This window comes from Halorhodospira abdelmalekii (assembly GCF_016583625.1).
Classification (GTDB): domain Bacteria; phylum Pseudomonadota; class Gammaproteobacteria; order Nitrococcales; family Halorhodospiraceae; genus Halorhodospira; species Halorhodospira abdelmalekii.
Genome location: NZ_NRRN01000027.1, coordinates 1 through 45,177, shown reverse-complemented (window position 1 = coordinate 45,177; position 45,177 = coordinate 1). Strand labels below are relative to the sequence as shown.

Genomic DNA, 45,177 nt, shown 5'->3' with positions numbered 1-45,177 from the left:
GCTTGGAACGCTGGGATGAGGCCTTGGCGGTCATGTCTGAGCGTCCCCGGCGGCGACAACTGCAGCAGTTACCGCCACGATTGAACGAGCTGATCAGCTATTGTCGGGATCGTGGAATCAGTAACGTATGAGTGCCCGCCGGCTTATTTTGGCGCCTATGGTGGTCTGGGTCGGCGGGGGCAGCTTTAGACGCTCTAGAATCGAGGGCTTCTCTCATGTCGCCAAATGGCCGCAGAAACGACAGCGCACACCCGGCCGTTTGGGCATTTTTTGAGATTGTGGCCGTCGCTGGCATTATCGTCACCCTCGCAGTGCTGTTTCCCCTCCTGTTGGCGCTTTTTACCCCCGCAGTTGCGGCCTCCGGTTCGACGGAGGTCGCAGCAGAGAACCGGTGTTCTAACTACGCCGTTCTGGGCGAACAGGAGAGCTATGCGATCGAGCCTATCGCTGCCGTTCTGCGCGATCCCTCGGCCGAGCTTCCTTTCGCCGAAATACGAGAGTTGGGGTTTGTAAGGCGCGGTGAGGCACTGAATTTTGGGTATACCGATGATGCAATCTGGGTTCGGTTATGTTTGCGCGAAATCAAAAACCCAGCCCGCGAATGGTTTTTGGTGGTGGGGGTTCCCTATCTCGACGAGGTGGATGCCTACCAGGAGGTAGACGGTGAGATTGTGCACTATCGCAAAGGTCGGGGGGTTTCCATTGAAACAGAACCTTACCCACATCGTGATAGTATCGTCCCGGTTCACTTCGATAATCAAGGTCGAGCAGAAGTCTATTTGCGTTTTGCTTCCCGTGACGGGGTGGCCATCAATTCTCGTTTAATAACCGAATCAACGTTCACTGATCAAGATCAGATTACTCGTTTCATGCTTGGGGGGTATTTTGGGGCCATGCTCAGCATGGCATTGTATAATTTGTTTCTTTTCTTTTCGCTTCGAGAGTCGCGCTACATTTATTATGTTCTTTTTATTGTCGCGGTGCCGCTCAATGTTGCCGCGCACTACGAATTGCTGCGCGAGTACTTGTTCTACGCAGGCGAATGGCTCGATGGCCGTCTAAATATTTATACGTTCTGCCTTGCTATTTTGGCCTCAATTCAATTCACGCGGAGTTTTTTGCTTGCTCGTTCAAACATGCCGAAGATCGACTTTTTGCTGAGGTCCGGTATGTTTGCAATTGGTGGCGTTGTCCTTTATGCAACCGTTGTTGATCAACCCAGTACGATGCCACTGTTCGCTATCCTTGTTCCACTTCTTTTGGTTATTGCTGCGGCAGGATTACAAGGTCTGCGACTGCGTGCCGATCCTGCTGCCCGCTTTTTTTTGGCCGCCTTTGGTCTTTTTATTGTTGGGGTGGCGCTTTTTTCTTTTCGGCGGTTTGGTTTTTTTCCTTCTGATTCATATGTGAATTATACATTTTTGTTTGGGTCTGTGCTAGGGGCGGTTTTGCTCTCCTTTGCGCTTGCCAGTCAGATCACCCTTTTGCGCAACCAAAAGGAAAAGGCGCAAGCCGATTTGATTCGGCAGATCAGTGAACATAATCGTCGGTTAGAGCAGCTACGCGATGAATTAGAAGAGGCTGTAAGAAAGCGAACTCTTTCACTCGTCAGCTCTCTGCGAGAGAAAGAGGTTTTGCTGCTAGAGGTTCACCATCGGGTCAAAAATAATTTGGCTATCGTCGGTAGCTTGCTCGGTCTTCAGATTATGCAGGAGGGTGAAAAGAGTGCTGCTACCGCCGCTCTGCGCGCTGGTCGAGACCGGATTCACTCTATGGCACTAGCTCATGAGCTGCTCTACGTCAGCGAAGACATCAGCGATCTTTGTGCAATCGACTATTTGACGCGCTTGCTCGATCATCTTGAGCGGTGTTACAGCGCTGAAAATTGTCCCGTACGTTTGCATGTGCAGGTTGATAATCGTCTCAGGTTGCCTATTAAAACATTAATTGCGTGTGGATTGATTGTTAACGAGCTGGTGACCAACGCCTATCAACACGCTTTCGTCGGGCGTTCCTCTGGAGAAATATGGCTCTCTCTGGTGCGCGAAGGAGATGAAATGTTGCTTCGAATAGAAGATAATGGACACGGCATGCCGATCGACAACGATGAAAATTTCGGTCTGAAGATTGTAAGGATCATGGCAGAGCAGCTTAGTGGGGAAATGAAACGCTATTCGGGGTCAGTAAACTGCGTGCAAGTGCGTTTTCCATTTTGGCAAGGAACAGTCTGACATGGCAACCGTGTTATTGGTCGAAGATGAGTTGCTTATTGCACACTACCTAAAAGAAGTATTAGAGGCTGAAGAGTTCCACGTCGTTGGTTTGGCTCGTGACGAAGAGGAGGCAGTGACAATATTTCAGGCTGAGCAACCCGATGTGGTGCTGATGGACGTCCGGTTGCGCGAAGGCGGAGATGGCATCGAGGCGGCGCAGCGCTTGCGCCAATGTGATGAGGGGGCGTTTATCCTCATCTATCTTACTGCCTACGGTGAGCGCGAGACGTTGCAGCGAGCCCGTCATACTTGCCCCTCGGGCTATCTCGTTAAGCCTGTCACTGATCGTACGGTGGTGGCTACGATCACGACCGCCCTAGTGAACCGCTGCAGCGAGGATAACGAACGGGGTCCGGAGAGGAGAGGAGGCCGTCGTGTGAACGGTGGTGGCATTGATCTGGATTGTTCGACCGGCCAAATGAGAAGCGACAGCGGCGGGACCGTACAATTGACTCGGCGCGAAGTGAAGCTGCTGGCTTTGCTCCTTGAGTGTCGGGGCAAGACAGTTCCCTATGATGAACTCTTCGACGTGATTTGGCCGGGTGGCGTTGTCAGTGAGAACGCACTGAAGAATCTTGTCTGGCGCCTTCGGCGCAAACTCCCTTGTTCAGACATGATCCGTGCGATACCTGGATTTGGCTACCGCATCGATTGAAAAAAAATGGACGCGGGAGTGAAAACCACCGCGCCTAAGCCAATTATTTGCACGGCGGTAACGGATGTGTACCGCCTGTCGGCTGAGGATCGCCATTATCATCCGGAACAATTGGAGCCGTGCCGCCAGCAACAGCATCTAAATCTTCTACAGAAATTTCTCGATCGAAACCCCGTGGTTTTGGAGGCAAGCCGAGCGGAAGGATGCCTTCGCTTTGTTCGATTACCTTAATTGTAAGGCCCACTGGGAGATCGAACTCCCACTCCTTGAAGACTGCCTCTGGTTCCCGCTTGAACCTCTCCTTGAACTCTTTATCCGACCAACACTCAACGAGGATTTCGGCGTAAGCCTCCCAAAATGCATCGCTATAAATCTGATTGTTCATTATTCCTCCTGGTTTGTCGGGTATAACAGGTCAGTAATATCAAAAGTTACTTGCGTCCTCAATCCCATCGCGCTCACCACTTTAGTGTTTTCAGCCTTAGAAAGTCTAGCACTGAAAAAAGGATGCGTCATAACGGATCTGCAAAAACTTGTAAACAAGAAGTGCAAAGCAAGAAATTAGAATGCAGCTTCTTCACCCGGCTTGCGGCCGTCTGCAAGCCGCAGTTCGAAGGTACCACCCCCGGACGTCTTGCGCAGCCACAGATCAGTTGGATCTCGGTTAGATTTCAGTCTCACAACACCTGCCCTTGTCGGTTCGCCTCGGTCTGTTTGAGTCGAAGACTTCGCCCTTGTTGCTGCAGCGCCGGGAGCTTCTGCTAACAGCTAGTCTCGAAAATTCGTGCAGCAAACCGCATAATATCAATAGGTTGGCATGGCATAGACAGTTTTTTGGACGGTCCCCAGATGGTCAGTGTCACCATAGTGCTTCCGTAAAGTCGAAAATTCTGCTAAAACGATGCGACCTACAGGAAGCAGTCCGGAGGTCGTTCTATGTACACTAGCCTTAAGAAACAGGAACTTTTAAAAGTTAGCGATATTGTATCAGATGCGGCATATGTAGTAGTAAAGTATGAGTCGCTGTCGACTTCCAGCAGCTGCAAGAACGTTCATTCATCAAAGTGCTCATATCCTACCAAAACGTTCGGTAGATCTGTAGCGCCTAAACTGCACTCGAAGGGTTAGCAGTTGATTGGCTTCGTTTATCAGCTTTGCATTATGAGTTCGCTATGCGTAAACGGCGTGACATGTGGCAGATTTTTTTGACAGGAGCTATGGGCTCCGCCTGGGGGCATTCGCTGTGTGGTGAGGTAGAAGAGTGTATAAAAATAAATGATGAGCCAAAGTACCCCTCATTCACAGTATTCCCGTCGGAATTCGCTGCTACGCGCTATAGGTGCGATGGGGTATATGGGAGCGCGATAGATACGGATACTGACAGGGCTAAAGCCAAAGCCTGTGGCGAGATGGTTGAGCGGCTTGCGCTAGAAAACTGTCCAGAAGAAATCAGCTCCAATAAGGTCGCATTCATTTCATTCGCAACGTCTGAGGCCGTTGATCCTCACCAGTTCCACGTCGACGACTACCGTGGAGATGCTGTATATCGCAAGCAAGGTGACGACCTATGTAGCGAGCCGTTATCCTGGTCGAAGTGTGTGCGTCTCCCAGGGGAAGAAGAGGTTCTCATCCCGTCTCAATTAATATACTTGGATAAGGTTTTCGACCAGGAGTACCCGCTCCGGCTTGAACGAATAAGCACTGGCACGGCGTGTGGCCCGTTGGGTTCCGGTTTGGCCCGAGCAAACGCACTGTGTGAAGTTATTGAACGGCATAATGCAATTAACGCATATCTTTCGCACGAGTCGATGGTGGAGGTCATTGGCGTAGATGGCGATATCAAGAGAGCAATTGATTATTGTAAGCGCTATAGATTGGAAACGCGACTGTTCGTGGCTTCTTACGACACGCCTCTGCCTACTTTTATAGCCGTCACAATCGATAGGACGGGGGGCGGCCCCGCAATAAACATCGGTTCAAGCTCAAAGGTGCAATATCGCGATGCCATGTTGCGGGCAATTCTGGAATCTATTCAGTTCCGCTTCGCCGCTCGGCTTCATGTGTCGAGCCGTGGGCTTTCGCCGCTAGCTCGAAATGACGTGATATCCAGTGAGCGAAGAATGGAGTACTGGGGGAGCTTAGACCGAATTGAATCCCTAGACTGGTGGCTAAGTGCTCCTCCGCAGATTGCTTACGATGACTTGGAAGATAAATTTAAGGTTATGCGCGGTCTTGATATTGACAGCGATTTAGCTGATCGCTATTTGGGTGTTTTTGAGTGTGACATATCTCCACCGGAGGCGTTATCGGCTGGTTTTGAAGTAAAGAAAGTCCTCGTCCCCGGTATGGCCCCTCTTTACTTGGACGAGTTTGCGGCTACGTCGAAGCACATCAAAAAACCACGACCAGTTGAGTCAGTTCCGCCTCATCCATTCTCGTAATTTATTATTATGAAACCATGCTAAAAAAAACGTCTGAATTTTACCTGTTAACCAAGATTGCGGATAATTTATTAGGCGAAAATGATCTGCCTGAATATGATGTGCCGCCAGACACGCACTTACACGCCTTTAAAAAACGCTATCCAAGATTGCCACTGGTTAATTTGCCAGATCGATATGCGCCTGAAAAGGTGGAGTCACTCATACAGGCAAGGGAGTCAGCTAGAGTTTTCGGAAACGAACCAGTTGCTCTTGCGGAGTTATCAAAAATTCTGGCTTCGGCAAGGGTGTTAGATGTTAAGCGAGAGCCTGAGCGGCGAGCATATCCTTCTGCAGGTGCGAGGTTTCCAATAGAAGTATATGTCGCTGCCTTCAATGTTGAATGTGTTGATCCAGGCCTATACCATTTTCAGTCTACTGATTTTGAGTTGCGGAGTTTGGTCGAGCGTGACTACTCTGATTCCAAAATGAAGTTTGCCTCGAATTGTTTAGAAAATCCCGCGCTGACACTGATCTTAACAACTGTTATTTCGCGGTCAGAGGTGAAGTATCATCATTTGGCATATCCCGCTTCATTGTTGGAAGCTGGACATATCGCTCAAAATCTTATTTTTTCAGCTAATGAGTTGGGATTGGGGGCTTGTCCAGTGCTCGGCCAGGTGAATGATTTTGTTGCAAATGAATTGGATCTTACATCTCACGAACTGCCACTTTATGCGGTGGCTGTTGGCCGCGAGGCGAAGTGAAGCAGTAACACTATTGTGGTGGGCGGTGTCTTTCCGCTGTTTTATTCTGGCGCGGTGTTTTTTTGGTACAAGTGGTTTCTTCATGGCTTTCGAGATCCACGATCATAGATTCTAAAGGAGGGGGCGAAAACTTTAAATCTGGCCCTCTTCTGTCAAAGGCTCAGCTGGCCAAGGACAGATCTTAAGCTTCCCAAAAATTACAAGGTTAGAAAGTCGCAGTGTCCTGTGACGTTTTCTGGCTACTGTGATGACTGATCAGTCAAGCGGTTGCAGGTGGTGGGCAGCGTGTTACTGTGAGAGCCTTGTTGGGTGATTCGGAAAGCGGGAGCGGTGAGACCGAAATCTAACCAAAATCCAACCAATCTGTGGCTGCGTGCGAAGTCCAGCAGTGCTACTGTCGATTCGTGTCTCGTGTGAGGGATCACGAGTCGAGTGATAGAGGCTGCATTTTAATTTATTGATTTTGCATTTAATGCTTTTCAAGTTTTGTCAGGTCAGCTGCGATATTATGTGGCCTCTTTACTATGTGTCGGGCTTTCTAAATATGAAAGCACTAGAGAAAGTGCCCCTCTCGGGAGGGGTGACATCGGTGAGGGACGAGGTGCAAGTAACTTCAGAGACTGCTGCTCCTCGTGCCCAACGAATCTGGGGGAAAGATGGATAACCAAATTTATAGCGATGCATTTTGGGAAGTTTATGCGGAAATCCTTGTTGAGTGTTGGTCGGACGAGGAGTTCAAGGAGCGGTTCAAACGGGAGCCAGAGACGGTCTTCAAAGAATGGGAGTTCGATCTCCCGGAGGGCCTCAAGGTCTCGGTAATGGAACAAGGCGAAGGTGTTCTTCCGATCAGTTTGCCTCCGAAGCCGCAGGGCTTTGATCAAGAGATTGCTGAAGAGGATTTGGATGCTGTTGCCGGCGGCCTCATAGGCGGTGTTTTTGGCGGTAGCGATGATGAAGACGATGGTCAACCAAGACCGCCGCCGACGTGTAAGTAAGGCTACTTCGGGCGCAGCGACTTCTAGCGCTGCGTCCATCTTTTTTTGTGTTTTTGCAAGTGGCGACGGGGGTTTCTATGGATGATCAGAAAAATAAAATCCGCAAGGTTTCGCAGCGCAACCCGGAAATCCCTGTTGAACGGCGTATCCATTCAGAGCAAGAGTACGAGTTGGCGCTAAGGCGTCGGGATCGGTTCTTGCGGCTGTATGGATTCAAAGCGGTGCGTACTCCCTTTATCCCTCCGGGGCGGCGTTACATCTATTTTGACAAGATTCGCTACGAGTCTCTTGAGGGGTTTCCCGAGGTTCGAGGTTATGATTTTGATCAGTCATTTGACTTTATGAGTTTTATCGAGTCTTATGAGTCTACTGGCTTGCAAGCTACCGAATTGGCACGGGCAATCCGTATCCTACAAAAAGCTCGTGATGAGGGGGCGGCAATTGCCTTTGGTTTTACCTCAAACATGGGGACCTCAGGTATTCGCGAGCAGTTGGCTTGGCTACATAAGCATCAGTTAATCGACTGTAGTTCGACAACTGCCGGTGCTGTTGAAGAAGATTTAGCGAAGTGTTTTAAACCTTTTGTGCTCGGGGCTTGGCGTGCCGAAGGGGCGAAGTTGCTCAAAGACTATATCAATAGGACAGGGAATATTTTTATTCCCATGGATCGGTACAGTAAGCTCAAAGAGTTTCTTTTTTCTCTGTTTGTACGGCTCTATCGGCACCAGGTTGAGCACAATGAAGTCTTTGGGGTTACAGAGTTTGTTTACGAGTTGGGCCACGAGCTAGAGATACAGCAAGTTCCCGGGCGTGAGCGTAGTTTTGTGTACTGGGCTTGGCGGAATAATATTCCCATTTATTGTCCGGCAATTCTTGACGGTGCTATTGGCGATGTCGCTTACTATTTCTTAAAGGCGCACCCGGATTTTGTTTTGGACGCAAGCGACTATTTCGTTCAAAGCGCCGACCGTATGCTTAGACATCGCTCTGCAAAGCGTAAAGTCGCTGCCTTTTTGATCGGTGGCAGTGTGCCTAAACACCTGCTGACCAACGCCGCTATACCCATTGGCGGGGTAGACTACGCTGTTTACGTCAATACTGGGCTCGAGATGGAGGGCAGTAATGCCGGGGCTCCAGTTGATGAGGCCGTTAGCTGGGGCAAGATTGCACCGAAAGCTGAACAGGTAAAGGTTGAGACTGAGGCAAGTTTGGTGGTTCCGTTAATTATTGCTGCGGCTTTTAAGCTCTATACGCCATGTGCGGCGGCCCGCAAATCAGACGGCGCTTGGGATAATCCTCGTCGGCGCGAGCGCAGTCGCGACGCCCAACTAGAGCGACAAGTAGATACCGAGGATGATGAGGGTGTAGTGCCGTGATGTTCGCACCTGCTCATGATTCAGCTGAACGTAGCCGCATAACCAAACGAGCTTATGCCGGTGCGACTGAATTCTTAGAGCGATTGCGAGCGGTCGGGATGGCCTCTAAAGCGGGTCAACGCCTGCTGGAAGTTGGCTGTGGGTCAGGCGTCCATACGGTCGCTGCGGCCAAAGCTTTTGATGGTATTGAGGTGGTTGCGGTAGAGCCGGATTTCGGTTTTTTCGCCGAAGCTAAAAAAAGGTTACGATCATTTTCTAACGCCTCGGTTCAAGTAGGTCACGCTGAAAATTTACGATTTGCCGATCAAACTTTTGATGCCTACTACGCGCGTTTGGTTTATCAGCACTGCACGGCCCCGCTGAAGGCACTGGCTGAAGCGCGGCGGGTCTTGCGTCCCGACGGTTGGTGCATGATTGATGATATCGATCGAGGATGGTTTATGAGCTGGCCTGAGCCCGAGCCTGTGCGCGAGCTTTGGGGGCACGTCGAGGCCGCGCAAGCGGGTGCGGGTGGTGATCCCTTTGTTGGTCGTAAGCTACATAGTTGGTTGCGTGCGAGTGGATTCGCGAAGGTGCGAGTCGATGTCCGGGGGGTGAGCACTGACGGAGTAGGCATCGCTGAATTTGCCTCCTGCGTTGGCGAGTCTTTACTGGACATGTTGCCTGCAGCGGATCGGAATGCGGGGCGTGCCGTGCTGGCAGAGTGGGCGGCTCAGGCCGCTGCGGATCCGAGCGCACATCGGCTCTATGTCGGGTGGTTTATGGCTACGGCGTCGCCTGGTGAGGTGTGACATGGGCTCGTCTGGCGCCGATTTCTCGATTGCCAAGCGGCCAGTTTGGAGCTGTGTGCCGCTCTCAGACAGCGATCAGGTTGTGGTGTTGGGGTGTGAGCATGAGGGACTGATTCCTCAGGCAATGGTTAGTGGTTCGGGTTGGGAGATCAAGCCACGGTTGTTAGGTGGTCGCCGGTTGGTGCGGGCGAGGGGGGGAAGAGGCCCGGCGCCACCGCCGATCTCTCGCTATGGCGAGCGCACGCTGGTGGTGGGGCGTCGGTTAGCGGCGTTGTTGCCCGAGCCAAGCGATCCAGTTTGGGAGCGTATAGATCGGGCGCTCGGTGCCCCCCGCTACGTGATCGGTACCGACTGGTTGCAACCAACTGTAACTGAGGCTGTAGGTCGTCAGAGCAATCAGGACCGTCCAGTGGTTCTGCTTCGTATCGGTGATCAGGGTGCTTTATGGCTAGGTCCGGAGCTGCCGCCCGGCAGAGAGGCGGAGATGTGGACGCAATTGCAGTTGCGTCTGCGGCAGTCGCGGCCGTTGCGTGCACTGTTGCTTACGCGTGTAGGCGCTTTGCCCGATCTGCAGCCGCACTGCGACGCAGCCGCGGTAGCCGTAGCGTTCTCTCGGGCTGGGGCGCTATTGGAGCGGTGGGCGGCACGGCGGCTGTTGCAATTCGGGCTCCTCAGTTTGTCGCCGGGGCAGCGTGTGCGGCTGCACCGGCTATCAGAGAGTGCGGATTCGTCGTCGACGCACTGCCGGCGCTGGAATAGCGCTGTGCTGCGGCCGGCGCGCCGCTGGATCAGTCCCATTGTTGGGCCGATATACCGCATCCGCTCCGTGCCGCTGAAAGATTTTCCGAGCGTCTGGATAGCTAGTGCTGAAGCGGCAGATGGTAGTGGCTGGGCGAATGCCGATGCGCTTATCCGGCAACTCCCCATTCGTGGTGGCGGAGGGTGCGCCGAGCGTCCGGACATTGCGGTTCGTGTGGCGATTGCTGAAGCGTTCGAGCGCTTGGCAGCGGTTGATGATGGGCGCCGGCGGGGGCCCTCTCTCCCCGCGAATGAGGTAAAAGGTGCTCTCTGCAGTTGGGATGAGTTGGTTCCCTTGGCGGTTACGCAACTCGGGCAGGCGGGTCTTCGCCTGCCTGGGGCGCGGTACGCGGTACCGCGTTCGGTGCCGAGGTCGGAGACGGTCGAGTGGGTGTCGGCACGTCGTCTCGCTGCGTCTGGCCGTTGCTGGGTGCCGCGCGGGTTCGTGTTGTTCGGTGTCGACGGTGCGCCCGGTCCGCACGCTCACTCAGACGGTTTGGCCGCTGCGACGAGCCGTCATTTGGCGGTGCAGCGCGGTCTACTGGAGTTAATCGAGCGGGATGCGGTTGGTATCTGGTGGCACGCTAGAGTGTTGCGTCCACCGCCGCCTTCGCAGGCTTGGAGCGCCCTTTTAGTCAGGCGTCTGGCCGACACGCTAGAGCGCTGCGGTCGGCGTTTTTGGCTCCTCGACTTAACAACCGATATCGGTGTGCCGGTGGTCGCTGCGCTGAGCGCGGATGCCGATGGTCGCCGCATCGTCATCGGCGCCGCGTCGGCTTGGAGTTTCGCCGAGGCGGGGTGGTCTGCGGCGCTGGAACTTGCGCAATTGCTGCCGCTAGTGCGGGCGCCGGAAGAGCAGCTTGCGATTCATGAGCGTGAATGGTGGCAGAGCGCTGACACGAATAGGCAGCCTTGGTTGCTTCCCTGTCCTGAGCAACCCTCTACGCAGGCAACAACGCGGCATATCGGCATTCTGCTATCGCGGCTGCGAGCAGCTGGGGCTGGGATGGAGCCTCTGTGGGTCGATCTGACCGCCGACTGGTTGCCAGTAGCGGTTGTTCGCGTGATTGTTCCTCAAATGTGCCGGCCTAGACCCTGGTTTGGTTATCGGCGGATTCAAGAAGTTCCGGCGCGACTTGGCTGGCACACGGTGCCGTGTACAGAGTCGAAACCGCTGCAACTTTTTTGGTGAAATATGCTGCGAGTCAGAACAAAACTAGAATTTAGTGAGTTGCATGGCATCGGGGTTTTTGCTCTTGAGCCTATCAAAAAAGGCCAGCTAGTTATTCGTCACCATCCCGATTTTGATTTTGTTTTTTATGATGCGGACATGGAAAAGTTGCCTGTCGCAATGCGGGAAGCCATCGAGTATTATGGATATCGCTATGAGCGAGGCGGTTTTTTCATCTACAATGTTGACAATGAGAGATTTTTGAATCACTCGGAAAGCCCCAATCTACGTCCTGGGAGGAGGGTGATGTTCGCCGCTCGTGATATTGAGCCGGACGAAGAGCTTACAGTTGATTACCGGACCTTTTGTGATGATTGCGCAAAAGAGGGTATCGCAAACATTTTTCGAAAGGGACACGCTTTTACCGAAAGTGACCCTCTGCGTGGGGAGGGTTGAGCGTGTATTTAATACGAACCCGCTTAGGGCGAAGCCGTATCCAGGGGGCTGGGATTGGTTTGTTTGCTGCAGAGCCCATTCAGGCCGGACAAGTTGTTTGGGAGCTCTCTCCGTGGCACTGTGAGTTCGATCCTGAAGAAGTCGACGAGTTGCCGCTAGCCGCCCAAGAATTGATCCTTTATTTTGGTTTTTTTGACCGAGTCGCAAACTGTTACGGGCTTGATATAGATAATGGTCGATTCACTAATCACTCTGATACGCCAAACCTCAGGGCTCCCGATGGGGAGCGGCGTTGCTGTCTCGTAGCGGTGTGTGATATCGAGGCAGGTGAAGAGTTAACGATTAATTATCGAGCGGTGGATGGCATGGTGCGGTGCCGCGTACTGCGCCGGGGCACACCGTATCGAGATTTTCTTGATCGGCAAAACAATGAGGGATCGAGTGAGGAAGGAAAAAAAACTCATAAGGCTGCTACGCTTTCTGGTTTTTTGATAGCTGTAACGGGGTTTTTTGTTGTTCAGCTGTCTGCGAATGCGCAGCCAATATCTGATCACTCTTTTTTTGAAGAGAGTGTCCAGGAGGTTGTCGACGATAAGGCGCACGATCATTCGAGTAGAGATCGTTTAGTTATTGATGGAGAAATAAATTTAGCTGAAGTGGTGCAGATGGCTTTTATCGAAAGTCCGGATCTTGAAATCGCCCGCGTTCAAGTGCGTGGCGCTGAGGGCGAATTGATGGAGGCACAAGGTCCATTTGATCGCGATTATTTTTTTAGTCTTGGTTATGAGAAAGATGTTTTTGAAAGTTATATAGAGACATACTCTTTTGAGGAGGAAAGTCGAGCGCGTATCCTGGAGTTAGGAGTGACGCAGCTGTTTCGTACCGGTGTTGAAGTGACTCCGTCTCTTCAACTGCGCAGCGAGCGTAGCCTCTATGACGAGTCTGCAAATCCCCCCCAAGAAAACGTCGCTGTTGTACGACTTGACATTAGTGTGCCGCTGTTGCCCTACGAGAGGCAACGGTTTGTTTGGCCCGAGCGAGCTGGAGAGCATAGTTTAGAGGCGGCTAGGCAGGAGCAGGCTCGCAGTACTGCGGAAAAGGCGTATGAGGTGGTCGAGGCCTATTGGCAGTACAGCGCGGCCCATAAGAATTATCAGTTAGCACTTAGTAGTAAGGAACGTACTAAGCAGCTCTTAGAGCAAGTTAAGGCGCTGATTGAAGTGGATGAAATGCCGGCAGTTCAGGCGGATAGTGTGCATGCAACGCTTGAAAATCGTCGTCTGCAAAAACTAGTAGCAGCCGACGATGTGGTGGTTGCCCGTAACCGGTTGGCAAATGTTATAGGTCTAGCACCGGAGCAGGCACGACTGCTGCCACAGCCGGCAGAGTCGTTTGCTCAAATCGATCCGAGTAATCTGCCCTCTCTAGAGCAGCATCCATCACTGGTCGCTCGAGCCCTGGAGCAGCGTAATGACTTAAGCACTCTCCGGCAGCGCGAACAGGCTGCCTTTGAGGCGATGGAGGGGGCGCGCTTGAATCGGGGAGGGGCTTTGGATCTGGATCTTTTCATCGGTTACCGTGGAGGTCAGTTAGGTTCTAGTGAAAGTGACTATTTTGGTTCTGTAGGTGAGATCAATGTAGGGCCGAGCTTTGGTGTGGGTTTGACTTATAGTTTGGCGCCGGCTCAGAGGAGTCAGTCAGGTGTTTATCTTCAGCGTTCAGCTGAGCGCGATGAATTTACGATTTCGCGAATTGAGCTAAAGAGAAGTATTGCTACTAATTTAGAAACAGGATTGATTTCTTTGCGCCAGTCAGCATCGCGTGCGCTCCGTGCCGAGAGATCAGTTGATCTGCATCGACGAGCAGTGGATCGCGAAATAGAGCGGCACCAATTGGGCCAAGCGACTATTTCTGAAGTGTTGCGTGCGAAGGATGAGTTGACCGATTCTGAGTACACCTTGGTTACTCAACGTGAGGAATTTTCGATCACTTTGGCGGCGGTTCTTCTGAAAATGGAAGAAATCGTTGTTTTTTCTCCGGATGCGCTCAAAAGCTTTGACTTTGCTTTGGCGCAGGCGTTGGGACGAGAATCCATTGTGGAGAACTAGGATGGGCGGGTCATGAGTAAAAAAAAGCTGTTTCGGCAAAAAGCGATAGATCGGCTGGCTTCTCCAGACCGGCTCGATGCCATGATCCAAGTGACCACGCCCAAAAGCTGGCTCTTGCTGTCCACCTTATTAGCGTTAATTACCGTCTTGGTGATCTGGGGCATTTTGGGCAGTATTCCTACAAAAGTGCAAGGGAGTGCAGTCTTTATGCGTACGGGTGGCCTTTATGAAATCACCGCGGGTAGTAGTGGACGCTTGAGCGATATGTCGATCCGCGTTGGTGATCGAGTCACACAAGGGCAAAACGTTGCGCGTCTTACCCATCCTGAGCTTGATTCTGATCTTGAGCAAGCAATGTTCGAGCTTGAAGAGCTACAAGTTTGGCAATCTTGGCTCGAAGAAATCAGTGATCTTCGAGGCAGTGCTCAACGCCGGTACATTGAGCGCCAGCGCGAAACATTGATGTCGCGCATTGAAGCGCTTCAGGATCGTCTTGATGCGCGTGAACAACTGCTTGAGAGGGGTTTGATTACCCGTCAAGAACTTTTAGAGACGCGCGATGAGCTAGGTGATTTGCGTGCGCAACTGCGTCAAATTGAGCTCTCTGAACTAGAGTCCGAGCGTGATATTAAAGAAGAGCTCGATGATACTCAAAGAAGAATTGAAAGAAAACGACTGCGTCGAGATCACTTATTGACTTTGCGCGACGATCGTGTGCGTGTGTTGTCGCCCTACGCCGGTCGAGTGGTTGAAACCCGGGTTGCGCGGGGGCAACTAGTTGATGCTGGGACACCTATCGCGGCTCTTGAGCCCGATGGGCCTGAAATTAAACAATTAGAAGCTGTTATATTCTTGCCTGCTTACGAAGGCAGAAGGGTCGAGCCGGGCATGGAAGCACTGCTTTCACCGGCTGGTATCCGCCAGGAAGAGCACGGCTTAATGAAGGGCAGAGTCACCAGCGTATCAGAGTATCCTGTGACTTCAGAGAGCATGTATCGATTGCTCCGGAATGAATCGCTTGTTAACGATCTGCTGATTCAGGGAGCGGCTTATCAGGTAAATGTCGCATTGGTGCCTGAGCCCGATAATTACAGTGGCTTTCGTTGGACCTCAGCGGGTGGGCCGCAAGAACGCATAACTGGTGGTGTAATTGGCGACGGAGATATTACGATTCGAAGCCAACGGCCGATTTCTCTGCTTATCCCGACTGTTCGCTCTGCGTTGGGGCTATGATTTGATCCGTCTGTAGGAAGGCAAATCCATTGAATAGTGAAAACACGCACATCAAGCTGAAACGTCGCCGTTGTCGCGTGCCGACCATCATGCAGATGGAGGCGGTGGAGTGCGGGGCTGCAGCGTTGGCAATGATTCTGGCCTACTACGGGCGGCATGTTCCACTAGAAGAGTTGCGCATCCAGTGCGGTGTAAGCCGTGATGGCAGTAAGGCTAGCAATGTAATTCGAGCTGCGCGCAAGTGGGGACTTGAGGCACGCGGCACGCGCCGTGAACTAGAAGAGATTGGGGAGATCAGTCTTCCGGCGATTGTCTTTTGGAACTTTAACCACTTTGTGGTTTTGGAGGGCTTTAGTCGCCGCGGAGTCCATATCAATGATCCGGCTATGGGTTCTCGTTTGGTAACATACGAGGAATTCGATGAAGCCTTTACCGGCGTGGTTTTGGAATTTAAGCCAGGTGTGGATTTTCAACCGGGTGGTGAGCGGCCTTCGACGTTGACAGCTATTCTAAAGCGCTCTAGCGGGATGGCACCAGGGGCAATATTTTTGATTTTAGTAGGTCTCGCTTTTGTTGTGCCTAACCTGCTAGTGCCTATTTTTACCAAGGTCTTTGTTGATGAAATTTTAGTGGGTCAGCTTGATTCTTGGCTGATGCCGCTGCTTGTGGGTATGGTGGTCGCCGCGGTCAGTTTAATTCTTCTTTCATGGCTTGAAAGTACGGCGTTATTGCGGCTTCAGAGTAAGCTATCAATTACTAGTTCTTCACGATTCTTTTGGCACGTTATAAGGCTGCCACTTTCTTTTTACCAGCAGCGCACCCCCGGAGAGATTAGTGATCGCGTAGCTCTCAATGAGGATGTAGCAGAGACTTTGGTGATGGATGTTGCGACAACCGTCATCGCTCTCATGAAAATTGGTTTTTTTCTTGCCTTGATGTTTTTCTTCGATTGGCTGTTGACGCTGATTGCTGTCGGCGTTGCTGTTCTCAATGTGGTAATTTTGAGGTTAGTCGCTCGCTTGCGGAGTGATCGAAGTCAACGTCTCCTGATTGATCGTGGGAAACTCGCAGGCACTTCTCAAAGTGGGTTGCGAGGTATCGAGACAATCAAGGCTTCAGGTTCAGAGTCTGACTTTTTTGCTAAGTGGGCTGGTTACCATGCGCGCACAGTTAACGCTGAACAGAGTTTGGCCAGACTTACCATCCCTCTCGGTATTGTGCCGGCGCTACTCAATGGTATCAACACTGCGTTGATTCTCGGAATTGGTGGTATGCAAGTCATGGAAGGAGCATTGACAATTGGTGCGCTAGTCGCCTTTCAGGCTTTGGTTGCGCAGTTTGTGGAGCCAGTCAATGAGTTGGTCGATATCGGCAGTAACGTCCAAGAGATGACGGGAAGTATGCGTCGCCTTGATGACGTAATGCGTCATCCAACACAGATTCAGCCAGAATCGGTCCCTTTGCTGACTGAAGAGCAGCCTACACGCTTGGAGGGACGACTGACAATTCGGGATTTAACCTACGGTTTCAGTCCTCTTGATCCACCTTTGGTTGATGGTTTCTCTTTGGACTTGTTGCCTGGTCAACGGGTCGCGTTGGTTGGCCCTTCAGGCTGTGGAAAGTCGACTATCGCGCGCATGGTAGTTGGTCTTTATCAGCCTTGGAGTGGAGAGATCCTTTTCGATGGTAAGCCGCGCGGATATTGGCACCGGGATGTACTGCTTAGTTCAATAGCAATGGTAGATCAAGATGTTATGTTGTTTGCTGGGACAGTGCGTGAAAATCTGACAATGTGGGACGCCTCCATTCCAGAAGAGCGGTTGTTGCAGGCAGGCAAAGACGCAGCTATCCATCCTATCATCGCATCCCGTTCAGGTGGGTACGAGGGTTATGTTAATGAGGGTGGAGGAAATTTTTCCGGTGGTCAGCGCCAGCGCTTAGAGATTGCGCGAGCGCTGATTTCTATGCCTTCTTTACTGATCATGGATGAGGCAACTAGCGCGCTTGATCCCGAGTCAGAACTGATCGTGGATCGCAATATCCGTCGCCGTGGTTGTAGCTGCCTGATTGTGGCTCATCGATTGAGTACTATTCGTGATTGCGATCAGATTATTGTTTTAGATGGGGGTAAGGTAGTTGAACGTGGTGCCCATGATGAATTAATGAGTGCCAACGGCGCTTATCGGGCCCTAGTTGAAACAATGTAGGATTTTTTGCTGATGTCAATTTTGGCTAAGTTATTCGAAAAACTGGGTACAGATTCAACACTGACCGCCCACGATCGGCTGTGGCTCGATCAGAGCGAAAGAGGCCCGCTTCTATACCGTGTAAGCCAGGGAGAGGTTGATGTCTACCTAGCTTGGCGCGACCAAGAGGGAGCGCCGGGTCGCCGCCATTATATTGGCACCTGTACTGTCGGAATGGTGATCCCTGCTTGGAGCGAGATTAACGCTTCCGGTTGGCAGCTACAACTGACCGGTCAGTTAAATACCCATCTTCAGAGCGTTTTCGAAAACCAGCTCGGTGAGGATGATGAGCAGATCTATGTTGAATTGGCTGAGGCTCTGAACAATTGGTTGATGCTGCTCTATAAGCCTCTGCGCGGACGTCTGCCACCTGATGCAACCAAAAGAATAAAGCCAGATGAGGCAGGTCAATTGGGGCCCGATGAATCGGGAGTTGTCACTGGCCGCGGCAATTGGGTAGCGCTTGGCCAGGGGAGTGGTTCTGTATGTGCTTATGGTACTCAGGCGATAACGATTCAGGAGGATGACTATCCATTGCTGCTGCCACCTGGAGGTTGGGTAAAAGCCTCCCACGAGCGTGCGGCGACGATTTGGCTCATAGATACCGAGTCGCTACTAGAGAATGACCCGGAGATGGAATCCTACGTCTCCGCTAATGAACAAATTATCGCTGGATTGGCAACGCACTTTAAAGATGTCGAGCTGCTGGAACGTCAGCGCATGCAGCAGCGCGTCGAAACCGAAAAAGCGGTAATGAGCGGCGGTTTGCAGACTTTGGCTGCGGTATTAAGGCGAAAGTATTGGCGCCCGGAATTTCGGCCTGAAGAGGCGCCGTGGCTTGGTGCTTGCCGAATGGTTTCAGAATATTCTGGCATCCAGTTTAAAGATCCAGGGCCGGGGGTAGAGGAGAGTCGGGATCCACTCGCTATGGTCGAGCGAACGAATGGATTGCGCTATCGATTGGTCGCTTTAGAAAGAGAATGGTGGAAATCGGATAATGGTCCAATGCTTGGTTATTGGCAGGATGGCTCGCCGGTTGCTTTAGTTCCTCGTAAAAATCGTCGTTCTTATGAGGTTTGTGATCCGTCAACAAAAAAGGTTTCCCGAGTCGATCGCAAAATTGATTCTGATCTGATGGATCGTGCGTACACTTTCTATAGACCTTTCGGTGATATCAAGCCTTCGCCTGCTGGCGTTTTAAAGTTCGCTGTAGCTGGGCTGCGTCGTGATTTTTTGATGTTTCTATGCGCTGCCGCTTTGGCAGTTCTGTTAGGTTTCTTTGTCCCGGTGGCTACCGGTATCCTGGTCGACGATATCATCCCTGGGGCTGATCGTGACAGGATATTTGAGTTGATGCTACTGCTTATTGCTCTAGCTTTTTCCGGCGCTTTTTTTGAGATAACGAAAGGTTTGACTCAGCTTCGCCTAGAGGGGAGGATGGAGACCGTAGCACAATCAGCTGTATGGGATAAGTTGCTGCGTCTCCCAGCCTCTTTTTTTCGTAATTATTCGGCTGGTGATTTGGCTGATCGCGCCAATGCTTTTGCAGAGATGCGGCGTGTTATTTCGGGTACCACGCTGGCAACATTTGTTGCTTCTTTTTTTTCATTGTTCGCGCTTGTGCTGATGCTTGTATACAGTCCGTTGTTGACTGTTGTGGTGATAGGTTTGGCCTTTTTTGCTCTCGCGCTCAACATCATATCTACTGCTTTTTCTTTGGTGCATGAGAGAAGAATGGCTGAGAGTTCCGGTATCCTCTCAGGGATGACTCTCGAGCTGCTCAGCGGGGTTGGTAAAATTCGTGCTAACGGCGCAGAGCAGAGAGCTTTTTCGCGCTGGTCGCAAGCGTTTGCACGTCAGCAGGAACACGCCTATCGCGCCGGTGCGATGATTCGGCCGGTTACAGCATTAGAGACAGCACTTCCACTGCTATCAACTGCTGTTATATTTTTCGTGGTTGCACGCATGGATCCAGAAGAGGGGCTCACGGTTGGACAGTTTGTTGCTTTTAACGCTGCGCAAGGTATGTTTTTGGGGGGGGTGTTGGGGTTGAGTCAATTGGTTGCAAGTTTAATAGGTTTGGTTCCATTGTGGGAGCGTGCAAAACCGATTCTTGTGCAGCCTGAGGAGGTCGATTCAGGAAAAAGCGAGCCTGGCCGATTAGCAGGTCATATTGAGGTTTGCGATGTAGAATTTGCCTATGGTGAAGATTCGCCTCAAATCTTGCGTGGTACCAGTTTGAATGCTGAGCCGGGCGAATTTATTGGTATTGTCGGGACATCAGGTTCCGGCAAGTCGACCTTGTTGCGTTTAATGCTAGGTTTTGAAACTCCTCAAGCCGGCAGCGTTTTTTACGATGGGCAAGATATGGCGGGGCTTGATTTAACCGCTTTACGTAAACAAGTTGGCGTGGTTCTTCAAGACGGCTATTTAATGCAGGGTGATATTTTTTCTAACATCATCGGTTCAGCACCGCTGACGCCTGCCGATGCCTGGGAGGCTGTCCGTATGGCAGGTATGGAGAATGACATAAAAAATATGCCAATGGGGCTTTATACGATGGTCAGCGAGGGCGGTACCACACTTTCCGGCGGGCAGCGTCAACGCTTATTGATCGCACGTGCACTGGTGCACCGACCGCGGATTCTGTTTTTTGATGAGGCTACTAGTGCTCTCGATAATAAAACTCAAGCACAGGTCAACGAGAGTGTGGAGCAGTTGGAGGCTACCCGCATTGTTATTGCTCATCGTCTTAGTACCATCGTGAGGGCGGATCGGATATGTGTAATGGATGCTGGTCGAGTTGCGGAGTCTGGAAGTTACGATGAGCTGATCGCTCAGAATGGTATTTTCGCTGAACTCGCCCGGCGTCAAGTCGCGTGAGTCGTTTAATTTGGTAACAGAAGACTTGGCAGATCTATATCCATGTTTATTAATGCGCGCTTTATACATAAATGCTTTTTTTTGTTGTTAAGCATACTATTATTGGTGTCGTTGCTGGGGTGCGGTGCGGAAGACCCAGCCGAACAGCGTGCCCAAAAGGTGGTAGAGGAAGAGCAGAAGTTGATTGTCGGCTTGGCTTGGCCTTTTGAAGGCCCTCAAGGGGAGATGCGTGAGGGCGCTCGCTTAGCTCAGGAAAAGCTCAATGACGCTGGCGGCGTTCTTGGTCGCGAGATTCAGTTTTTGGAGTTTGACGATAAAAGTGAAGTCGATCGAGCAATGATATTTGCTCAACGCGTAGCCGACGATCCAAGCGTGGCAGCGGTCATTGCACATCTCGATACTTTTCTTGCCGTCCCGGCCTCCTCAGTGTACGAAGCAGCAGGCGTACTGATGATATCGCCTGGGGCAACCGGCATGCCACTTACTGAGCGAGGCTTAAAGATGGTGTTTCGCACTCATCCAAGCAATCTCCAACAGGCTGAGGCGTTAGCCGAGCTTGCGCGTGAACGCGGTTATAACAGAATTGTAATTTATTATGTAAACAATCCCTATGGGATTGATTTGGCAAACTTTTTTGAGCGTCGAGCAAGCGAGTTCGGGGTAGAGGTGGTTGACCGTCGGGCTTATGATTTTGGTAGCGATCATCGTCGCATCTTTCGAAATTGGCTGCGGTATCAAGAGTTTCAGCCTTTCGATGCTGTTTTTCTGGCCGGTTCGCTACCCGCTGCTGCAGAGATCATTAGAGAGGCTAGAAAGATGGGTCACACTGTTCCGATCTTCGGTGGGGATGGCCTAGACTCTGAGATTCTGATTGGGTTAGGTGGTGAGTATTCAGAAGGCGTGATTACGACATCGGTTTTTAATAAGGCCTTGCCTGATTCGCGAGTACAAAATTTTGTCGCTGCCTATGAGGATCGCTATGGTCTAAGCCCCAGCAGTTTTGCGGCACAGGGCTACGATGCCGTAATGCTGCTTGCCGATGCGGCCGAGAAGGCGGGGAGCGTTGATCCGAGGGATATAGCAGCTGAACTTCGGGGAAGCGATCAGCGCTGGCCTGAACCCTGGGTGGGTGTTACCGGAAGTCACGCTTTTTCAGAGGGTGGGGAGATTGTTGGAAAACCGGTTGTTTTTAATCTCGTCGATGGTGGAGCGTTTTATCCTCTGCGGCGATTTGTAGGTCAAAACTCAGATCAGTAGGAAGTCTCTCGTAAAACTTGGTTTATGTGCAGCTATCCATTTACCATTAGTCGAGCGAGGAGAGCGAAGTACCGTAGAGAACCGTGGATCAAGCGGTGATCGACGCGTTGAAGATGAAGGCTACAGCCGATTTTCTTCGAGATCTTCAAAGAAGCTCCTCGCTCTTCCAGGCGGCTAGGAAGCGGCGCTGGGCTTCGGTCATCTCATCGAGCACGATACCGAGCGTCTCCAGTTTGAGTTCGGCGATCTGCCGGTCGACTCGGTCGGGAACGGTGTGAACACCGGGGGCGAGTGTTGCTCCGTGCTCCCATAGATCGACGGCCGCCATCAGTTGTACGGCGAAGGTCTGATCCATGACCTCGGCCGGGTGGCCCATCGCGGTCGGAGCGGCGAGATTGACCAAGCGGCCCTCGCAGAGCAAATGGACCTCGCGGCCGTCGGCGAAGCGGAACGTCTCGATCCCGGAGCGGGCCGGGTAGCGCTCGATTGCCAGTTCGGCGAGTGCCGCGGCATCGATCTCGACATTGAAGTGACCGGCGTTGGCCAGGATGGCGCCACTGCGCATCCGTTCAAAGTGTTCGCGGCGCAGCACCTCCCGATTCCCCGTTACAGTGATAAAGAACTCGCCGATTGCGGCCGCCTCCGCCATCGGGCGGACCGCAAAGCCGTTCATGTGGGCGCGTAGCGCTTGCCGCGGCTCGACCTCGGTGACGGTAACCTGGGCGCCGAGCGCGCGCGCTTTGTGGGCGACACCGACGCCGCAATCGCCGTAGCCGGCGACCACCACTTGCTTGCCGGCGAGCAGCAGGTTGGTGGTGAGCAGTAGGTTGGTCAGTGCCGACTCGCCGGTGCCGTGGATGTTATCGAACTCGTGCTTCATCGGCGTGTGGTTGACGGCGTAGGCCGGAAAGGCGAGGGCGCCGTCATCGAGCATGGCGCGGATGCGCTGAACGCCGGTGGTCGTCTGCTCGCAGACCCCCTTCAGGCCGGTGAGTAGGTCGGGGCGCTCATGGACGAGGCGGGCAGTCAACTCGGCGGCGTCGTCGAGGATCAACGCCGGTGCGTGAGCGAGCGCCTGCCGATGCAGTTCGGCGAGGCGCGCCTCGCTGACACCGCGCTCGGCGTAGCCGGTGATCGCGGGGTGTTCGTTGAGGGCAGCGACGACATCGTCTTGGCTTGAACCGGGCTCGCTGCCGGCAAAGACCACCTGAGCGCCCGCAGCGGCTAAGGTCTCGAGCAAGATGCCGGTTTTCGCTTCGATGTGCGAGCAGACGGCGATCGTCTGCCCGGCGAAGGGGCGCGTCTGCCCCAGGCGCCCACGCAACGCCGCATGGACCGGCATGTGGGCACGCGCCCAGGCGAGCTTCTGGTGCCCGCTAGCGAGGAGGGTTGAGTTGGTGTGAGTCGGCATCGGCTGTTGTCCGTCCGTAGGAAGTATCGTGCGCCCCCACCCGCTTGTCGATCTGAAGTGTTAGGCTAACACGGTGGGGGATTTGTGGGAATGGCGCCTGATGTGACGGCATGGGAATGACCGGCGCTCGATTCGCACTGCAGAGTAGCGTTACTGCCGCAGCTCCAGGTGCGGGCGGCGGGCGGCTGCCTTGGTACGCCCTCTACGCGGTCGGCGTGCTCACCCTGCTCTATTTTAGCCTCGATAGCCATCAGCAGCGCTATTTGGTTCTCGATGCCGGCTTGATCGGCTTGCTTGGGCTCGCCGCCTTTTGTCTGGTTTGGCGCAGCGAGGGGTTTGAGCGGCTGATCTACGGCGTTACGGCGCTCTTCTTTATGGTCATGGTGGTGGCCTTCAGTTACCGTTGGGGGTTGGCAGCTACCGGCATGATCGGGGGCGATGACCGGACCAATCCGGCGACCGCGTGGATCGTCTTTCTGTTTATCCCGTGGACGCTGGGTTGGACTTACGGCTTGGCACTGGCTGCCAATCTGCGCGCGCAGTGTCGCGTTGAGCATATGGCGCAGCACGACTACCTTACCGGACTGCCGAATCGGCGCTACTTGAGCGAGACCATGGAGCGCATGGCGGCTCGCTGTGCCTGCCGACGAGGGCGCAGCGAATCCGACAGCGGCGCGGGCTTCGGTGTGGTGATCGTCGATGTCAACGGTTTCAAAGAGATCAACGACCGCTACGGCCACGCCTTTGGCGATGCTGCCTTGGTGAAGCTGGCGGGCCTGCTGGTCAACGGCGTGCGTCCGGAGGATGAAGTGGTCCGCCTTGGCGGCGACGAATTCGTGCTACTGCTGCGCGGCCTGAGCGACCGGGAGGCGCTTGATCGGCTCTGTGATCGGGTCTTTGAGGAACTGGAAGAGCCCGTTCAGGTTCGGGGGCACCGGGTCTATTTCGTGGTCAGTTTGGGGGCGGCATTCTGCCCCGATGACGGTATCGAGACCGATCGACTGCTGGCGCTGGCCGATCAGCGGATGTACGCCAACAAGAGTCTCAAGGGCGCGGACTCCGAGGTCTGGCGTGACGACGACTGCCGGGGGCAGGAGCAGCGCTCGGCTGGCGGGTGTCTCTCTCCCGCGGGCGATCGAGTTGTTTAGGTTTCATCCTAGGTGGTGTGGGGAGGGCGGGCTAAACACCCGCCCTTACCCGATTGGGCGCTTAGTCGGCATGATGCAACTCCTGCCGAAGTATCTCCCTTAGTTTGCCGGCAGTTAACGGTACATTCTCGTCATTCAGGGCCGCCCGGAGGGCCTCATTAATCGCGGTTTGATAACCAACACCTCTGGCTTCAGCCCGCGCTCGAAATGACTCAATAATGTCGTTATCAAGCATGATGGTGATTCGGGTCTTTCCAGGGGATTCTACGGCAGGACCTCGCTTACCCTTACTGAAGTCATACTCTTTACGCATGGTAGTTCCTTGTCTCGTTTGGGCTGGCTTTTCGCGCGGAAATGATTCGGACTCGATCGTCCCGCGGGGTGTGGACTACGACCAGAATTCGCCCCAGGGAGTCTGCGCCAAGAGTGACGAAGCGGGGCTCACCTTCCGAGTCGGGATCCTCAATGGTGATGCCAAGTGGATCCCGGAGCGCCTGCTCGGCATGCGCAAAGCTGACGCGGTGTTTGCGAAGGTTAGATGCCGCCTTTTCCGGGCCGAATTCGATCTCCATGCGCTTAGTATGCATATGGTATGCATATCAGTCAACAGGGCAGCGCCTAACAGTTGATTCAGAAGACGCGGCTTTATAGGGGTGCTGTGCCTGTCCCTGTTGGGTGCCTGTTGGGTGCTAGCGGGGCGGCTAAGCCGCTGGCAAGGAGCAGGGCGAGTACCCGGGTTACGGTGTGTGTCTTGCCGGTACCGGGACCAACGGCGATGACGCTGACGCGGTGCCAGAGGGCGTTGGCGGCAGCCACTCTTGCTGCCAGTCGATCGGTGTGGGGGCATTGGTGACCGGTTGTGGTGCGGCGAATGCCGCTTCCGGTGCCTCTCCCTGGGCAGCAGAGCGCTTTGGCTCCTGGCCGGCGGTGGGGGCCTGCTGTGGCCACTGTGCCTGTCCCTGTTCTTGTGTTCTTGTTCGTGAACCGCCGTGTACGGTACCGTACGCACGGTGGTGTGGGAGCCGGAGGCGGGCGACCGCCTCGGCTACCCGATATTATGCGCAGCGTCAGTAATCCCACTCTTCATGAGCCAGCGGGGTCTCGTTAAGCTCGTCCTTTCGCAGGTGCCAATCGGGCATGCATTGGTTCATCAGGGCCCGAAAGTGCTTGTTGTGGTGACGCTCCAGCAGGTGCACCATTTCGTGCACGAGTATGTATTCCAGGCAGCGAGGCGACTTCTTGGCGAGCTCCAGGTTCAGCCAGACGCGCCTGGCTTCAATATTGCAGCTTCCCCAGCGGGTCTTCATTCGCTTGATGCGACAATCCGAAACCACCACACCCACAACCGGCTCCCAGGCGGCGAGAAGTTCGGGAATGCGGGCTTTGAGTTGGCGCCGGTACCAACGGTCGAGCGTCTGCCGCCGAGCTGCCCGGTCGGCACCCGGTCGGACTTGCAGCTCAAGGGTGCTGTTGTTGACCACGCGCACTCGCGGATTGCCCGGTCGTTCCACCACATCCAACCGGTAGCGCCTGCCCCCGAAATAGTGGCTTTCACCGGTGACCATCTCCCGGGCGGACTCACGCGCCTGGCGCGCAAAACCCTGCTGCTGGCGGCGAATCCAGCCCAGGCGTGAGACGATGGCCAGCCGCACGGCTTCGTCGTCAAAATGCGGCGGTGCGGCCACCCGGACCTTGCCATCAGGCGGATAGACGCCCACGTGCAGGTTCTTGATCGCCTTGCGACGGATCTCCACGGGGATGCCACTCACCTCGATATGACGGCGCTCAATAATCATTCTGGTTCTTCACTAGCTCGAGAACGGTATCCACGTCGGGGATCTCGGTCTCACGTACCTGCGTATCCAGCACCGACGCGATGGCGTTGCGCACCTCGCGCTCCTTGAACCTGTTACCCCGCCAGTCCGCCTTCTTCACGGCTCGAATCTTCTCATCAAGACGGACAGTCAGCGTGGCATCCTGTCCCAGGTTGTCGTAAAGAGCCTGTTGCGCCGGTGTATCGATACCCGTGGGATAACTATTCTGCTCTTCCCGCCGAGCCGCCTGGCGCGTCAGTTCCACGATGCGGCGCAGGTATTCCTTGTATTCCAGCGCCTCCTTCCGGCGCTGCTCGATCAGGGCATCGAGCAGCTCGGACATCTTCTCGAAGTACTTCGGGTTGACCGCCATCTCATCGATAATCAGCCGGCGCACGTTGTTCTCGATGGTCTCGGCCATGGCCTCCCAATCACCCGAGATGGATGCCGGCAGGCTGTCCACCGCCTCTTCACCGCGCTCGACTACCAGCTCGACCAGCGTCATGTCGTCGAAGGCCGAGAGCTTCTCGCTTTCATCGGCGCGGATGTAGGTGTCCAGCAGATGCCGCATGGCCGGCTCGTACATCTTCATATCGATGTAGTCGCCGCTGGCCAGCTTGACCTCTTCCCGAACCTTTTCGTAGTGCTCGACCTCCGACTTGATCGTGGCGGCCTCGGCCTCGCTGTAGCCCGCCTGTTGCATCTCGTTGGCCAGGTCGGCATAGGCGCGCAGGAAGGCACCGACGTGTTTGTAAAGGGCGAGTCGCTTGGGCTCGTTGTCCTTCTGCACCTCAGGCGCATCGCTGGGGCCAACGAAATAGCGCCGGTAGGCGGGGCTGTCTTTGGGCGGGTCCACGGCCTCGCATAGCGCCTTGACCGCTTCGCGGGACTCTTCTAGGCGTTCCCGCGCCTTGTCCAGCCGATCCTCCAGAAGCCCTTCCACATCGTCCGCGTCGAAGGCATCGAAGGCCCCGCCCGTGTAGTCTTGGATAGATTGCTCCAGGGATTTGAACAGATCCTTGTAGTCGACGATGTAGCCGACTTCCTTGTCTTCGGTGTGGAGGCGATTGACCCGGCAGATGGCCTGGAACAGGCCATGGTCGCGCATCTGCTTGTCGATATAGAGATAGGTAGCCGGCGGGGCGTCGAAGCCGGTAAGCAGCTTGTCCACCACAATCAGCAGCTTCATCTGGCCGGGCTCGTCGATGAAACGCTTCTTCACCTCCTGCTCGAAGGTCTCCACCTTGTTGACGGCCGAGTCTTCCGGCTCGTTGAAGTGCTCGGCCAGCATGCGCCGATAGATCGCGTACTGGTGCAGCTTCTCGGTCTCTCCCTCGCCGGTGGCCTCACCCTTGATATCGGCGGTGGAGGGCACATAGGAGGTGACAATGGCGCACTTGCCCTTCAACTCGGTCTTCTCGAACATTTCGTACAGTCGGCAGGCCGAGTAAATGCTACCGGCCACCAGCATGGCGTTACCGTGGCCGCTCATCAGTCGGTCGCGGGTCGCCATGTCCCAGAGAATGTCGGAGACGATTTTCTCCAGCCGGTCCCGCGAACTGAGCACCTTCTGCAGGGTGCCCCAACGCTTCTTGAGCTGGGCGCGGGCGTAATCATTCAGGCCCTGGGTCTTGAGCTCGAACCACTGGTCGATCTTGGCCTGCGAGGTGACATGCTGGTCGATGTCCCGCGCTTCGTAGCGCAGATCCAGCACCACGCCATCCTGCACCGCCTCGTCGAACTTGTAGCTGTGGATGTAGGGGCCGAAGACTTCGATGCTCTTGCGCTTGTCCTTTTTCAGCAATGGCGTGCCAGTGAACCCGATCAGCATGGCCTCGGGCAGCAGGGCCTTCATCGCCTCGTGCAGCTTGCCGGATTGGGTGCGGTGGCACTCGTCGACGAACACGAACAGATTGCCCTTGGCCCGAAAGCCTTTCGGCAGATGGCTGCGCATGTCTCGGATGAAGGCATCGACATCGCCTTCCTCGGAGGCGCCGAACTTGTGGACCAGCGAGGCGATGAGCCACTCGTCGCTGCGGTTGAGCACGTCAATCAGGTCGGCGCCGCTCCGGGTGCGGTGGATCTGCTCGTCCACGCCCTTGAAGACCTTCTCGATCTGCTCGTCCAGCTCGGTGCGGTCGGTGATTACCAGCACCCGGGCGTCCTGCACGTTCTCGCGAATCCATTTCGCCAGCCACACCATGGTCAGCGACTTGCCACTGCCCTGGGTATGCCAGATGATGCCGCCCTGACGACGCCGCACATGGTCCTGCGCGGCACGTACGCCAAAGAACTGATTGTGGCGGCAGGTCTTCTTGATGCCGGCATCGAAGACCATGAAGTCATGCACGATCTCCAGCAGCCGTTCCTTGCGGCAGAGCTGGTGCAGCCCGCGCGCCAGGGGATCGTCGATCTCGGAAGGCTCCTTCCACTCCATCCAGAACTTCTCGGGCGTCTCCATCACCCCGTAGCGCAGGCCCTCGGTAGGGTTGCCGGCCATTACCAGCTGCGCGGTGGCAAAAAACGGCTGAATGAAGTCCCGCTTCTGGTTGTCCAGACTCTGGCGGATGCCCTCGGCCACCGCCACCGTGGAGCGCTTGAGTTCCAGCACGCCCAGGGCGATGCCGTTGACGTACAGCACCACATCCGGGCGCTTGGTGTTGGCCCCGGCCACCGTGACCTCCTCGGCCACGGCGAAGTCGTTGTTCTCGGGATTGGCCCAGTCGATTAACCAGACGGTAACTGTCTGCTCCTGCACCGACGGCTTGACGTGAACGCCGTAGCGCAGCTTCTCGTAGACGGCGCGGTTGGCGTCATAGAGGGTCTTGCTACCGGCAATCGCCGCCGCCTGGTCCAGTTCGCGCAGGGCGCGATTGATCACGCGCTCCTCATGGCCCTGCCGCGCCAGCCAGCCGCGTAGCAGGTGTTGCTCGATATTGCGGTTGCCGGCGCGGTCCTTCCAGTCGCCCAGGTAGCGGTAGCCCAGATCATCCTGGAAGAGGCGCAGGACCTGCTGCTGGGTGTGGCGTTCACGTTGGCCGACTCCTGACATGGCAAGTAACCCGTTGACTGTTCGTTTAACTCGACTGGCCGGCGCTCCCCGAACCCGGCACGCGCGATTCAGTCTGATCCAAACCCAGCCAACCGCTGTCCTCCAAATGCCGCCATGCGACCCTGATGTGTTTCGGCTGGAACATGCTCCGCTTTCGGTCATTCCAGGCATGAACCGCTTCCACGGCTTCATCCGCATTACTGATCGGCCGCTCATCATGCGTTGCAACCCAATGCACGCTCGACAGCAATTCCATGCCGTAAGGCGTTTCGAAGCCTGCGATAAGGGCGGTGACCAGGTCCAGGCGCTCCCGGGAGTCATGGTATTCAGCCAGCACTTGTTCAGCCTCATCGACTGCGCCGTCCATCAATTCAATTTCAGTATCGGGCTTCTGGCTATCACCGAATCCGCGCGTATAGTGCCCTTCCAGAGTCTCCAGCACTTTGTTCAGATTGTGAGCGTAAGGGCCGTAAAGCCCTTTTTCGTAACGTAGCCTTAATCCTTCCCCGGCCTCCTGCAGGAAGTAGGCAAGTTTCTGTGTCTCCAGTAGCGTCCGACGGTAGTCCAATGCCCCATAGCGATCCATCAAACTGATGAAAAGGGCACGCGCCACCGTCAAATGCGGGCGCCTGGTCCGTACCGGCATACGGGCCGCCTCGGGCGCCCCTTTGGGCTCATAGAGCAATACATGAACATCCGCAAGATCGGCGAATGCCGCCTCGATTCGTGGTTTAACTTCCTGCCAATCCAATCCCCCCAATCCGCTGCCCAGCGGCGGAATCGCGACCGAGCGGATGTTGAGCTTCCGGATGACAGCGATGAGATCCTGCAAGCCTTGCTCGATATCCTGCATGCGGGACTTGCCCCGCCAATGATTCTTGGTCGGAAAGTTGATGATATAGCGGGGATTGACCAGGTTCCCGGTCTCGAATACGAACATCCTTCCGGGCTGCACTGCTTCCGCCTTGCACGCCCGTTGATACGCCTTGAAGTTCTCCGGAAACGCCTGCTTGAACTGCAGGGCAATCCCTTTGCCCATGTAGCCAACGCAGTTCACCGTGTTGACCAGCGCCTCCGCATCTGCGGTGAGCAGGTTACCTTGTGTATGCTCGATCATTGTACTCTCCCACTATCTAATGATAGTACCAGTCCGGGCGTACAGAAACAGCGATGTCCGGCGTCGCCGGGTATTCAGTCAATACCGCCTCGACGCGCTCTTTCATGCGTTGATTCAGTACCATAATTTCCCCAATAAGCGCCCAGGGGCAGAAGCGATGCACCAGGAACTCCGCCTGCTTTTTGCGCTGTCGGTCCATATCGTTTGCGCTATCCGCCCAATAGCGTGCCGCTACGACCTGCCAATCAATTTGTCCCAGGAAATCAAGATCATCGAACCACTCGGTGAATGCCGCCAATCCATGGCCATCGGAAAAGACGAATTCGGCCCCGCTTTCCTGAACCTTCTGAGCGGTCGAAATCAGATAGATCAGCGGCTCCTGACCTTCCTCGTAACCGGCCACCCGGCCGGTTTTGAGGTTCAGCATCATCGGTGACAGCGGGCCAAAGTAGAACGGCACATAATCGTGCATCGACCCGCCCGGCCCGCAGGGGATCGCCCGGTCATGCCTTGACGCCTGTACGGCCAGGCAGTGAATGGCACGATACTCCAGGCCGTCACCGGGCTGATGGTTCGGCGCATGCAGCCCGCCTCGCGCCAGGCAGAGGGCGAGGTTGTCAATGTGGATCAACCTTAGTATTGGTGTTGGATAGGGAACGGTCATTTCATGACCCGCCTTCCTTACTAGACTCGCGAGGATTGCCGTCGTGGTCCTTTCGCTCGTACGTGTCGCCTACCGCGGATGGCGAGACGGAGACTTCCGATGCATACTCGCCCGGGCTACCAAGCTGTTCCGGGGACAGGCGTACCATCTGACCATCGCGCCAGACCACGGCGTACTGTCCCAGCAGGCGCTTGCGCTCCAGGGCGTTGGCAACCGCCCGGCGCAGCGCCGCTAGAGCCAACTCATCGTCTTTGGATAACTTGTTCATTTCCGAACCATTCCAAGCAGCCCCGAGAGAACATCTTGCCGATAGACGTCGCGGCGTCCCTCTTCCTGAACGAAGACCAGATCGGGCAGTTCGCCTTCGTTCGAAAAACACCGGGTTCGATCGGTTTCGCCGATATAGACATCGAAAAGATTGCGAAGACCACGATAGAACCGCCGCTGAATATCCGCTTCCGGGATATCATGTCCGCCATGAGCCACGCGCTCCGCTACCCGCTGTCTGGCTGCTTCCGGGTCGGGGAGCGCAAGGTAGATCAGCTCCACACGCCATCCTGCCTTCCGCAAACGATGGATCTGGCGGATGTACCCGCGCCCGGCCAGCGTGGTCTCGAAACCGAAATCCCTGTCGGCGCGGACATGGCGCTCGATCTCGTTCAGAAAGATCCGCCCCGCCGCCACCCGCTCGGTTTCCGGCGCCAGTGGCGCCATGCCCGCCGCAATCAGATCCGCATTAACGAATTGCCGGCAACCGACCGCGTTCGGCAGGTATTCCAGCGCAAACGTCGTTTTGCCCGCACCGTTTGGGCCGGCGATGATCCAGCAGGTTGGGCTGCGGTTGGCAGCGCTCACCCGTCTGCCTCTCGTTTTGAGTTTGTCTCGTAAAGCGTCTCCGTAATGGTGCTGCGGTACTTCCGGTCTCCCAAGTAGCGATATCCCAGCCCGTTCCGGAAAAAGCGCAACACCTGCTGCTGGGTGAAGCGCTTGCATTGGCCGACGTTGCTCATGAGCTCGCCTCCTCGGGCGTCCAGTTCTTGAATCGCTCACGCCACTCTTTCAATGCCTGAACATCTTGCCGCAGCTCAGGTTCGTCCGGAATAAATATTGGCGTCTCTTCAGATTGGCTGTGCTCATAGCAGGAATACTTGGTCATCAGTTCATCAATAAACTGACAATCTTCTTGGTCAATCAGTGGCAAAGGTGCCAGCCGATTATCTGTCGTGACGCTGCGACGATGACGCCTTACAACCTGATTCAACAGGTCGTCTTCAACCGTCCGCTCAAGCAGTTTTCGAAAATCGCTGCAAATCCCTTGGGCCAGCGCTCTATACGCTTCCGCACCGCTTGCTTCACCGGCCTTCTTCGCCTCATCGAGACGAGACAATAGAATGTTATTCGCCTTCTTGGTATTCGCGTTCCATACTGCCTGGTCTGCCGGATGCCCCGCTGTACCGGAAAATGATTCGATGCAGTGCTGGTGCAAATTCTTGCGCTTCCAGTCATCACCAATCTTCCTCGCCGCATCTTCCATGGCGCCGTATAGCGATAGCCGGTGTGTGAATACCAGCACTTGTCGAGTCCGCGCCAACTGAGCTAACCGAACGGCGACATGCCATTCGTAATCATGGTCCAGCGAAGAGATTGGATCGTCGAAGACAAAGGGAGCCGGCTGCGGCTGTTCAGCGACATCTGCAAGAAGCGCCGCCAACCCAACAATTCGGCGCTCACCTTCACTCAGAACCGATTCAGGGACGGCCTGGTCTGTTCTGGCACCCTTCAACCGAAGCTTATGAAGCGCCCGCCCCCTATCTGTCCGCGTCTTGTAGAGCTCAACCTTAATCCGCGACGCTCCCAGCGCCTTTAGTTCGCGGTTGAAGCGGCCCACGAACCCTTGCGTAATGATTTCCTCGGCAATATCACCAGCCTTCAGGGAGATGCCTTGAGAATTGGCCAAGCGCTTCCATTGTTCGAATTCGCCTACACGCCGAAGGCGGTCAATCTCTGCGCGAATAGCGTCAGCCTGTTGCGATGTCCATTTCCGCGCTTCAAGCTGTAGTTTTTCCTTTTGGGCCTGTTCACGATCAAAGTGCTTCGCGTCTTCCTCGTATTGCCTTGCTTCCTGCTCTAGTGCCTGGGTTCGGTTGCTCAATTCGTCGAGGAGTTCTTTTGGCCAATTCATCGGACCAAAGGGGTTCTCTGCTTCATGGCCAAGCAGCGCCGATCGCACTCTGCCAACTTGCCGCCAGGCCTCCGTCATTTGTATCGCCAGGGGACTCTCGTTCAATCCGGCGGCTTGGAGTATTGTCGTGACTTGTTCCTCCGTCAGCCCGGTAGGCAGCGCGTCCAGCGCCCGCTTATAGGCATCTTCTGCCGCCTTCGCTTCCGATTCCAATTTTCCCTGCACAAAGCCCTCAAACTCTTCCAATCGCTGTTGTGCCTGTTCATCGAGCGTCTGGTGACATAAAACGCACCGAGCGTCATCGGTGACGGGATAGGAGCGCCCGGGATAAGCGGTTTGGGAATATGCTCGTGCCGCTTCCCATAGTGCCCGCCAGGTATCCGTTCCCACACCCTCCAGCTCGGCGGATTCCACCTTTGCCGCCTCGTTTGCAATGCGCCTTTTATTTTCTGCATCAGTACGTAACGACCGAATTTTTCTAATACCGTCCGCTCCAAATGCCGTCGCCGCTGCCTTCAGGCTCGACGCCAGTTGGTCGATCTGTTGCTTAATGCTTCGTTTGGACCGCGCAAGACGTGCAGGATCTTCCGCCTTCAGCCGCTCGCCCAGTTGCTCCAAAGCCTTCTCATCTTCCGGCGTCCACTGAATCAAGGACTCAATCTCAGCCTCGGGGAGGTCTGCCCGCAGTCGGCGATAGGTAGAGCCTGCTGGTGTGGCTGCATAGTCAGCGGGCAATTGCGGCAGGGAACTGACCAGGCCGTTCTGCTGGCTTTGCAGGCTTTCTCGGATGCGAGTGCACAGGCTCGCCAGCTTCTCGAATAGCGCGACTGTAGGCGGTGTATAGGTCGCTGCCTTCTCCTCGGTAAGGTAGGCAGTAGCCGCCTCGGCGTCGAATATATCGACCGAACGCAAGTCGTCTATCGGGGCACCATTCGCGATCCATTCCACCTCGCGGGCTTCCCGGTTGATGGAATAACCGATCTTGCACAGACGCTCTTCGGGTGTCGCATCAAAAACATTGGGCTTGAGGTCGGGTGACCGGGGTTTCCCGCAAATTTTATTCAGAATACGCGTATACCCTGATTTGCCGGAGCCGTTGTGCCCATAGATAACGCATAGATTCCCTTCGCCAAAGCTGAGCGGATGACGGGGAGAGAGGTTCTCAATTCCTCGTATATCGCCAATCTTAGTAAGTCGCAGCGCACTAGCGGCGAACGCATCGGCAGCAAGCCCCTCGAACTTCCGATGGCCAGTAACTTCTTGACCCTCAGGGGTCTTGAGATAAGCGATTAACTCATCAAGCCGCTCATCGGACACACTTCCGTCAGAGAGCAGAATCTCAGTGGCGTACTGGAGCCAGTCTTGCTGACTATGAAGCCACTCTCGGATTGTTTTCGTTGCATCAGCCATGCGAAGCGTCTTCCCTGTCTTCTTCGACCAACCGCACCCGCCCGGTGAGGAGGTGCTGCATCATGCCCTGCTTGATCTGGCAGGCCTTATCGCGGCGGGGTTTCAGGGCCTCGATTTCGGTGTCCATGTCGGAGAGGACCGAAACGATAGCTTGTTGTTCCTCGGTCGTTGGAGCCTTGTATGTAAACTCGGCCATATCTCGACCGTATATATGAAACACGGTCGTTCCGGATACGAGCTGCATTATCTGCCGGTGATCCATTCGGATTTTGTAGGCGAGAAATGTTCCGTCTATTTCGGCTCCATTCGGCCGAATGATGAGAATATCTCCTCCAAGAATGACATTAGATTCTGCAATGCAGCTTGCTGTTGCCAAGCCGTTGGGAGTGACATCCGAAGTCGGCATAAGAACGTCGTTTTCGATTGACTTGAAGCAAGCGGCCTTGCGATCTGTTCGACTGTTTACACTGGTAATCCTCTCGCCGTACTGCGTGAATAGCTCTCCGTAGTGGATACATGGACTGCTCCCATCGACCAGCAAGTCCGCCTTGGAAAGACCGCTTCCCTTATGAAAGGAGGCAACGTTACCCAACTGCGTCGTCTCCCACTCGCCAGTGAAGCCGGGCAGTCGGATCTGGCCGGTGAGGAGTTGTTGCATGGCGGCCTGTTTGATGGCGCGCTTTTTGGCGATCAGGCGGTCGAGGGATTCGATCAGCGCGTCCGCGTCCGACAGGGCGGTGGCGATGGCGCGTTGCTCTTTCTCTTCAGTCGGTATTGGTAGTACCTGTGAGAGTACATCTCCCCTTGATAGGCCAGGAATCAGGCCAGTGACTGCATCGGAAAGCGTCGAGGCATTTTCCAATAATGAGTAGAAAGTGAAGTCTGGATCCCACTTCTCCACATGTATCGCCATCAATTGACGGCTAATGCAATAATCGGCGTCTGATTTTACGAGGGTTCCTGCCCCAGAACCCTTTACGGTAAGCAGCAGGTCGCCAGCCTCACAAATGGTAGTTGGCTTCGTCGTAAACCTCGTTTGCTGGATGTAACCATCTGGAAAGTCAGCGGGCCCGGTAAGATAGGGGACGCCGTGACCTGTGGTGTTACAGAAACTAGCCATTACGTGGTGCCCAGAGAGTAGAGAAACGCCTTCTCCCAGTGCGACCGTTTCCCAATCCTCCGGGATCACCCCCACCTCGGTCCGCTTATAACCGGGCGGTACGTCCTCAGCAGTGGCGATTTCGGGCTCCACCGCGTAGGCGGCCGACGCATCCCGCACGGCCTGCTCTTCTATCGCCTCGCTGCGCTCAGCCATCGACTCGCACCCCCATCTTTTCCAGGTGGCCGGTAACCTTGGCGGCCAGTGCTTCCACCTCGCGCTCGATGGCCGGCAGGGGCTCGGCGTAACGCTCTTCCAGCTCGCGCACGCGGCCGGCGAGCTGGTTGGTGATGCGCTCGACTTCCGATTCGATGGCGGCGCGGATGTCGGCCAGCCATTTGTCGTCCACGGCGAGCTGTTTGATCTCGTCCTCGGTGAGCTCGGCGTAGCGGGCCAGCACGGCCTTTTCGAGTTCCGCCTGGGCGTCCTTGACGGCCTTCTTGGCGGCCGCCTCATTGTCCATGAGTTTCTTGCACTGCTGGAGGGCGGCGATTTCGTCATCGGCTTCCGGCTCGCCCTTGAGGGCCTTGAGGCGCTTGGGGATTTCGGTCTTGGTGACCTTGCCCTTGTCGTTCTTGACCTCGCTCAAGAGGTCTTCTTCGCCGTCCTGTTCCTCGATGAATTCCTCCAGCTCGCGGCTGGCAGTCTCGGCGTCGGCCTGCAGGGTGTCGAGCCGGGCCTGTTCGTCGGCGAAATAGCGGGCAATGACCAGCGCAGGCGGGATCAGGTCGAGCTTGTATTTTTTTGCCTTCTTGCCGCTGCCGACGGTCAGGTCGGGTTCTTCCTTGATCTTGCGTTCCTTGTTCTCGATCACGCCCCGGGGCCGGGCTGCTTCGACCCAGCCCTCGGCGGCGATGAGGTAGACATCGTCCTGCATGACATCCGCCCAGTAGTCCATCAGGCGCTGGTAGACGGCGTAGCGGTCCAGCAGGGGCACGTCGGTGAAGCGTTGCAGCAGGTCCTCGGACAGGCCGTGGATCACATCGCGCGGCTTGTCGCCCGTTTGCAGGGTGTAAAGGTCTGGGCGATGGGCCGCCTGCCAGTCGTCGGTGACGCCGGACACGCGCTCGGCGAAGGCCGTGAAGGCGGCGTGGCCCAGCACGGTGGCCTTGACTTCGCGGGCTTCGACCCGGGGCTCGAGGTAGCCGGGCCGGCCGTTATCGCGAAACAGCGCCTCGCGCAGACCGGGCAGCACGGACCAGTAGGGCTCGAGCGCGTCCACATCGCGCTCGGGGATGCCGCCGTTCAAGTGGGCGTAGAGGTCGTGCAGGTCCTCCGCCTCACCGGCGTCGATGTAGCGCGGGATGTTGAGGTTGTAGCCGTTGGCATCAGAGGCGATCTCGGCCAGCGGCACGCGGCGGGCATAGCCGGACAATTCGCGCTGGTGGTTGAACACGTCGACGATCTTGTGGATGTCGCGGGAGCGCAAGCGGTTCTTGTTGCCGTCCTTCATGAACTCGCGGCTGGCGTCGATCATGAAGATATGCTCGCGGTTGGCGGCGTGTTCCTTGTCGATGACCAGGATGCAGGCGGGGATGCCGGTACCGTAGAACAGGTTGGCCGGCAGGCCGATAATGCCCTTGATCAGCCCGCGCTGGACCAGGTTGCGGCGGATGTCGGCCTCCTTGTGGCCGCGGAAGAGCACGCCGTGGGGCAGGATAATCGCGCCCTTGCCGGTGGACTTGAGCGACTTGATCAGATGCAGCAGGAAGGCGTAGTCGCCGTTCTTGGCCGGCGGGATGCCGTACTCGAAGCGGCCGAACTCGTCGTTGGCCGGGTCCAGGCCGTTGGTCCAGGACTTGGCGGAGAACGGCGGGTTGGCCACGGCGTAGTCGAAGGTTTTTAGGCCGCCATCGGCATCCTTGAAATAGGGGCGCGAGAGGGTGTTGTCCCGCCACAGCTCGGCCGTCGGGTAGTCGTGCAGAATCATGTTCATCTTCGCCAGCGCCCAGGTGGCGTTGTCGTTCTCCTGGCCGTAGATGCTCAGGCCCTGCGGGGCCTCGTAGGCGGCGCGCAGCAGCAGCGAACCGGACCCGCAGGTCGGGTCATACAGGGTCTCGTCCTGGCGGGTGTCCGGCCCGATGCCCACCACCTGCGCGATCACCCGCGAGACCTCTCCCGGGGTATAGAACTGGCCCTTGCTCTTGCCGGACTCGGTGGCGAAGTGGCGCATCAGGTATTCGTAGGCGTCACCCAGCAGGTCGTCGCCGTCGGCGCGGTTGGCCCCCAGGTCGAGCTGGTCGAAGATGGCCACTAGCTTAGACAGCCGATCCTGCATATCCTTGCCGGAGCCGAGTTTGGTCTCATCGTTGAAGTCCGCCTGGTCGATGACGCCCTTCAGATCATTGGCCTCGGCCAGCCGGCCGATGATCTTGTTGATCTTGTCGCCGATCTCCTTGTCGCCCTTCAGCGCCACCATGTCGGCAAAGCTGCCGCCCTCGGGGACTTCGATCAGCGAATCCTTCTTGTCGCTGACGTACTTCATGAACAGCAGCGTCAGCACATAGTCCTTGTACTGCGAGGCGTCCATGCCGCCGCGCAGCTCGTCGCAGGACTGCCAGAGGGAACTGTAGAGCTGGGATTTCTTGATTGCCATTAAGTAGCCGTTTTTCCTAAATGTGAGTTCCGGGATTGCGACTTTTACGCATAACGCCTGCCATAAACGTCCGAGTGAAACGAGGTCCGGCGACCGTAGGAAGCGCATTTGAAGGCCTTGTTACGCTGCATTTAGTGGCTTAATTCGGGCAACTTCGTCCTTTGCTGACTGAGATGCAGCCCACAAGTCAACCGCCCTCTGCGCATTCAGCCAAAATTCCGGAGAGTTTCCAAACAGGCGACCAAGCCGCAGCGCCATCTCAGGGCTGACCGAACGGCGCTCACGCAGCAGCTCGTTCACGGATTGCCGAGAAACCCCCAGGAGTTCGGCAAGCCGCGCAACGGTCAAGCTGTAATCCGGGATAAAATCTTCTCTCAACATTTCCCCAGGGTGGGTCGGCTTACGCTGAATACCGCCAGTGTTGGAAATAGCCATAGTCGTTACCTCACTTCAGTGGTAATCACAGACTTCGACGTCGTATGCGTCACCATCCGTAAGCCGGAAACAAATGCGCCACTGCGCATTGATCGAAATAGCGTGCTGACCCTGTCTATCCCCGGACAGCGCGTGGAGTCTATTGCCAGGAGGCACCTTCAAATCATCTAAACTCTCCGCCAAATGCACGTATTCGAGCTTCCGGGCGGCCCTTGGCGCCACATCGGGAGGGAACTTCTTGGTCTTCCCGTTGGAGTAGAGCTCTTGGGTACACTTATCGACAAAAGTCTTGATCATGATCTAAGTGTATAGCGTCACGTGACAGATTTCAAAAGGGCAAAGCTATGCCTGCGTAACGCCAGCCATTAGCCGCGCGAGGCACGAGCGTCGGCTGCAGCGCCTTGTGTACGCCCGGCATGGGCATGAACTGATGGGGTGAAGGTCCCCTGTAGGAGCACCTGTGATGTCCACACTGTGGACGACTACTAATCGAGCCACCCTGCGCGGTTGCGGTCGTCAGCTAAACCGCAAGCGCTCACCAAGCCCCGAGTGGCGTTCGATCCGGGTGCGGACCCCGGCGCGCCACGTCGCCTCGCTACCAACGACGATCAGCTGCTCGCGGGCGCGGGTGATGCCGGTATAGAGCAGTTCGCGGCTCAGCTGCGGGGTCGGTTGCGGTGGCAAAACCAGCGCTACGGTCGTGAACTCCGAGCCTTGGGTCTTGTGGATGGTCATCGCGTAGACCGTCTCATATTCGGGGAGGCGGCCGGGGGCGAGCGGGCGAAAGTCGTCGCCGTTCGGGAACCAAGCGAGCAGTTGGCCCGTCTCGTCGGGCCAGATCAGACCGATGTCACCGTTGTAGAGTCCAAGCGGATAGCAGTTGCGGGTGATCATCAGCGGTTGGCCGCGGAAGAAGCGGCGCTGTTGTGGGTTGAAGACCTGCAGGATGCGCTCGTTGAGTGCCCGCACCCCGTGCGGCCCGCCCCGCTGTGGGCAGAGGATGCGAAAGGCGGCTAGCTGGGCGAAGGCATCGGAGAGGGCGGGTGCGGTAGCGATCGGCGCATAGTAGGCAGCGATCCACCGCTCGAGTGCTCGGGTTAGCGCATCTTCTGGCAGGTGCTCAAGGTCGTCGCCCGTATTACCTTGATGGCCGTGGTCGTCCCGATCCGCGCCCTGATCGCCCCCCCGATAACTCCCCTGATTGCTTTGACCGCCAGGGCTGCTATGGAGATCCAGGCCGCCTTGGTGGCCCGGGGTACCCGGTCGATCACCTTGTAAAATCTGCAGGCTCTTCTTGGCTGCGCCGCCGATGACCGCTGCGGCGAGTCGGCCAATGCCGCTGTCGTCGGCAAAGCGGCGGCTCTCGCGCAGCAGGCTGACTGCATCGGTCTCAGGGGCGGTGGGTGCACCAGAGGCTGCAGCGCTACAAGGGAGCGCGACCGCATCGGCAGCCGCATCGGTTCCCTTGCCAGCGTCCCGGTTCGTCTCGCCGCCCGTCTCACTGGCTGCGCGACTGGTTTCGTCACCGCTTCGGCTCTCTGCCCCTTCACCCGTCTCCACAGAACTGCCCAGACTCAACCCAAGGGCCGCGAATTGGCGCAGGCGCTCGCGACTGTAGCCCGGATGCGGCCGGGGGACGAGGTCGGCGAGCACTGAGCCGGCAGCGACCGAGGGCAGTTGATCGGCATCGCCCAAGAGGATGACGCGCGCGGTCTCGGGTAGGGCGCGAAAGAGGCGGGTCATCAGCGGCAGGTCGACCATCGAGAGTTCGTCGACGACGAGCACATCGAGCGGCAGCGGGTGTTCGCGATTGTGGCGAAAGCCGACGCCGTTGCCGCGCACGCCGAGTAGGCGGTGGAGGGTGGTTGCCTGTTCGGGGATGGCAGCAAGGAGCCTTTCCGAGACGGCGTGCGGTGGCAGTTGGCGGCGTGCCTGAGCGACGGCCTCGGCGAGACGCTGAGCCGCCTTGCCGGTGGGGGCGGCAAGGTGGATGCGTGGGGTCGCTGCGCTAGTGTTTGCCCCGTTCGCTTTCGTCTCGTCGGCAGTTGCTTTGCCGGCGCGTGCTTCGCCACCTACCGGAGCGAGCGGGGCGGCTAAGCCGCTGGCAAGTAGCAGGGCGAGTACCCGGGTTACGGTGTGTGTCTTGCCGGTGCCGGGGCCGCCGGCGATGACGCTGACGCGGTGCCAGAGGGCGTTGGCAGCTGCCACTTGCTGCCAGTCAGTGGGTGGGGGGGCGCTGGCTGCTTGCGCTGCAGGGTGCGGAAAGAGCTGCCACAGGAGGGTGCGCAGTTCATCGCAGCTCACCACACGTTCGATCTCGGCGCTCGGGATGGGCGCTAGACGCGGGCGCAGCAGTGCGGCCAACTCCGTCTCGAAGCGCCAGTAGCGCCGCAGGTAGAGGCGCTGGCGGTCAAGGACCAGCGGGGCGTGGTCGTCGGGGCCGAGTTCCAGCGCGGCGAGGCGTTCCAGCCACGTGTTCAGTTCGGGAAAGGCGAAGGGCGCTGCCGCTGCGCCGCCGCCATACGCTGGGCTGCCACACGCTGGGCTGTCAGACGCTGCAGAGTCGGAAGCGTTGGAAGCATTCGACCCGCCCCATCCGCCCCATCCGCTCGACTGGTCACCGCTTACAACCGGGTAGTTACGCCCTGCCCAATACGGCAGATAGAGACAGGAGTGACCGGCACGCAGCGCTTCGCTCAGGGCGATTACACTCGCTTGAAACCACGCTTCGTGGCAGTCGAACCATTCGCTTACAGTCTCCGCCAGAATGGCATCAAGCGGCTCGCTGCCGGCGGCCTCGACGCGCTCTCCCGTCGGCGCTAAGGGGTCCGGGCTCATGCGGTGGTCTCCTTGCGAGGCGTCATGCGGCCTTCGAAGAGGGCGTCGAGGGTCTCTAGGGTCGCGGGAGGGATCTCACGGTGGTAGAGCCCGAACCCGTGGTCAGGCGCCATCCCGCGCAGGTAGAGGTAGTGGACGCCGCCTAAGTGCGTGGCCGGATCGTAGTCGCTCAGGCGGGTGCGCAGATAGCGGTGCAGGGCTAGGGCGTAGAGCAGATACTGGAGATCGTAGAAGCTCGCCTCGATGTTATCGCGCATCTGTGGTTCGTTGTACGCCGCAAACTCGGCGCCGAGGTCGTTCGACTTATAATCGACGACGTAGAAGCGCCCCTGCCACTCATAGATCAGATCGATGTAGCCGTGCAGCATGCCCTTGAGTCCGCTCGGGTCGGGCAGGGCGTTCTGGATATGGCCGCGGTGGTCCGCGAGGAGGGCAGCGAGGCGCGGCCGACGGGGTGCGTTCATCGGAAAGTAGAAGCTCGTCTCGCGCAAAATCTGCGTCTGGGGCAGATCGGCAAGACGGGCACCGCTCGGCAGCGGGGTCGCGAGCACTTCACCGAGCCAGCGCTGCAACTGCTGCTGGACCCAGGCCCGGGCGCTCGCCGCGTCCGTGCCGGTCGCTGCCGCGTAGGTTGCCGCTGCCCCCTGCAGCAGCCCGGGGTAGCGATGCTCGGCGCGGGCGAGCGCGTCCTCCCATTGCGGGGCTGTGAAGTCGATCTGCTCCAGGAGATCGTGCAGCAGGTTGCCGGTCTCGGGGCCGCGAGCTAGGGTAAAGCGCAGCAGCGGTTCGGCGGCGGTGGGTCGGGTTGGTCTGGCCGCTTCGGAAGCCGCGGCGGAGTCGGCGGCTGCAGAGGGTGCCGCTTCGGAAGCCGCGGTGGGGTCAGTGGATGCAGAAGGTGCCTTATCGGTAGCCACATCGGTCGCCGCAGCGGTAGCGACAGGCGGGTAGGTGTCAGTACGAGCGCCGGCACCACCAGCCTCACCACCGCCAGCCTCACCCTCACTCCCACGGTCACGATCACGCGCGCTGGTGCCGCCGTGGCGGGCATTGCGCGTGAGCGCCGAAAACGACGAGAGCCACCAGTCGCGCTCAATCCGACCGGTAAAGCGGGCCGCCGACGGCGACTCACTTGGCGGTGCGCGGGGTGGCGGGGCAGCGTTGGGCGGCGGCTCGGCGCTCAGATCGATGACCCCGCAGGTGCCCTCTGCCTTCTGCTGCTCGAGCGCGGTGCGCAGCGCGTCAAAGTCTTTGATGCCGCCGAGGCAGTGGGCCAGCGGTGAGCGAGCCAGCGACTCGAAGGCGGCGGCCAAGAGGTAGACTCGGCGTTCGCCACGGGTCGCCCCGACGTAGAGCAGGCGCACCTCCTCGGCGGCCCGCTCTGCGGCGGCCAGATCAGAGATCTCCGTGGTGGGATTGAACGTCAGCTTGGAGTGGTAGTTGTCCTCCGGGTCGTGGTAGCGGACCAGCAGCGCGGTGCTGCTGCGATCTTGCCGCCCGTAGCTGATAAAGGGGAGGAAGACGACCGGGTACTCCAAGCCCTTGGCACCGTGCAGGGTGACGATGCGCACCAACTCACCGTCGCTCTCCAAGCGCAGCTCGCTCTCGCGGCCCGCCGCTTCGCTGCGTGCCTGCTGCAGCCAGTGCAGCAGTGCTTCCGGCTGACGGCGGGTTTGGCTCGCCTGCTGCAGCAGCTCGACGAGGTGGAGGGTGTTGGTCAAGGCGCGTTCGTGGCGCGCCGGATCGGGCCGGAACCAGTGCTGCATCAGGCGCAGCGCCATGCTCATGAAGCCGTTGCGCAGCCAGCGCTCGCGCAGAGCGGTAAGCGCCTCAAGCAGCTCTGCCCAGGCGCGCTCGGAGCGCTGCAGCTCGTAGAGTGCGACGGTGTCGTAGCCAAGGAGCGAGGTCGCCAGCGCGCCGATCAAGGCGCGCTCATCTTCCAAGTGGAGGATGCCACCGAGGACGCGCAGCAGCTCGTCGGACTCGGGGCTGACGAGGACGTTGTCGCGGGCGCTGAGATAGACCGACTGAATCTGGCGCTGCTGCAACGCGCGCTGCATGAGGGCGGCTTCGCCACCGCTGCGCACCAGCACTGCGATATCGCCGGGAGTCAGTGGGCGCCCATCGAGGTGATCTTCGCTGAGCAGACGGGCAATCTCCGCCGCTGACCAAGCCGCGAGGGCTTGCTGCCCCGCTTTGGTGTAGGCCGTACCCTTATGATTGAGCCCTGGTTGTTCGTCTGCGACCGGTAACAGGCCCCACTGCAGGGCGGCCCGTGGCGTTGCGCCGGTGATCGGCTGGCGCTCCGGCTTGCCGGCGGCTACCGGGTGGTAGGCGATGCCGTACTTAAAGACCTCGGTGCTCGCTGCCGGTCTGCCCGCTTCGTCGGTAGCCGTCGCGGTTGCTGCGTCCGTCGCTGTCGCTGCTGCTGTCTCTGTGGCCGCTGCCGTCTTCGTTTCTGGCGCTGCTGCTGTTGCCGTCCCTGTTGTGGCCCCTGTTGCCGGTGCTGTCGCCGTTCGCGCCTCGGGCAGCGGGGCGCCGAAGAAGAGCCGATTGTAGCCGGTGATGACCGCCGGGGCAGAGCGAAAATTACGATCCATGATCCACTGCTGATCGGCATCGGAGCGCGCGCTGAGATAGGCGAAGACGTCGCCGCCGCGAAAGGCGTAGATCGCCTGTTTGGGGTCACCGATCATGCAGAGCAGCCGCTTGTGGCGGTTTTCGGGATCGGCGTAGATCGCCCGCAGGATGGCGTACTGATCGGGGTCGGTGTCCTGGAACTCATCGACTAAGGCAGCGGGAAACTGCGCCCCGAGACGCTCGCACAGCGCGGCCCCGCTGTCGGCCGCTTCGACCTGGGTGCGCAGGCGGCGGATCAGATCGGCGAAATCGAGCTGATCGAGCCGCTCCTTGCTGCCGGCAACGTGTGCGCGCGCATAGGTCATGCCGCGCCACGCCCACCACGCCTGTATGGCGCTGCGCCGTTCGGCGAGGCGCTCGATGAGTGCGGCCAGCGCGGGGAGGGCGGCGCGTTTCTTTTCGGTATTGAACCCATCCTTGCGCAATGCAGGATCATCGAAGAGCTCCGGGGGCTCGGCAGGAGCCGGTTGCGTGCTCAGGGTGGTGAGTGCATCGTAGATCGCCTGCCACTCTGCCGCCTTTTCGGAGCTGCGCCGCGATTTGACGTTGAGCTTGATAAAGTGCGCCGCCTCGCCATCCTCCTGATCCGCCGCCCAAGCAGTGCAGAAGGCTTGCCACTCGGTGTCGAACGTCGGAACCTCCGGCTCTTCAGGCAGTGTTTCGTGGCTGAGGATGGTGCGCGACCAGCGCTCGGCGAACTGCTCCGGGGTAGCGAGGTAGCGGTAGAGTTGGGCGAAGTCGGGCTGTTTGGCGACCTCGCGATACCAATCCTCCAGCGCCTCGACCACCAGGCCGTGGGTCTCGGCCTCCATCTCTGCTTGGAAGCTGATGCCGCTTAGAAAGGCCTCCTGCGTCAAGGCGCGACGGCAGAAGCCGTGGATGGTGTAGATGGCTGCCTCGTCCATATGCAGCTGGGCGTTGCGCAGCAGGGCGCGGACCTTCACGGTGTCGGGCAGGCGGGCTCGCAAGCACTCATAGAAGGGTTCGTCGAGCCGCTCCCACTCGTTGTACGCGCGCTCGATCTCGGCGCTCAGCCGGCCTTTGAGCTCGGCCGTTGCCGCCCGGGTAAAGGTCATCACCAAGATGTGCTGGACGCTGAGCTCGCGTTCAAGCAGCAGGCGCAGGTAGAGGCGGGTGATGTTGAAGGTCTTGCCGGTACCGGCGCTCGCCTCAATCAGGTGGATGCCGTGCAGCGGCATCGCCTCGGCCTGCAGTGTTTTAGCCTCTTCTGTCATCAGCTAGTGTCGCTAGTAGGGGGAGCTGGCCGGCACCACGCTCCAGAATA

The 45,177-nt window shown here is 56.9% G+C and carries 33 protein-coding genes; 15 read left to right on the top strand and 18 right to left on the bottom strand.

What is annotated here, in order from left to right; all coding sequences use genetic code 11:
* Positions 1-215: 215 nt before the first annotated feature.
* Together CKO15_RS08090 and CKO15_RS08085 are read left to right on the top strand one after the other, a co-directional pair.
* Positions 216-2,231, top strand: coding sequence for a 7TM diverse intracellular signaling domain-containing protein (locus CKO15_RS08090; protein WP_200194735.1), 2,016 nt, complete (start codon positions 216-218; stop codon positions 2,229-2,231).
* A 1-nt stretch (position 2,232) separates the two neighbouring features.
* Entirely contained in the window at positions 2,233-2,928 is a 696-nt protein-coding gene (locus CKO15_RS08085; RefSeq protein ID WP_200194730.1) for a response regulator, read from the top strand.
* Positions 2,929-2,971: 43 nt separating this feature from the next.
* Here CKO15_RS08085 and CKO15_RS08080 read toward each other — a convergent pair whose 3' ends face one another.
* Complete coding sequence (locus CKO15_RS08080; RefSeq protein ID WP_200194723.1) at positions 2,972-3,313, bottom strand: NHLP leader peptide family RiPP precursor; 342 nt, start codon at positions 3,311-3,313, stop codon at positions 2,972-2,974.
* Positions 3,314-4,118: 805 nt separating this feature from the next.
* Between CKO15_RS08080 and CKO15_RS08075 the strand changes: the two genes are divergently transcribed.
* The 12 genes from CKO15_RS08075 to CKO15_RS08020 all read left to right on the top strand — a co-directional run bounded on the left by CKO15_RS08075 (position 4,119) and on the right by CKO15_RS08020 (position 21,429).
* A complete protein-coding gene (locus CKO15_RS08075) occupies positions 4,119-5,369 on the top strand; it encodes a YcaO-like family protein (protein ID WP_200194721.1) in 1,251 nt (416 codons plus the stop codon).
* 17 nt (positions 5,370-5,386) lie between these two features.
* A complete protein-coding gene (locus tag CKO15_RS08070) occupies positions 5,387-6,115 on the top strand; it encodes a SagB/ThcOx family dehydrogenase (protein ID WP_200194719.1) in 729 nt (242 codons plus the stop codon).
* 656 nt (positions 6,116-6,771) lie between these two features.
* A complete protein-coding gene (locus CKO15_RS08065; RefSeq protein ID WP_200194717.1) occupies positions 6,772-7,110 on the top strand; it encodes an NHLP leader peptide family RiPP precursor in 339 nt (112 codons plus the stop codon).
* Positions 7,111-7,187: 77 nt separating this feature from the next.
* A complete protein-coding gene (locus tag CKO15_RS08060; RefSeq protein ID WP_200194715.1) occupies positions 7,188-8,486 on the top strand; it encodes a deoxyhypusine synthase family protein in 1,299 nt (432 codons plus the stop codon).
* The gene (locus CKO15_RS08055) at positions 8,486-9,277 is read left to right on the top strand and encodes a class I SAM-dependent methyltransferase (RefSeq protein ID WP_200194713.1); all 792 of its coding nucleotides are present in this window, start codon (positions 8,486-8,488) and stop codon (positions 9,275-9,277) included. Before CKO15_RS08060 ends, CKO15_RS08055 begins: the two co-directional genes overlap by 1 nt.
* 1 nt (position 9,278) lies before the next feature.
* Positions 9,279-11,267: a YcaO-like family protein gene (locus CKO15_RS08050; RefSeq protein ID WP_200194711.1), complete on the top strand. Its 1,989-nt coding sequence runs from the start codon at positions 9,279-9,281 to the stop codon at positions 11,265-11,267.
* A 3-nt stretch (positions 11,268-11,270) separates the two neighbouring features.
* Positions 11,271-11,702, top strand: a complete 432-nt coding sequence (locus CKO15_RS08045; protein WP_200194709.1) for an SET domain-containing protein — start codon at positions 11,271-11,273, stop codon at positions 11,700-11,702.
* A gap of 2 nt (positions 11,703-11,704) precedes the next feature.
* A complete protein-coding gene (locus CKO15_RS08040) occupies positions 11,705-13,810 on the top strand; it encodes an SET domain-containing protein-lysine N-methyltransferase (protein WP_200194707.1) in 2,106 nt (701 codons plus the stop codon).
* Positions 13,811-13,822: 12 nt separating this feature from the next.
* Positions 13,823-15,043 (top strand): NHLP bacteriocin system secretion protein, encoded by a 1,221-nt coding sequence (locus CKO15_RS08035; protein WP_200194705.1) that lies wholly within the window; start codon positions 13,823-13,825, stop codon positions 15,041-15,043.
* Positions 15,044-15,072: 29 nt separating this feature from the next.
* Positions 15,073-17,250 carry an NHLP family bacteriocin export ABC transporter peptidase/permease/ATPase subunit gene (locus tag CKO15_RS08030; protein ID WP_242464659.1) on the top strand — a complete coding sequence of 726 codons (2,178 nt, stop codon included), beginning with the start codon at positions 15,073-15,075 and terminating at the stop codon, positions 17,248-17,250.
* A 12-nt stretch (positions 17,251-17,262) separates the two neighbouring features.
* A complete protein-coding gene (locus CKO15_RS08025) occupies positions 17,263-20,172 on the top strand; it encodes an NHLP bacteriocin export ABC transporter permease/ATPase subunit (RefSeq protein ID WP_200194703.1) in 2,910 nt (969 codons plus the stop codon).
* 42 nt (positions 20,173-20,214) lie between these two features.
* Positions 20,215-21,429, top strand: a complete 1,215-nt coding sequence (locus CKO15_RS08020; RefSeq protein ID WP_200194701.1) for an ABC transporter substrate-binding protein — start codon at positions 20,215-20,217, stop codon at positions 21,427-21,429.
* 145 nt (positions 21,430-21,574) lie between these two features.
* Here the strand turns inward: CKO15_RS08020 and CKO15_RS08015 are convergent, their stop codons facing one another.
* Positions 21,575-22,840, bottom strand: coding sequence for an adenosylhomocysteinase (locus CKO15_RS08015; RefSeq protein WP_200194700.1), 1,266 nt, complete (start codon positions 22,838-22,840; stop codon positions 21,575-21,577).
* Positions 22,841-22,950: 110 nt separating this feature from the next.
* Here CKO15_RS08015 and CKO15_RS08010 point away from each other — a divergent pair, with 110 nt between their 5' ends.
* On the top strand, positions 22,951-23,988 hold the full coding sequence (locus tag CKO15_RS08010) for a GGDEF domain-containing protein (protein ID WP_200194698.1): 1,038 nt from the start codon (positions 22,951-22,953) through the stop codon (positions 23,986-23,988).
* Positions 23,989-24,049: 61 nt separating this feature from the next.
* On the opposite strand, the gene CKO15_RS08005 is transcribed toward CKO15_RS08010, so the two are convergent.
* The 16 genes from CKO15_RS08005 to recB form a co-directional block, all read right to left on the bottom strand.
* Complete coding sequence (locus tag CKO15_RS08005; protein WP_096409131.1) at positions 24,050-24,301, bottom strand: BrnA antitoxin family protein; 252 nt, start codon at positions 24,299-24,301, stop codon at positions 24,050-24,052.
* Entirely contained in the window at positions 24,294-24,560 is a 267-nt protein-coding gene (locus tag CKO15_RS08000; RefSeq protein ID WP_242464658.1) for a BrnT family toxin, read from the bottom strand. Before CKO15_RS08000 ends, CKO15_RS08005 begins: the two co-directional genes overlap by 8 nt.
* Before the next feature lie 495 nt (positions 24,561-25,055).
* Positions 25,056-25,784: a M48 family metallopeptidase gene (locus CKO15_RS07995; protein ID WP_200194694.1), complete on the bottom strand. Its 729-nt coding sequence runs from the start codon at positions 25,782-25,784 to the stop codon at positions 25,056-25,058.
* Entirely contained in the window at positions 25,774-28,854 is a 3,081-nt protein-coding gene (locus CKO15_RS07990) for a type I restriction endonuclease subunit R (RefSeq protein WP_200194691.1), read from the bottom strand. The genes CKO15_RS07995 and CKO15_RS07990 overlap by 11 nt, the downstream gene beginning before the upstream one ends.
* 25 nt (positions 28,855-28,879) lie before the next feature.
* The gene (darG, locus tag CKO15_RS07985) at positions 28,880-29,971 is read right to left on the bottom strand and encodes a type II toxin-antitoxin system antitoxin DNA ADP-ribosyl glycohydrolase DarG (RefSeq protein ID WP_200194689.1); all 1,092 of its coding nucleotides are present in this window, start codon (positions 29,969-29,971) and stop codon (positions 28,880-28,882) included.
* 16 nt (positions 29,972-29,987) lie between these two features.
* A complete protein-coding gene (darT, locus tag CKO15_RS07980; RefSeq protein ID WP_200194687.1) occupies positions 29,988-30,635 on the bottom strand; it encodes a type II toxin-antitoxin system toxin DNA ADP-ribosyl transferase DarT in 648 nt (215 codons plus the stop codon).
* A 1-nt stretch (position 30,636) separates the two neighbouring features.
* Complete coding sequence (locus CKO15_RS07975) at positions 30,637-30,903, bottom strand: hypothetical protein (RefSeq protein WP_242464657.1); 267 nt, start codon at positions 30,901-30,903, stop codon at positions 30,637-30,639.
* Positions 30,900-31,490: an AAA family ATPase gene (locus CKO15_RS07970; RefSeq protein ID WP_200194685.1), complete on the bottom strand. Its 591-nt coding sequence runs from the start codon at positions 31,488-31,490 to the stop codon at positions 30,900-30,902. Before CKO15_RS07970 ends, CKO15_RS07975 begins: the two co-directional genes overlap by 4 nt.
* Entirely contained in the window at positions 31,487-31,645 is a 159-nt protein-coding gene (locus CKO15_RS07965; RefSeq protein ID WP_200194683.1) for a hypothetical protein, read from the bottom strand. The genes CKO15_RS07970 and CKO15_RS07965 overlap by 4 nt, the downstream gene beginning before the upstream one ends.
* Positions 31,642-34,227: an AAA family ATPase gene (locus CKO15_RS07960; protein WP_200194681.1), complete on the bottom strand. Its 2,586-nt coding sequence runs from the start codon at positions 34,225-34,227 to the stop codon at positions 31,642-31,644. The genes CKO15_RS07965 and CKO15_RS07960 overlap by 4 nt, the downstream gene beginning before the upstream one ends.
* Positions 34,220-35,542 carry a restriction endonuclease subunit S gene (locus CKO15_RS07955; RefSeq protein ID WP_200194679.1) on the bottom strand — a complete coding sequence of 441 codons (1,323 nt, stop codon included), beginning with the start codon at positions 35,540-35,542 and terminating at the stop codon, positions 34,220-34,222. The genes CKO15_RS07960 and CKO15_RS07955 overlap by 8 nt, the downstream gene beginning before the upstream one ends.
* Positions 35,535-37,982: a type I restriction-modification system subunit M gene (locus tag CKO15_RS07950; RefSeq protein WP_200194677.1), complete on the bottom strand. Its 2,448-nt coding sequence runs from the start codon at positions 37,980-37,982 to the stop codon at positions 35,535-35,537. The genes CKO15_RS07955 and CKO15_RS07950 overlap by 8 nt, the downstream gene beginning before the upstream one ends.
* 120 nt (positions 37,983-38,102) lie before the next feature.
* Positions 38,103-38,417, bottom strand: a complete 315-nt coding sequence (locus CKO15_RS07945; RefSeq protein ID WP_200194675.1) for a HigA family addiction module antitoxin — start codon at positions 38,415-38,417, stop codon at positions 38,103-38,105.
* 15 nt (positions 38,418-38,432) lie between these two features.
* Positions 38,433-38,714, bottom strand: coding sequence for a type II toxin-antitoxin system RelE/ParE family toxin (locus tag CKO15_RS07940; protein WP_200194673.1), 282 nt, complete (start codon positions 38,712-38,714; stop codon positions 38,433-38,435).
* Between the two features lie 219 nt (positions 38,715-38,933).
* Complete coding sequence (locus CKO15_RS07935; RefSeq protein ID WP_200194671.1) at positions 38,934-41,255, bottom strand: AAA family ATPase; 2,322 nt, start codon at positions 41,253-41,255, stop codon at positions 38,934-38,936.
* Positions 41,252-45,127 carry an exodeoxyribonuclease V subunit beta gene (recB, locus tag CKO15_RS07930; RefSeq protein ID WP_200194669.1) on the bottom strand — a complete coding sequence of 1,292 codons (3,876 nt, stop codon included), beginning with the start codon at positions 45,125-45,127 and terminating at the stop codon, positions 41,252-41,254. Before recB ends, CKO15_RS07935 begins: the two co-directional genes overlap by 4 nt.
* Positions 45,128-45,177 lie beyond the last annotated feature (50 nt).

What these genes read in the sequence shown, in the direction of transcription:
- CKO15_RS08090 (WP_200194735.1), top strand. Translation starts at nt 216, where the DNA reads ATGTCGCCAAATGGCCGCAGAAACGACAGCGCACACCCGGCCGTTTGG.
- CKO15_RS08085 (WP_200194730.1), top strand. Translation starts at nt 2,233, where the DNA reads ATGGCAACCGTGTTATTGGTCGAAGATGAGTTGCTTATTGCACACTAC.
- CKO15_RS08080 (WP_200194723.1), bottom strand. Translation starts at nt 3,313, where the DNA reads ATGAACAATCAGATTTATAGCGATGCATTTTGGGAGGCTTACGCCGAA.
- CKO15_RS08075 (WP_200194721.1), top strand. Translation starts at nt 4,119, where the DNA reads ATGTGGCAGATTTTTTTGACAGGAGCTATGGGCTCCGCCTGGGGGCAT.
- CKO15_RS08070 (WP_200194719.1), top strand. Translation starts at nt 5,387, where the DNA reads ATGCTAAAAAAAACGTCTGAATTTTACCTGTTAACCAAGATTGCGGAT.
- CKO15_RS08065 (WP_200194717.1), top strand. Translation starts at nt 6,772, where the DNA reads ATGGATAACCAAATTTATAGCGATGCATTTTGGGAAGTTTATGCGGAA.
- CKO15_RS08060 (WP_200194715.1), top strand. Translation starts at nt 7,188, where the DNA reads ATGGATGATCAGAAAAATAAAATCCGCAAGGTTTCGCAGCGCAACCCG.
- CKO15_RS08055 (WP_200194713.1), top strand. Translation starts at nt 8,486, where the DNA reads ATGTTCGCACCTGCTCATGATTCAGCTGAACGTAGCCGCATAACCAAA.
- CKO15_RS08050 (WP_200194711.1), top strand. Translation starts at nt 9,279, where the DNA reads ATGGGCTCGTCTGGCGCCGATTTCTCGATTGCCAAGCGGCCAGTTTGG.
- CKO15_RS08045 (WP_200194709.1), top strand. Translation starts at nt 11,271, where the DNA reads ATGCTGCGAGTCAGAACAAAACTAGAATTTAGTGAGTTGCATGGCATC.
- CKO15_RS08035 (WP_200194705.1), top strand. Translation starts at nt 13,823, where the DNA reads ATGAGTAAAAAAAAGCTGTTTCGGCAAAAAGCGATAGATCGGCTGGCT.
- CKO15_RS08025 (WP_200194703.1), top strand. Translation starts at nt 17,263, where the DNA reads ATGTCAATTTTGGCTAAGTTATTCGAAAAACTGGGTACAGATTCAACA.
- CKO15_RS08020 (WP_200194701.1), top strand. Translation starts at nt 20,215, where the DNA reads ATGTTTATTAATGCGCGCTTTATACATAAATGCTTTTTTTTGTTGTTA.
- CKO15_RS08015 (WP_200194700.1), bottom strand. Translation starts at nt 22,840, where the DNA reads ATGCCGACTCACACCAACTCAACCCTCCTCGCTAGCGGGCACCAGAAG.
- CKO15_RS08010 (WP_200194698.1), top strand. Translation starts at nt 22,951, where the DNA reads ATGGGAATGACCGGCGCTCGATTCGCACTGCAGAGTAGCGTTACTGCC.
- CKO15_RS08005 (WP_096409131.1), bottom strand. Translation starts at nt 24,301, where the DNA reads ATGCGTAAAGAGTATGACTTCAGTAAGGGTAAGCGAGGTCCTGCCGTA.
- CKO15_RS08000 (WP_242464658.1), bottom strand. Translation starts at nt 24,560, where the DNA reads ATGGAGATCGAATTCGGCCCGGAAAAGGCGGCATCTAACCTTCGCAAA.
- CKO15_RS07995 (WP_200194694.1), bottom strand. Translation starts at nt 25,784, where the DNA reads ATGATTATTGAGCGCCGTCATATCGAGGTGAGTGGCATCCCCGTGGAG.
- CKO15_RS07990 (WP_200194691.1), bottom strand. Translation starts at nt 28,854, where the DNA reads ATGTCAGGAGTCGGCCAACGTGAACGCCACACCCAGCAGCAGGTCCTG.
- darG (WP_200194689.1), bottom strand. Translation starts at nt 29,971, where the DNA reads ATGATCGAGCATACACAAGGTAACCTGCTCACCGCAGATGCGGAGGCG.
- darT (WP_200194687.1), bottom strand. Translation starts at nt 30,635, where the DNA reads ATGACCGTTCCCTATCCAACACCAATACTAAGGTTGATCCACATTGAC.
- CKO15_RS07975 (WP_242464657.1), bottom strand. Translation starts at nt 30,903, where the DNA reads ATGAACAAGTTATCCAAAGACGATGAGTTGGCTCTAGCGGCGCTGCGC.
- CKO15_RS07965 (WP_200194683.1), bottom strand. Translation starts at nt 31,645, where the DNA reads ATGAGCAACGTCGGCCAATGCAAGCGCTTCACCCAGCAGCAGGTGTTG.
- CKO15_RS07960 (WP_200194681.1), bottom strand. Translation starts at nt 34,227, where the DNA reads ATGGCTGATGCAACGAAAACAATCCGAGAGTGGCTTCATAGTCAGCAA.
- CKO15_RS07955 (WP_200194679.1), bottom strand. Translation starts at nt 35,542, where the DNA reads ATGGCTGAGCGCAGCGAGGCGATAGAAGAGCAGGCCGTGCGGGATGCG.
- CKO15_RS07950 (WP_200194677.1), bottom strand. Translation starts at nt 37,982, where the DNA reads ATGGCAATCAAGAAATCCCAGCTCTACAGTTCCCTCTGGCAGTCCTGC.
- CKO15_RS07945 (WP_200194675.1), bottom strand. Translation starts at nt 38,417, where the DNA reads ATGGCTATTTCCAACACTGGCGGTATTCAGCGTAAGCCGACCCACCCT.
- CKO15_RS07940 (WP_200194673.1), bottom strand. Translation starts at nt 38,714, where the DNA reads ATGATCAAGACTTTTGTCGATAAGTGTACCCAAGAGCTCTACTCCAAC.
- CKO15_RS07935 (WP_200194671.1), bottom strand. Translation starts at nt 41,255, where the DNA reads ATGAGCCCGGACCCCTTAGCGCCGACGGGAGAGCGCGTCGAGGCCGCC.
- recB (WP_200194669.1), bottom strand. Translation starts at nt 45,127, where the DNA reads ATGACAGAAGAGGCTAAAACACTGCAGGCCGAGGCGATGCCGCTGCAC.